The organism is Pseudomonas baltica, from assembly GCF_031880315.1.
Taxonomy (GTDB): Bacteria; Pseudomonadota; Gammaproteobacteria; order Pseudomonadales; family Pseudomonadaceae; genus Aquipseudomonas.
This window is the reverse complement of record NZ_CP134771.1, coordinates 4173052-4230722: the sequence shown is the minus strand read 5'-3', so window position 1 is coordinate 4230722 and position 57671 is coordinate 4173052. Positions and strand designations below refer to the sequence as shown.

The 57671-nt window shown below is 63.2% G+C and carries 51 protein-coding genes (2 of these 51 only partly in view); 33 read left to right on the top strand and 18 right to left on the bottom strand.

Annotated elements, in window-relative coordinates:
* The 23 genes from REH34_RS18885 to REH34_RS18775 form a co-directional block, all read left to right on the top strand.
* Positions 1-1119: the 3' portion of an NAD(P)/FAD-dependent oxidoreductase gene (locus REH34_RS18885; protein ID WP_226504386.1), read on the top strand. It extends 579 nt beyond the left edge of the window; 1119 of the gene's 1698 nt are visible here — the last part of the coding sequence; the start codon falls outside the window, past its left edge; the stop codon is at positions 1117-1119.
* 127 nt (positions 1120-1246) lie between these two features.
* Positions 1247-2047, top strand: a complete 801-nt coding sequence (locus REH34_RS18880; RefSeq protein ID WP_311968777.1) for a carbon-nitrogen hydrolase family protein — start codon at positions 1247-1249, stop codon at positions 2045-2047.
* A gap of 690 nt (positions 2048-2737) precedes the next feature.
* Positions 2738-3508: a hypothetical protein gene (locus REH34_RS18875; RefSeq protein ID WP_311968776.1), complete on the top strand. Its 771-nt coding sequence runs from the start codon at positions 2738-2740 to the stop codon at positions 3506-3508.
* A 63-nt stretch (positions 3509-3571) separates the two neighbouring features.
* Positions 3572-4684, top strand: a complete 1113-nt coding sequence (locus REH34_RS18870; protein ID WP_311968775.1) for a DegT/DnrJ/EryC1/StrS family aminotransferase — start codon at positions 3572-3574, stop codon at positions 4682-4684.
* A 22-nt stretch (positions 4685-4706) separates the two neighbouring features.
* Positions 4707-6230 carry an oligosaccharide flippase family protein gene (locus REH34_RS18865; RefSeq protein ID WP_311968774.1) on the top strand — a complete coding sequence of 508 codons (1524 nt, stop codon included), beginning with the start codon at positions 4707-4709 and terminating at the stop codon, positions 6228-6230.
* Positions 6227-7156 (top strand): glycosyltransferase family A protein, encoded by a 930-nt coding sequence (locus REH34_RS18860; RefSeq protein ID WP_311968773.1) that lies wholly within the window; start codon positions 6227-6229, stop codon positions 7154-7156. The genes REH34_RS18865 and REH34_RS18860 overlap by 4 nt, the downstream gene beginning before the upstream one ends.
* 5 nt (positions 7157-7161) lie before the next feature.
* The gene (locus REH34_RS18855) at positions 7162-7605 is read left to right on the top strand and encodes a low molecular weight protein-tyrosine-phosphatase (RefSeq protein ID WP_226504380.1); all 444 of its coding nucleotides are present in this window, start codon (positions 7162-7164) and stop codon (positions 7603-7605) included.
* Entirely contained in the window at positions 7602-9818 is a 2217-nt protein-coding gene (locus REH34_RS18850; protein WP_311968771.1) for a polysaccharide biosynthesis tyrosine autokinase, read from the top strand. The genes REH34_RS18855 and REH34_RS18850 overlap by 4 nt, the downstream gene beginning before the upstream one ends.
* 34 nt (positions 9819-9852) lie before the next feature.
* Positions 9853-10635: a WbqC family protein gene (locus tag REH34_RS18845; RefSeq protein WP_311968770.1), complete on the top strand. Its 783-nt coding sequence runs from the start codon at positions 9853-9855 to the stop codon at positions 10633-10635.
* Positions 10632-11147: a transcription/translation regulatory transformer protein RfaH gene (gene rfaH, locus REH34_RS18840; protein ID WP_311968769.1), complete on the top strand. Its 516-nt coding sequence runs from the start codon at positions 10632-10634 to the stop codon at positions 11145-11147. Before REH34_RS18845 ends, rfaH begins: the two co-directional genes overlap by 4 nt.
* 40 nt (positions 11148-11187) lie before the next feature.
* Positions 11188-12192 (top strand): glycosyltransferase, encoded by a 1005-nt coding sequence (locus REH34_RS18835; RefSeq protein ID WP_226504376.1) that lies wholly within the window; start codon positions 11188-11190, stop codon positions 12190-12192.
* The gene (locus tag REH34_RS18830; protein WP_311968768.1) at positions 12189-13433 is read left to right on the top strand and encodes a glycosyltransferase family 4 protein; all 1245 of its coding nucleotides are present in this window, start codon (positions 12189-12191) and stop codon (positions 13431-13433) included. The genes REH34_RS18835 and REH34_RS18830 overlap by 4 nt, the downstream gene beginning before the upstream one ends.
* A 91-nt stretch (positions 13434-13524) precedes the next feature.
* Complete coding sequence (locus REH34_RS18825) at positions 13525-14598, top strand: hypothetical protein (protein WP_311968767.1); 1074 nt, start codon at positions 13525-13527, stop codon at positions 14596-14598.
* A 76-nt stretch (positions 14599-14674) separates the two neighbouring features.
* On the top strand, positions 14675-15808 hold the full coding sequence (locus REH34_RS18820) for a glycosyltransferase family 1 protein (RefSeq protein ID WP_226504373.1): 1134 nt from the start codon (positions 14675-14677) through the stop codon (positions 15806-15808).
* Complete coding sequence (locus REH34_RS18815) at positions 15786-16988, top strand: glycosyltransferase family 4 protein (protein WP_311968766.1); 1203 nt, start codon at positions 15786-15788, stop codon at positions 16986-16988. Before REH34_RS18820 ends, REH34_RS18815 begins: the two co-directional genes overlap by 23 nt.
* A 75-nt stretch (positions 16989-17063) precedes the next feature.
* Entirely contained in the window at positions 17064-18143 is a 1080-nt protein-coding gene (locus tag REH34_RS18810; RefSeq protein WP_226504371.1) for a polysaccharide biosynthesis/export family protein, read from the top strand.
* A gap of 118 nt (positions 18144-18261) precedes the next feature.
* The gene (gene pqqF, locus REH34_RS18805) at positions 18262-20766 is read left to right on the top strand and encodes a pyrroloquinoline quinone biosynthesis protein PqqF (protein ID WP_311968765.1); all 2505 of its coding nucleotides are present in this window, start codon (positions 18262-18264) and stop codon (positions 20764-20766) included.
* 237 nt (positions 20767-21003) lie between these two features.
* Positions 21004-21075: a pyrroloquinoline quinone precursor peptide PqqA gene (gene pqqA / locus REH34_RS18800; protein WP_008365141.1), complete on the top strand. Its 72-nt coding sequence runs from the start codon at positions 21004-21006 to the stop codon at positions 21073-21075.
* Positions 21076-21145: 70 nt separating this feature from the next.
* Entirely contained in the window at positions 21146-22057 is a 912-nt protein-coding gene (gene pqqB / locus REH34_RS18795; RefSeq protein WP_311968764.1) for a pyrroloquinoline quinone biosynthesis protein PqqB, read from the top strand.
* A 144-nt stretch (positions 22058-22201) separates the two neighbouring features.
* The gene (pqqC, locus tag REH34_RS18790; protein WP_226504368.1) at positions 22202-22954 is read left to right on the top strand and encodes a pyrroloquinoline-quinone synthase PqqC; all 753 of its coding nucleotides are present in this window, start codon (positions 22202-22204) and stop codon (positions 22952-22954) included.
* Complete coding sequence (gene pqqD / locus REH34_RS18785) at positions 22951-23226, top strand: pyrroloquinoline quinone biosynthesis peptide chaperone PqqD (protein WP_226504367.1); 276 nt, start codon at positions 22951-22953, stop codon at positions 23224-23226. The genes pqqC and pqqD overlap by 4 nt, the downstream gene beginning before the upstream one ends.
* Complete coding sequence (gene pqqE / locus REH34_RS18780) at positions 23198-24382, top strand: pyrroloquinoline quinone biosynthesis protein PqqE (protein WP_409373150.1); 1185 nt, start codon at positions 23198-23200, stop codon at positions 24380-24382. The genes pqqD and pqqE overlap by 29 nt, the downstream gene beginning before the upstream one ends.
* The gene (locus tag REH34_RS18775; protein WP_311968762.1) at positions 24348-26192 is read left to right on the top strand and encodes a prolyl oligopeptidase family serine peptidase; all 1845 of its coding nucleotides are present in this window, start codon (positions 24348-24350) and stop codon (positions 26190-26192) included. Before pqqE ends, REH34_RS18775 begins: the two co-directional genes overlap by 35 nt.
* A gap of 101 nt (positions 26193-26293) precedes the next feature.
* On the opposite strand, the gene REH34_RS18770 is transcribed toward REH34_RS18775, so the two are convergent.
* Positions 26294-27172 carry a LysR substrate-binding domain-containing protein gene (locus REH34_RS18770; RefSeq protein WP_311968761.1) on the bottom strand — a complete coding sequence of 293 codons (879 nt, stop codon included), beginning with the start codon at positions 27170-27172 and terminating at the stop codon, positions 26294-26296.
* 308 nt (positions 27173-27480) lie between these two features.
* On the opposite strand from REH34_RS18770, the gene REH34_RS18765 reads away from it, so the two are divergent.
* The gene (locus REH34_RS18765) at positions 27481-27933 is read left to right on the top strand and encodes a hypothetical protein (protein WP_311968760.1); all 453 of its coding nucleotides are present in this window, start codon (positions 27481-27483) and stop codon (positions 27931-27933) included.
* A gap of 321 nt (positions 27934-28254) precedes the next feature.
* Positions 28255-28413 (top strand): YqaE/Pmp3 family membrane protein, encoded by a 159-nt coding sequence (locus tag REH34_RS18760; RefSeq protein WP_226504363.1) that lies wholly within the window; start codon positions 28255-28257, stop codon positions 28411-28413.
* Between the two features lie 215 nt (positions 28414-28628).
* On the opposite strand, the gene REH34_RS18755 is transcribed toward REH34_RS18760, so the two are convergent.
* The 9 genes from REH34_RS18755 to bioB form a co-directional block, all read right to left on the bottom strand.
* The gene (locus REH34_RS18755; protein ID WP_226504362.1) at positions 28629-30407 is read right to left on the bottom strand and encodes an acyl-CoA dehydrogenase C-terminal domain-containing protein; all 1779 of its coding nucleotides are present in this window, start codon (positions 30405-30407) and stop codon (positions 28629-28631) included.
* A gap of 92 nt (positions 30408-30499) precedes the next feature.
* The gene (locus tag REH34_RS18750; protein WP_311968759.1) at positions 30500-31786 is read right to left on the bottom strand and encodes a GGDEF domain-containing protein; all 1287 of its coding nucleotides are present in this window, start codon (positions 31784-31786) and stop codon (positions 30500-30502) included.
* A gap of 229 nt (positions 31787-32015) precedes the next feature.
* On the bottom strand, positions 32016-33821 hold the full coding sequence (locus tag REH34_RS18745) for a phenylacyl-CoA dehydrogenase (protein WP_226504360.1): 1806 nt from the start codon (positions 33819-33821) through the stop codon (positions 32016-32018).
* A gap of 320 nt (positions 33822-34141) precedes the next feature.
* Positions 34142-34435 (bottom strand): pyrroloquinoline quinone biosynthesis protein PqqE, encoded by a 294-nt coding sequence (locus REH34_RS18740; RefSeq protein WP_311968758.1) that lies wholly within the window; start codon positions 34433-34435, stop codon positions 34142-34144.
* 107 nt (positions 34436-34542) lie between these two features.
* On the bottom strand, positions 34543-35226 hold the full coding sequence (gene bioD / locus REH34_RS18735) for a dethiobiotin synthase (RefSeq protein ID WP_311968757.1): 684 nt from the start codon (positions 35224-35226) through the stop codon (positions 34543-34545).
* The gene (gene bioC, locus REH34_RS18730; protein WP_311968756.1) at positions 35223-36074 is read right to left on the bottom strand and encodes a malonyl-ACP O-methyltransferase BioC; all 852 of its coding nucleotides are present in this window, start codon (positions 36072-36074) and stop codon (positions 35223-35225) included. The genes bioD and bioC overlap by 4 nt, the downstream gene beginning before the upstream one ends.
* Positions 36067-36792: an alpha/beta fold hydrolase gene (locus REH34_RS18725; protein ID WP_311968755.1), complete on the bottom strand. Its 726-nt coding sequence runs from the start codon at positions 36790-36792 to the stop codon at positions 36067-36069. Before REH34_RS18725 ends, bioC begins: the two co-directional genes overlap by 8 nt.
* Positions 36785-37957, bottom strand: coding sequence for an 8-amino-7-oxononanoate synthase (gene bioF, locus REH34_RS18720; RefSeq protein ID WP_311968754.1), 1173 nt, complete (start codon positions 37955-37957; stop codon positions 36785-36787). The genes REH34_RS18725 and bioF overlap by 8 nt, the downstream gene beginning before the upstream one ends.
* A gap of 52 nt (positions 37958-38009) precedes the next feature.
* Complete coding sequence (gene bioB, locus REH34_RS18715) at positions 38010-39065, bottom strand: biotin synthase BioB (RefSeq protein ID WP_311968753.1); 1056 nt, start codon at positions 39063-39065, stop codon at positions 38010-38012.
* A gap of 92 nt (positions 39066-39157) precedes the next feature.
* Between bioB and REH34_RS18710 the strand changes: the two genes are divergently transcribed.
* The 3 genes from REH34_RS18710 to REH34_RS18700 all read left to right on the top strand — a co-directional run bounded on the left by REH34_RS18710 (position 39158) and on the right by REH34_RS18700 (position 42055).
* Positions 39158-39913 carry a ComF family protein gene (locus REH34_RS18710; RefSeq protein ID WP_311968752.1) on the top strand — a complete coding sequence of 252 codons (756 nt, stop codon included), beginning with the start codon at positions 39158-39160 and terminating at the stop codon, positions 39911-39913.
* 210 nt (positions 39914-40123) lie between these two features.
* The gene (locus REH34_RS18705; protein ID WP_311968751.1) at positions 40124-40882 is read left to right on the top strand and encodes a TOBE domain-containing protein; all 759 of its coding nucleotides are present in this window, start codon (positions 40124-40126) and stop codon (positions 40880-40882) included.
* Between the two features lie 198 nt (positions 40883-41080).
* A complete protein-coding gene (locus REH34_RS18700) occupies positions 41081-42055 on the top strand; it encodes a serine/threonine protein kinase (protein ID WP_226504351.1) in 975 nt (324 codons plus the stop codon).
* Positions 42056-42168: 113 nt separating this feature from the next.
* Here the strand turns inward: REH34_RS18700 and REH34_RS18695 are convergent, their stop codons facing one another.
* The gene (locus tag REH34_RS18695; protein ID WP_311968750.1) at positions 42169-42687 is read right to left on the bottom strand and encodes an ACT domain-containing protein; all 519 of its coding nucleotides are present in this window, start codon (positions 42685-42687) and stop codon (positions 42169-42171) included.
* Between the two features lie 246 nt (positions 42688-42933).
* Here REH34_RS18695 and REH34_RS18690 point away from each other — a divergent pair, with 246 nt between their 5' ends.
* Positions 42934-45111, top strand: coding sequence for a malate synthase G (locus REH34_RS18690; protein WP_311968749.1), 2178 nt, complete (start codon positions 42934-42936; stop codon positions 45109-45111).
* Between the two features lie 113 nt (positions 45112-45224).
* On the opposite strand, the gene REH34_RS18685 is transcribed toward REH34_RS18690, so the two are convergent.
* The 4 genes from REH34_RS18685 to REH34_RS18670 are packed head-to-tail and all read right to left on the bottom strand — an operon-like array spanning position 45225 to position 48926.
* Positions 45225-45623: a PPC domain-containing DNA-binding protein gene (locus REH34_RS18685; protein WP_226504348.1), complete on the bottom strand. Its 399-nt coding sequence runs from the start codon at positions 45621-45623 to the stop codon at positions 45225-45227.
* Positions 45620-46171 (bottom strand): hypothetical protein, encoded by a 552-nt coding sequence (locus REH34_RS18680; RefSeq protein WP_311968748.1) that lies wholly within the window; start codon positions 46169-46171, stop codon positions 45620-45622. The genes REH34_RS18685 and REH34_RS18680 overlap by 4 nt, the downstream gene beginning before the upstream one ends.
* Complete coding sequence (locus tag REH34_RS18675) at positions 46171-47760, bottom strand: acyl-CoA synthetase (RefSeq protein ID WP_311968747.1); 1590 nt, start codon at positions 47758-47760, stop codon at positions 46171-46173. Before REH34_RS18675 ends, REH34_RS18680 begins: the two co-directional genes overlap by 1 nt.
* Positions 47757-48926 carry an acetyl-CoA acetyltransferase gene (locus tag REH34_RS18670; RefSeq protein WP_311968746.1) on the bottom strand — a complete coding sequence of 390 codons (1170 nt, stop codon included), beginning with the start codon at positions 48924-48926 and terminating at the stop codon, positions 47757-47759. Before REH34_RS18670 ends, REH34_RS18675 begins: the two co-directional genes overlap by 4 nt.
* Positions 48927-49316: 390 nt before the next feature.
* Between REH34_RS18670 and REH34_RS18665 the strand changes: the two genes are divergently transcribed.
* The 3 genes from REH34_RS18665 to REH34_RS18655 all read left to right on the top strand — a co-directional run bounded on the left by REH34_RS18665 (position 49317) and on the right by REH34_RS18655 (position 53191).
* Positions 49317-50357, top strand: coding sequence for a TRAP transporter substrate-binding protein (locus REH34_RS18665; protein WP_311968745.1), 1041 nt, complete (start codon positions 49317-49319; stop codon positions 50355-50357).
* Complete coding sequence (locus tag REH34_RS18660; RefSeq protein ID WP_226504343.1) at positions 50354-52234, top strand: TRAP transporter large permease subunit; 1881 nt, start codon at positions 50354-50356, stop codon at positions 52232-52234. The genes REH34_RS18665 and REH34_RS18660 overlap by 4 nt, the downstream gene beginning before the upstream one ends.
* A 168-nt stretch (positions 52235-52402) precedes the next feature.
* Positions 52403-53191, top strand: coding sequence for an SDR family NAD(P)-dependent oxidoreductase (locus REH34_RS18655; protein WP_226504342.1), 789 nt, complete (start codon positions 52403-52405; stop codon positions 53189-53191).
* Positions 53192-53356: 165 nt separating this feature from the next.
* Here REH34_RS18655 and REH34_RS18650 read toward each other — a convergent pair whose 3' ends face one another.
* Positions 53357-54268, bottom strand: coding sequence for a LysR family transcriptional regulator (locus tag REH34_RS18650; protein WP_311968744.1), 912 nt, complete (start codon positions 54266-54268; stop codon positions 53357-53359).
* A 158-nt stretch (positions 54269-54426) separates the two neighbouring features.
* Between REH34_RS18650 and REH34_RS18645 the strand changes: the two genes are divergently transcribed.
* Positions 54427-55554 carry a sigma 54-interacting transcriptional regulator gene (locus REH34_RS18645; protein WP_311968743.1) on the top strand — a complete coding sequence of 376 codons (1128 nt, stop codon included), beginning with the start codon at positions 54427-54429 and terminating at the stop codon, positions 55552-55554.
* Positions 55555-55728: 174 nt separating this feature from the next.
* Here the strand turns inward: REH34_RS18645 and REH34_RS18640 are convergent, their stop codons facing one another.
* Both REH34_RS18640 and REH34_RS18635 read right to left on the bottom strand, forming a co-directional pair.
* Positions 55729-56667 carry an AEC family transporter gene (locus REH34_RS18640; protein ID WP_226504340.1) on the bottom strand — a complete coding sequence of 313 codons (939 nt, stop codon included), beginning with the start codon at positions 56665-56667 and terminating at the stop codon, positions 55729-55731.
* 371 nt (positions 56668-57038) lie between these two features.
* Positions 57039-57671, bottom strand: partial view of an SDR family NAD(P)-dependent oxidoreductase gene (locus REH34_RS18635; RefSeq protein ID WP_311968742.1) — the 3' portion only. 165 nt of this gene lie beyond the right edge of the window; only the last 633 of its 798 coding nucleotides appear in the window; its start codon lies beyond the right edge, outside the window; it ends in the stop codon at positions 57039-57041.

Below are 57671 nucleotides of genomic sequence, written 5' to 3'. Positions count from 1 at the left end.
ACCCTGGTACCGCTGTGGGACGACCGCACCTTCTATGACTTCGTCGCCACCTCCAAGGCCTTCGCCAAGCTGTCGTTCCAGCACCGCGAGATCTTCGGCCAGGTGGGTTTCGGCACCGGCGGCTGGGATTCGGACTTCCCCAACTCGATGCTCGAAATCTTCCGCGTGGTGATGACTAACTGCGATGACCACCAGCATTTGGTGGTCGGTGGCGTTTCCCAGGTGCCCCTGGGCATCTGGCGGCACGTGCCCGAGCGCTGTGTGCACTGGCCTGCGGGCACCAGCCTCAGCGGCCTGCACCGCGGCGCGACCCGCAGCGGCGTGAAGAAGATCGCCCGGGCCAGCGACGGCCGCTTCAGCGTCACCGACAACTGGGGCGACGAGCGCCAGTATGCCGCCGTGCTGGTCACCTGCCAGAGCTGGCTGCTCACCACGCAGATAGATGTCGAAGAGTCGCTGTTCTCGCAAAAGATGTGGATGGCCTTGGACCGCACCCGCTATATGCAGGCGTCGAAGACCTTCGTCATGGTCGATCGGCCGTTCTGGAAGGACAAGGACCCGGAGACCGGCCGCGACCTGATGAGCATGACCCTGACCGACCGCCTGACCCGCGGCACGTATCTGTTCGATAACGGCACGTTCGCCAACGGCGACGACAAGCCGGGGGTGATCTGCCTGTCGTACTCGTGGATGAGCGATGCCCTGAAAATGCTCCCCCACCCGGTGGAGAAGCGCGTCAAGCTCGCCCTCGATGCGCTGAAGAAGATCTACCCAAAGGTCGATATCGCCGGCCACGTGATTGGCGACCCGATCACTATTTCCTGGGAGGCCGACCCGCATTTCCTCGGGGCCTTCAAGGGCGCGCTGCCTGGCCACTACCGCTATAACCAGCGGATGTATGGGCACTTCATGCAGCAGAACATGGCCGATGAACACCGCGGCATCTTCATTGCCGGCGACGACGTGTCCTGGACGCCGGCCTGGGTCGAAGGCGCCGTGCAGACCTCGCTGAACGCGGTCTGGGGCATCATGAAACACTTCGGCGGCCACTCGCTGCCGAGCAACCCCGGCCCTGGGGATGTATTCGACGAGATCGGGCCGATTGCGTTGCCGGATTGATTTGGTGCAAGGCCTGCCGGCCCCTTCGCGAGCAAGCGTTGCTCCCACAGTGCAGTGAACTGTGGGAGCAACGCTTGCTCGCGAAGGGGCCCGAAAGCACACCCAAAATATTCAAGGAAACCCCACCATGCGCCTGGCCCTCTACCAATGCCACCCCCTGCCACTGGATACCGAAGCCAACCTGCAACGCCTCGAACAGCAAGCCAGCGCCTGCGCCGCAGCCGGCGCCAACCTGCTGATCACCCCAGAAATGTTCCTTAGCGGCTACAACATCGGCGCCCAGGCCGTTGCCCGCCTGGCCGAAGCCGCCGACGGCCGCAGCGCCCAGCGCGTCGCCGCCATCGCTCGCCGCCACGGCATTGCCATCCTGTACGGCTACCCCGAGCGCGCCACCGATGGCCAGCTGTTCAACGCCGTGCAGCTCATCGATCGCCATGGCACGCGCCTGGGCAACTACCGCAAGACCCACCTGTTCGGCGAGCTGGACCAGGCCATGTTCAGCCCCGGCGTCGCGCCCAGCGCCCTGCTCACCCTGGACGGCTGGACCATCGGCCTGCTGATCTGCTACGACCTCGAATTCCCAGAAAACACCCGCCAACTGGCACAGGCCGGGGCCGAGCTGATCCTGGTGCCGACCGCCAACATGCTGCCCTACGAGTTCGTCGCGCAAATCACGGTGCGCAGCCGTGCCTTCGAAAATCAGTGCGTCGTGGCGTATGCCAACTACGCTGGCAGCGAGGGCGCCATCCAATACTGTGGGCTGAGCAGTGTCGCGGCCGGGGACGGTAGCGTTCTGGGAGCCGCCGGGACCCAGGAATCAGTGCTGATGGCCGACATAGACCGCCCTGCGTTTGACACTGCCCGGCAGTTCAACCGCTATCTGGATGATTTGCGCCCCGAGACCTACCGCCTACCTGTCAACAAATAGTCAATATTTCGGCACAAAGCATTTCAAAATTCGCCGTCGCCGTTTTTTTGGCGACGGAAAGCGCGTACCAAATCTGCTATGAATCCTCGCCTGTGGCGCGCGAAAATCGCCTAAACCCATTGAATACTGGGGCTTAGGCGTATCTGAAGGCAAAAAGCGATTAAAACGCCACCATTCCCCGCAAAAAACCAGCACAATGCCAGCGTCAAGTTTTAATTATCATATAAATCAGATAGTTACCTAAAATTCGACCCAAAAAATCACTCCGCCTCACTTTTTTTGACGAAAGCGATTGACAGCCCACCCCCGCGAGGACGATATATCTCCCATCCACGGCGACTCCTTGATGAGAGCTGGCGTGGCCGCAGCCGAGGCTTCCGAACCTGGCGCACCGTCAACACCTTATTCGATACCAAAAATTTGTAGCGGACTGCTCGCCCCTTGATTTGATTCCCGGTTATTTCGGGCGTGCGGGAGAGTTTTGTCTGTTATTCAAGTTGCCGTCATTAACGCGCAACTTGGCGGTAGCGTGTTTGTAACAGAAAGTGCAACAAGTGCTACCGGCAACGGTAACTTTCAGAACCCAAGAAAGTTGGGAATGGGCGGTAGCTTTGCCAATTGAAAAGTTGAACTTGGCGTCACGGACTACCTGAGCCACACCTTCAATTAACACCACAGAGTTCACCCTTCATGTCGCACTTGTTGAACATTGACGACGCTACCGCCAAACGCCTGGTCGCCGACATGGATGCCCAAGGCCACGGGATGATCGAAGGCGCCCTGAGCAGCGACGCGCTGGCCGAGTTGCGCGGCTACGTCGACGCCCAGGCGGCCCGTCACAACAACCAGTATTTCGCCTACCACGGCTATCAGGCGCTGGAAGGCAGCGCCCTGGCCGCTCTGGGCAAATCCCCGGACTTCATCGCCAGCCTTGGCCGCCTGCACCAGTTGGCCACCGGCCATGCACCTGCCAGCCGCCAGGTATTCCCGGTGCTGCGCTGCGTACAGGGCGGCTCGGGGCAGAAGGAATCCAACGCCTACCACTACGACGCCACGCTGATCACGATGCTGATCCCGATCTTCACCCCGACCGAAGGCGAACAGCGCGGCGACCTGGTGATGTTCCCCAACCTGCGCCGGGTGCGCGGCAGCGTGCTGTTCAACATCGTCGAAAAGGCGGTGCTGCAGAATAAATTCACCCGCCGCTTGCTGACGTGGGGCATCCGGCACCAGTGGTTCAAGCCCACCACCCTGCGCATCGTACCGGGCAACGTGTACCTGTTCTGGGGTTACCGCTCGCTGCATGCCAACGAGCCGTGCAGCCCGCAATTCTGCCGCGCCACCGCACTCATGCATTACGGCGACCCGCACGCCGGCAGCCTGGCCACCCGCTTGATCCTGAAGTTGAACCAGCACCGGGCGCGCAAGGCAGTGGCCCGAACCAAAACCACTGTGTCCTGACCTGAACGGCCCTGGCCCCCAGTGAAGCTCACCACAGCGCAAGGCTTGCGCGAGGAAGGTTGCATGATCAACGTCACCAAGTCCTACATGGGCAACATCAAGAAATTCAAGGCGTACGTTGACTCGATCTACGCCTCGCGGTGGCTGACCAACCATGGCCCGCTCAGCTGCGAGCTCGAAGAGCGCCTCAAGGATTATCTGGGCGTACGGCACATCATCCTCACCAACAACGGCACCCTCGCGCTGCAGATCGCCTATCGCGCCCTGGGCCTGAGCGGCAGTGCGATCACCACCCCGTTCAGCTTCATCGCCACCAGCAGCACGCTGCAGTGGGAAAAGATCCGCCCGGTGTTCGCCGACATCGATCCGCGCACCTGGAACCTCGACCCCGAGCAGATCAGCCGCAACCTGTGCGCCGACACCAGCGCCATCGTCGCCACCCACGTGTTCGGCAACCCGTGCGCGGTGGAGCGCATCGAACAGGTCGCCCGCGCGCACAACCTCAAGGTGGTGTACGACGGCGCCCATGCATTCGCCGCCCGCCATGCCGGGCAATCAGTGCTCAACTGGGGCGACGCCACTACCCTGAGCTTCCACGCCACCAAGCTGTTCCACACCATCGAAGGCGGCGCCATCGTCACCAATGATGCCGATGTGGCCGAGCGGGCACGGCTGCTGGGCAACTTCGGCATCGCCGACTTCGAGACCATCGAAGGCCTGGGCATCAACGCCAAGCTCAACGAATTCTCGGCAGCCATGGGCCTGTGCATCCTCGATGACATGGACCTCATCCTCGAGCAGCGTGCCGACATTGCCCACCGCTACACCCAGGCGCTGGGCGGCCACATGGACCTGCAGCAAGCCAGCGAGCTCAGCGAGGTCAACCACAGCTACTTCCCTGTAGCGCTGCGCGACAACGCTCACATGCTCAGCGCCCGCGCCGCCTTGCAGGCTCACGACATCAACCCGCGACGCTACTTCTATCCGTCGCTCGACACCGTCGACTACCTGCAACCGCAAGCCCCGCAACCTCATTCACAAAGCCTCAGCCAACGCATCCTGTGTCTGCCGATCTATCCGGGCCTGCCCCGCGAAGTCCAGGACCGGATCGTTGAAACCCTGCTCAGCGAAAGCGAGCCCGCCAGTGCCCACGCCACCCTGGCCAAAGTTGTCTAACGGACGTTCTCAGGTAGTTCCAATGAGCAAAAAGCTTTCAGTCGTCCAGAACACACTGCTCAGCTACGCCGGCCAGGCGTACGCGCTGCTGGTCGGCATTTTGATCATGCCCTTCTACCTCGTTCATCTGGGCGCCGAGGTATACGGCCTGATCGGCTTTTATGCCGTGCTGCAAGCCTGGCTGATGCTCTTGGACGTGGGTCTGTCACCCTCCCTGGTACGACAGATCGCTCACCACCAGAGCCAGGCGCAAGACGGCCGGCGCGACGGCGGCTGGCTGATGCGCTCGTTCGAAGTGATCTTTTTGCCGCTGACCCTGATCACCTGCTTGGCGGTCTGGCTGATCAGCCCGTGGCTGGCCGAGCATTGGCTCAATGCCCAGGCGCTGGACACCGGCACCCTGGTCAAATGCATCACCTTGATGGGCGTAATGGTTGCCTTGCGCCTGTATGCAACGCTCTACAAGAGCGGCCTGCAGGGCCTGGAAATGCACGCCTGGCTCAACGGCGCCAATGTGGTGATCGCCACCCTGCGCTACTTCGGCGGTCTGTTCCTGGTGGCCGAAGTCTCGCAGAGCGCACTGGTGTTCTTCGAATTCCAGCTGATGGTGGCGGTGATCGAAACCCTGATCTTCGCCTTCAAGGCCTACGAGCGCTTGCCAACGCCGCAGTGGTCGAGCGGTTTCAACTGGGCGCTGGTCAAGCCGATCGTGCCGTTCGCGTTGAGCATCAGCGGCACCTCGATCCTGTGGATCATCCTCACCCAGCTCGACAAGATGCTGCTGTCCGAGCAACTGCTGCTCACCGAGTACGGCTACTTCTCGCTGGTGGCGCTGATGACCACCGGCATCCTGATGCTGATCAACCCGATGGTGCAGACCCTGCTGCCGCGCATGACCGTGCTGATGGCCGAAGGTCGCGAGCACGACATGCAGCTGCTGTATCTGGGCGCGAGCCGCCTGGCCTGCACCTTTCTGTTCCCGCTGGCAGCGATCATCGCCATGCATTCCGGCGAACTCATCTACGCCTGGAGCGGTGACCGCGCGGCGGCCGCCTGGTGCCAGCCGATCCTGCTCTGGTACGCACTGGGCACGGCGATCATGTCGGTCAGCGCCTTCCAGTACCACCTGCAGTACGCCCACGGCCAGTTCCGCCTGCATGTCTGGTACTCGCTGGCGTCCGCGGTGATCACCGTGCCGGTGATGTTCTTCGCGGTGCAGTACAAAGGCGCACTGGGCGCTGCCGTCGCCTGGTTCGTGCTGCGCCTGGTGTCGTTCGCCATCTGGCCGCAGATCGTTCACCACAACCTGGCTCGCGACATTCACGGCACCTGGCTGCACGACATCCTGCGCATCAGCCTGATGACTGCCATCGGCGTGCTGGTCACCCAACCCCTGTTCAACGCCATCGCCGGCGAAGACCGCATCAGCATTCTCGTGGGCCTGGCCGTCAGCGGCCTGCTGACTCTGGTGCTGGTGGCCGGCAGCCACAAGCCGCTGGCCACCAAGATCCTTCTTATGTTGAGCAAACCGAGCACCGGACAATGAGCAACAGAACCGAACAGCAAATACGTCAGCACTGGACACCGGCCCACGCGCCGCTGTTGAGCATCCTGTGCCCGGCGTACAACCAGAAAGCCTACATCGCCCAGACGCTGGACAGCTTCCTGGCCCAGCAGACGAGCTTCGCGTTCGAAATCCTGGTCAACGACGACGCCTCCACGGACGGCACTGCGGCCATCATCGCCGACTACGCGCAGCGCTACCCGAACATCATCCGGCCGATCCTGCACGCCGAGAACCAATACCAGCAAGGCAAGCTGTTCTTCCCCGACCTGTTCAACCGGGCGCAGGGCAAGTACCTGGCCTACTGCGACGGCGACGACTACTGGACCGACCCGCTCAAGCTGCAAAAGCAGGTGGACTTCCTCGAAGCCAACCCGGACTACGTGATCACCTACCACGACGCGCTGATCACCGATGAAAAAGGCTCCCACGGCGTGCAACTGACCGGTGAATGGCAGCGCGACGCCAACCGCATGGAGCTGCTGCGCGGCCGGCGCATCTCGACCCTGACCACCTGCTTTCGCAACGTGTTGCACGAACTCCCCCGTGAGCTCGAACAAGCACCACTGCTGGACGTGTGCTGGTGGTCGATGCTCGGCGCTCACGGCAAGGGCAAGTACATGCCCGAGATCGCCCCCGGCGCCTACCGCGTGCACAACGGCGGACTGTTCTCGATGCGCGCTGGCAAGCAGAAGTTGCACATGTCGCTGCAGACCTACGCGTGCCTGGCCAACTACTACCAGCGCCAAGGCGATCAGCCGCTGTACGAGTACTACCTGGTGCAGGTCTTCGGCCTGTCGTTGTCGGCGATCTCGCCGCTGCAAAAGCTCAACGCGCTGCTGCTGGTGGCCCGCAATGTCAGCGCCAATCTGTTCAAGCGCCTGACCCTGTCGGCCTCGAGGGGTTAAGCGCCATGTTCAGCAAGGTTTTGGTCCTGTGCATCGGCAACATCTGCCGCAGCCCCATGGCCGCAGAGCTGTTGCGCCAGCGCTCGAACGTGCAGGTGACGTCGGCCGGACTGCGCGCCTGCGTCGGTCAGGACATGGATCCCCTCGCGCAGGCGGTGCTGCACGACGCCAAGCTCGAGGTTCGCAAGCACCACGCCCGCCAGGTCGACACCGACATGCTGCATTGGGCCGAGCTGATCCTGCTGATGGATGAGCGCCAGATGCAAAAGGTCGTCGAGATCGCTCCTGAAGTGCGCGGCAAGAGTTTTCTGATTGGCAAATGGCAAGGCCTGGAAATCGCCGATCCGTATCGGCGGCCCAAAAAGGCCTTTCAACAAACCTACGATCATCTCTCGCGCTGCGTCGATGACTGGTTGCCGCATCTAAGTCACGAGGAAGATAAAAAATGACAGCAATGAGCCGCTCCAACGTCGACTACTACCAGGATACCCAGGTCGACATGGCGACCCTCCTGCGCACGCTGTTTGACCACAAAGGCATGATCGCCTCGATCGTCGGCGTATTCACCGTGCTCGGGCTGGTGTATGCCGTGCTCGCGCAGCCGATCTACCAGGCCAACGCGATGATCCAGATCGAACCGAAAAAGGTCGGCCTGGACGCTACCCCGCAGGTCAGCAGCAAGCCGACATCGGTCTCCGAAGCGGTCACCGAGATCGAGCTGATCAAGTCGCGCACCGTGCTTGGCAAAGTGGTCTCCGACCTCAAGCTCGACGTGGTCGCACGCCCGCGGTACTTCCCGGTGTTCGGCCAGTGGCTGGCGCGCCAGTTCAAGCCTACCAACGACAAGCCGTTGGCGGCGCCGCTGTTCGGCATGGGCGCTTTCGCCTGGGGCGGCGAAAAACTCGACGTCTACTCGCTGGACGTACCCGACGCCCTGCTGGGCAAACGCCTGGTACTGACCGCCGGCACCGACGGCACCTACACCCTGGTCGACAGCACCGGTGCCCAACTGCTGCAAGGCAAGGTCGGTGAAGTCAGCACCGGCAACGGCGTGTCCATTCAGGTCGAAGCGCTGCAAGCCCGCCCCGGCACCGAGTTTCGCCTGGCGCGCAATCGCGAGCTGAGCACCGCGCTGGAATATCAGGATCGCCTCAAGGTGTCCGAAGCCGGCAAGGACTCGGGCATCATCTACCTGGCCATCCAGGACGCCGACCCCGATCAGGCCAAACGCGTACTCAACGAAGTCAGCCGCCGCTACGTGCGCCAGAACGTCGAGCGCAGTTCCGCCGAAGCGGCCCAGCGCCTGGAGTTCCTGCGCTCGCAACTGCCGCTGGTGCGCAAGGAGCTGGAAAAAGCCGAAGACGCCCTGCACACCTTCCAGATGCGCACCAAGTCGGTGGACGTGAGCCTCGAAACCAAAGCCGTGCTCGACCAGTCCGTGGCCTACGACACGCAACTGTCGGAGCTGCGTCTCAAGCGTACCGACCTCGACCGTCTTTACACCCGTCAACACCCGGCGTCCATCGCGCTGTCCAACCAGATCAGCCAGGTCGAAGGTCTCAAGGCCGCGCTGCAGAACAAGATCAAGGCCCTGCCCGAAACCCAGCAAGAACTGCTGCGCCTGACCCGCGACATGCAGGTCAGCAGCCAGACCTACACCCTGGTGCTGAACAAAAGCCAGGAGCAGGACATCATCCGCGCCGGCAACATCGGCAACGTGCGCATCATCGACAACGCCGACGTCAACGTCGAAGAGCCGGTCAAGCCAATGCGCGCGCTGATCGTCGCCATCGCCATGCTGCTCGGTGCTCTGCTCGCCATTGCGATCATCTTTTTGCGCCAGGCGTTCTACCGCGGTGTCGAGAACCCGGACGTGATCGAAAACCTGGGCATGCCGGTGTATGCCTCGCTGCCGATGTCGCGCTTGCAGGAACGGCTGAAAAAGGGCCGCAAGAGCGCCCCCGGCGAATCGAAGCTGCTCAGCGTCGCCGCGCCTACCGAGCTTGCCATCGAAGCGCTGCGCAGCCTGCGCACCAGCCTGCACTTCGCCATGCTCGAGTCGCGCAACAACATCCTGATGATCACCAGCCCGACGCCGGGCGTGGGCAAGTCCTTCGTCTGCGGCAACCTGGCGGTGATCATCGCCCAGACCGGCAAGAAGGTTCTGCTGATCGACGCCGACATGCGCAAGGGCTACCTGCACAAGTCGTTCGGCCTGTCGCCGGCGCCAGCGCATGGTCTGTCCGATGCCCTGGCCAACCGGGTGAGCACCCAGGAAGTGATCAACGCTACCCCCGTCGACAACCTCGACCTGATCGCCTGCGGCTTCGCGGCGCCGAACCCGTCGGAGCTGTTGATGCACGACAATTTCAACAAGCTGCTGCGCGAACTTGCGCCCAACTACGACCTGGTGATCATCGACACCCCGCCGATCATGGCCGTGACCGATGCCTCGCTGGTCGGTCGCCAGGCGGGCACCACCCTGCTGGTGGCGCGCTTCGGCCAGAGCTCGGTCAAGGAAATCGAAACCTCCAAGCGGCGGCTCGCGCAGAACGGCGTGCTGATCAAGGGCGCGATCTTCAACGCCACGATCCGCAAGGCCTCCACCGCCGACTACGACTGCGCGGCCTACGGCTACGACTACAGCCCCGCCAAGAAGTGACTCGACTGACCGGCGCAGGCCAAGGATGCAACCGATGACCAAGACCATTGCCATGATGCAGCCGTACTGGTTCCCCTACCTGGGGTACTTCCAGCTGATCGCCGCCGCAGATGTGTTCGTGCTCGGTGACGACCTGCAGTACATCAAGGATGGCTGGATCAATCGCAACCGGATCCTGGTCGCCTCTGAGGCCCGGATGGTCAGCCTTCCGCTGAAAAAGGCGGCACATGGCCTGCATATCGATCAGCGGCGGATCGCCGACGAATTTGCCCAGACGAACGGCAAATTATTAAAGACCCTGGCCTTGAACTACTCGAGGGCGCCGCACTCCGATGTCATCTTGCCACTATTGGAAAGGATTATGCGGTATCCTGAACGGAACCTGGCCCGAGCCCTTGAGTATTCGATCCGCGAACTGTGCGCTTATCTGCGCATAGACACGCCGATCCTGCGCGCCTCGGAACTGGCCATCGGCGCTGTCGAGGACAAGCAAGACCGTGTCATCAAGACCATGAAAAAGCTGGGTGGGGAGCGCTTCCTCAACCCGATTGGCGGGCTCGATCTGTACGAGGACGAGCGATTCAAGCGCAACGGTATCGAACTGCGGTTCCACCGCATGTCGGCACTGAGCTATCCGCAATTCAAGGGCCCGTTCGTGGCCAACCTGTCGATTATCGACGTGTTGATGTTCAACCCGGTGGATCAGGTACGCCAATGGCTGCCCCTGTTCACCTGCGAACTGCCACACGCCGCCACTGTTCCCGCTGTCAGCACGCCCAACGCCGCCCAGCCTACGTTTATGGAGATGTACTCATGACTGATTTCGCCGACAACGCCACCTGGTATCTGATTCAGACCAAACCGCGGCAAGAGGCCCGTGCCGAAGAGCACCTGCTACGCCAGCAGTTCGAATGCTACCGCCCCGTGCAACCACAAGCGGTGGCCAGCAAGACCCGGCGTATCGTCGACGAAGCGCTGTTCCCAGGCTACCTGTTCATCCGCATGGACCTGAGCCACAGCTGGTATCCGATTCGCTCGACCCGCGGCGTGTCGCGCATCGTCTCGTTCGGCAACACCCCGTGCCCGGTGCCCGACGCCCTGATCGAACAGATCCAGCAGCGCGTGCGCGTGCCGGTGGCCGCCGCCATGACCCCTTTCGTGCAAGGCGAACGCGTGCTGGTGAAGACCGGCAACAGCGACTTGCAAGCGATTTTCCTCAGCAATGACGGCGAAGAGCGTGCCGTGATCCTGCTGAACCTGATGCAACGCGAACAACGCGTCACATTGCCCCGCAGCAGCCTGATGCGCGAGGTCGCACACGCCTGCTGACAGCAACGGGCAGGCTTCAAGGATGACAGGAGGGAGTCCGATGAGCACAAGAACGACACTGGTTACGTTGACCTACGGCAATCGCCTTTGCTACCTCAAGGCACTGGTCAACCGTTCACTGGCAAGCGAGCTGATCGAACGGGTAATCATCGTCAACAATGCCTCGATGGCCGATCTGGCCTCACTGCGCGCCGCCTGGCCGCAACAGATCGAGCTGATCGACCTGCCCAGCAACACCGGGTCAGCCAACGGTTACAAGGTCGGCATCGAAGCCGCCTTGAACTGCGGCGCCGAATACATCTGGCTCATGGACGACGACAACGCCCCGACGCTGGGAGCCATCGATACCTTGCATCAGCGCCTGGCCGAATGCGAGCAGCAGATGGGCCGCGGCAAGGCGGCGGTGATGGGCTTCAGGCCCGGCCATCAGGCCGACCTGGCCGCCGGTGTACCAGAACGCTTCGCCGTGCAATGGCGCTCCAGCTGTTTTGGTTTTCATGTCGCGCAACTGCCCTACAAACTCTGGCGGCGCCTGCCTTGGGGCAAGCCGCGGCCGCGCCCGAACAACAAGCAACCGCTGGTCAAACTGCCCTTCACCACCTATGGCGGCCTGCTCGCCCATCGCAGCCTGTACGAACGTATCGGGCTGCCGCTGGGGGAGTTGTTGCTGTATGCCGACGACACCGAATACACCTGGCGGATCACGGCCACGGGCGGGCAGATTTTCCTGGTCACCGAAGCCCTGCTCGATGATCTCGAAGACTCCTGGAACATCAAGTCACGCACCAACAACATCTACGAGAGTTTCTTGCTCGGCAATTCCGATCTGCGCGCGTATTACACGGCGCGCAACCAGGCCTGGTTCGACAAGTTCGTCTGGGCGAAGTCGGCCTGGCAGTACCACTTGAATCGCTCGGTGTTCTTGCTGCTGTTGCGCTACGTCGCTCGACGAAGTGGCTCCAGCCAGCGCCTGAGCCTGATCGAACAGGCCATTCGCGACGGTGAATCCGGGCGCTTGGGCATCCACGAGTCGTACCCCCTATGAAATTACTGTTCCTCAATAGTCTGTACTCGCCACATATCGGTGGCGGTGCCGAGATCGTCTTGCAGCGCACGGTCGAAGGCCTGCATCAGCGCGGTGAAGACGTCACCGTGCTGACCACCGGGCCTCAGCCTGGGCTGAATTTCAGCCTGGTGCGCGGCATCAAGGTGTACCGCGCAGGACTGCTCAACACCTACTGGCACTTCAGCGAACAACGCCCCGGCGCCCTCGCGCGACTAGGCTGGCACCTGCGCGACCGCTATAACTCGGGCATGCGCCAGTACATCCGCGAAGTGATCGAGCAGCAGAAGATCGATCTGGTGGTGTGCCACAACCTCAGCGGTTGGTCGGCGGCCGTGTGGGACGAGATTGCCCAGGCCGGGATTCCGATCGTGCAGGTGCTGCACGACATGTACCTGCTGTGCCCCGGCAGCAACATGTTCAAGAAAGGCGCGGCCTGCAAGACGCCCTGCACCCTGTGCAAGCATTTTCGCCAGGGCCACGCCGAGCGCTCGGCCAAGGTCGACGCGGTGGTGGGCGTGAGCCGCTTCCTGTTGGACAAGCTGACCTCGGCCAAATACTTTCGCAACGCCAGCAGCCATGTCATCTACAACAGCAGCCCGGATATCGAAGAAAACAACGAGCGCTATTTCAAGGCCGCCTGGGCACGCCCCGAGCCGCTGCGCTTCGGCTATATCGGTACGCTGTCGGATCAAAAAGGCCTGCGCTGGCTGATCGAGCAGTTCAAGGCGCTGCCGTTCGACGCCACGCTGCAGATCGCCGGGCGCGGGCAGACCGACTACGAGGCTGAGCTCAAGCAGTTCGCCAACTCGCCGCGCATCGAGTTCGTCGGCTATCAGTCGCCCGAAAGCTTCTACCAGCAGATCGATGTCTCGGTGGTGCCGTCGATCTGGAACGAGCCCTTCGGCATGGTGGCCGTCGAAGCCTGTGCACACTCGGTGCCGGTGATCGCCAGCAACCGTGGCGGCCTGCCGGAAATCATCGAAGACGGGGTCAACGGCCTGCTGTGCGATCCGGCCGACCCCGACTCACTGGGCCGCGCCATGCAGCGCATGCATGTCGAAGTCGGGCTGCGTGAACGGCTGGCCGCGCAAACCCGGGTCAGCGTCGAACACCTGCTGGACCAGGAGCGCATGCTTGACAGCTACCAGCAACTGTTCCACCAGGTGCTTACCCAAAAGACCACCCAGCGTGGCAACGATTACGTTCTGCAACATCCGTAAAGCCCTCACATTCCTGTGAGAGCGGGCCCTGCCCGCAAATAGCCCCTTCGCCGCCACGCAATGCTTGCCCCGCCCACCCTGAGACTCAAACTTGACGATTCCCCAGCTCACCGCTGTGCCGACGCGCAGGCGCTATCCGCGTTTTGCCGTGCTGTTGCTCAGCTTGTTGTGCGCCACGCAGACGCGCGGGGATCAGGATTTCATCGTCGGCGTCACCACCAACGTGCTGGACCACGGTGGGCCGTTGGCCGAGCCCCCGCGGCTTTACGAACTGGACAACGACTGGGCCAGCCAGCCGAATGGCATCGAGGCCTACGTGCAGCGCGTCAAGGACAGCGCCGCGCAACTGCGGCGCGACGATCCGCTGGCGAAAATCCTCGCCGGGGCGCTCGGCAGCGATGCGCTGGATCAAGGCGTGGCCAAGCAGTTGATCGAGGCCGGACTGTTAAACAGCGTCGACGGTCTGTCGATACGGCCATTCGTGGCGTGCCGCACGGCGTTGGGGGTCTACACCCCGGAAAGCTGGATTCGCTGGCTGGACGAGGTCGAAAAACGCCTCACCGCCCAGGCTGGCCACCCGGTGCCGCTGTACCTGACGGCCATGGGCTGGCCCAGCAGCCAGGACAACTGCGGCGTCAGTGAAAACACCCAGGCAGCGTTCCTCGCGCGCAGTTTTCTGCTGGCGCGCAGCCGCCCGGACATCAAGGGCATGTGGTGGTACGAACAGGCCGACGGCAACGTCCCGCAGCACCCGCAGCATCTGGGCCTGTCGCACAGCGACCGCAGTGAAAAACCAGCGTCTGACGTACTCAAGGTCATCGCTCCGCTGGTGACCCGCTACCGCTATAGCGCGGATTCAAGCCTGAGTGTGAATACCCATTCGCCCTTGGGCCGCAACAACCTCTACCTCATGGATTTCACCACGGACGACGACCACGTGCTGGTCGCCTGGGCGATCGGCCAGGCGCGACAGATCAGGGTCGAAACCCGCAATGACGTCCAGGGCCCGGTGCAGTTGATCGATACCCGCCAACCGCGCCGGGGAAGGTTCGACAGCGATAGCCGGTGGGTCTGCCAGGAACACCGCTGCACCGCCGTCATTACCCTGAGCGAATTTCCGCAGATCATTTCGCTCGGCAAACCCAGCTGGCTGTTCACCCGATGACTGTTCGTCCGCTGACTGTTCATCCGCGGAACAACCGCACCCTTCAATCGACTGAGGCCATGCCAAGGATGTTTCGATGATTGTCCTCAATGCGCGATTCCTGACCCAGGAGCTAAGAGGCGTACAACGCTTTGCCGAGCAGATCTGCCTGGCCCTGAAGACGTTGCGCAATGACCTGCTGTTCGTGTGTCCACCCGACATCAAAATGCATGAATCCGCCCGCGCGCTCGGCGCCATCACGGTCGGCAAACGCCGTGGTCATCTCTGGGAGCAACTGGACCTGCCCCGCTACCTGAACAGCCAGGACAAACCGCTGCTGGTGTCGCTGGGTGCTACCGCGCCATTGTTCTACAACAACCAGATCGCCACCCACCACGACATCACCTATGTGCGCCATCCCGAAAGCTACAGCTGGAAGTTTCGCACCGCCTACCGGGTCATGACCCCACTGCTGCTCAGGCACATCAAGACCCTGATCACCGTCAGCCAGTTTTCCAAGCGCGAGATCTCGACGTTTTACGGTTTCCCCGCCGATCAGGTGCTGGTGGTGCCCAATGCCGTGAGCGACGAATTCCAGCCCGGCGCGCCGCTGCGCAACGAGCGCCAGTACCTGCTGGCGGTGTCGTCGCCTAGCGCGCACAAGAATTTCAGCCGCATGATCCAGGCGTTTCTGGCGCTCAAGGGCCATGACCAGGTCGAGCTGCGGATCGTCGGCGGTGGCGGTGCGATTTTTTCCGACCCCAGCCTTGAACAGCTCGCCAGCACTGACCGGCGCATCAAGTTTCTCGGCCGCCTCAGCGATGAGGCACTGATCGATCAGTACCAGAACGCCGCCGCGTTCGTGTTTCCTTCGTTGTATGAAGGCTTTGGTATCCCGCCCCTGGAAGCCCAGGCTTGCGGGTGCCCGGTATTGGCGGCCAACGCGGCGTCGATCCCGGAAGTGCTGCAATCCAGCGCGCTGTATTTCGACCCGCTGGACACCGAACACATCTCCAGAGCCATGTCTCTGGCCCTCAACAACCTGACTATCCGCCAACACCTGCGCACCCTCGGTCTGCAAAACGTGTCGCGCTTCAGCTGGGAAGAGTCAGCCCAGCTGATCAGCGACCGCATTGATTCGTTGACCCTCCAAAAACAATCAACGTCAGCGACTACCCAAGCGCGTTCGCTCGCGCCAAGGAGCATCCATGAAAATCGCAATCGTCCATGACTGGCTCGTGACTTACGCCGGTGCCGAACGCGTGCTGTCCGCCTTGCTGAAGATCTGGCCTCAGGCGGACCTGTTTTCCGTGATCGACTTCCTCAGTGATGCAGACCGCGCCAAGCTGGGCGGCAAACGTGCGCAAACCACCTTTATCCAGCGGTTGCCCAAGGCTCGGACCCGTTACCAGAAATACCTGCCGCTGATGCCGTTGGCCATCGAGCAGATGGACCTGTCGGCCTACGACCTGGTGATTTCCAGCAGCCACGCGGTGGCCAAGGGCGTGCTCACCGGCCCCAACACCCTGCACATCAGCTACGTGCATTCACCGATTCGCTACGCCTGGGACCTGCAGCACCAGTACCTCAACGAGAGCGGCATGCGCTTCGGCCTCAAGGGCAAACTGGCGCGGATGATCCTGCACTACATCCGCATGTGGGATCAGCGCACGGCGGCGGCGGTCGACCAGTTCGTCGCCAACTCGCACTTCATCGCCCGGCGCATCGAAAAAGCCTACCGCCGCCCCTCCACAGTCATCTATCCGCCCGTGGACACCAAGGGCTTCAACCTGCAGATCGAGAAGCAGGACTACTACCTGACCGCCTCGCGCATGGTGCCCTACAAGAAAATGCCGATGATCGTCGAGGCGTTCACGGCCATGCCGGACAAAAAACTGATCGTCATCGGCGAAGGGCCGGAATTCGACAAGGCCAAGGCCCTGGCCGGCCCCAACGTCACGCTGCTCGGCTACCAGAGTTTCGAAGTACTGCGCAGCCACATGCAGAACGCCCGGGCCTTTGTGTTCGCCGCCGAAGAAGACTTCGGCATCAGCCCCGTCGAGGCCCAGGCCTGCGGTACGCCGGTGATCGCCTTTGGCCGTGGCGGCACTCTGGAGACCGTACGCGGGCTGGATGACAGCGCGCCCACCGGGGTGTTCTATCACGAGCAAAGCATCGGCGCGCTGATGGCCGCCGTGCAGCTGTTTGAAGCCGAACACCACCGCATCAGCCCGCAGGCCTGCCGCGAGAATGCCGAGCAGTTCTCGGAAAAGAATTTCGAGCGGCAAATGCGCCTGTTCGTCGAGGCGCGCTGTGCCGAAGCCAATATCGGCCAGCCCGCCCCGCCCGCTCCGCGCCTGGCGCTGGCACCGACCAAACCCGCCATCGTCGCCTCGGTGACGTCGGTGTAGCCGGCCGGCGCGAAAAAAACCCGATTCTTGAACCTGTGCCGTGTGAGAAGCCCGATTCTCCAAGGAAACCATGCAATGAAGCGAAATGTATTTGTTGTCCTGCTCGCCAGTGCCGTACTGCAGGGTTGTGTTTTCGCCCCCGGTCAACACATGACCCCCTCCGACGCCAGCGACGATGGCCTCGTTGGCCCGGTCAATGTGGTGCAAATCACCAACCAGACCGTCAGCCAGCAACGGGTGATCTACCAGGCGCCCCCGGTGCCGGCCGAGTTGACCCGCTATGTGCCTGAGGAATACCGCATCGGGCCAGGGGATGGCCTGCTGATCACCGTGTGGGATCACATGGAGCTCAACTCGCCAGCCAATCAGGACACCGGCAGTGCCAGTTCGCGCATCGTGCGCGATGACGGCACGCTGTATTACCCCTACATCGATTCGGTCAAGGCGGGCGGCAAGACCACCTCCGAGTTGCGCGAGGAGTTGCGCGAAAAACTGTCCAAGTACCTGACCGGCGTGCAGGTGGACGTCAAGGTGCAGGACTTCAACAGCCACCGGGTGATTCTGTCCGGGGCATTCAAGACCCCAGGGCCGCAGGTGCTCAACAACGTGCCGGTGACCCTGGTCGATGCCATCAGCCGCGCCGGTGGCGATGCCGGTGACGCCAACCTGGCCGGTCTGCTGCTCAAGCGCGACGGCAAGGAATACCAGCTGGACATCGACAGCCTCAACCGCAAGGACTCGGTGCTCAACCAGATCTACCTCAAGGAAGGCGACCAGTTGCACCTGGGTAACAACCGCGCCAATCGCATCTACGTGCTGGGTGAAGTGGCGGCGCCGCAGGTGATGAACTACGGCACCAGCACCTTCAACCTGATGGAAGCGCTGGGCAATGCCGGTGGCCTGAATCAGGACACCGCCAACGCCGAAGCCGTGTACGTGATTCGCGGCGCACAGAATACCGTCAAGCAACCCGCGACCGTGTTCTACCTCGATGCCAAGAAGCCTACCGCGTTCATCCTCGCCCGGCAGTTCGACCTGCAAGCCTCGGACGTGGTGTTCGTCGGGCCGGCCAATATCACCCGCTGGAACCGCTTCATCAGCCAGTTGTTGCCGTCGGCAGGGATCGTCACCACCTCGGCGGCGTTCAAGAACTGATCAATCGCTGTACAGAAACCGTGCAGGGCTCGCGCCCTGCGCGGTTTTTTGCTTTTTGCCTGGTGATCTTTATCCGCTAGGATTAGGCCTTGTCCTGACCACCACTGCGGAACCCTCCATGCAAGATGCAATCTCTTCACCCCGCGATCAGCGGGTGCTCGAGAACGGGCTCACGGTGCGCGCCTGGCACGACCCGCGGCTCAAACGCAGCGCGGCCTATCTGCGCGTTCACGCCGGCAGCCACGATGTGCCCAATGCCTGGCCTGGGCTGGCGCATTTTCTCGAGCACTTGCTTTTTCTGGGGACCGAGCGCTTCGCCGACGACCAGACGCTGATGGCCTATGTGCAGCGTCAGGGCGGGCAGCTCAATGCCCGTACGTCGGAACGCCACACCGATTATTTTTTCGAAGTGCCGCCTCAGGCGCTGTCCAGTGCACTGGAGCGGCTGTGCGACATGCTCGCGCGCCCGCGCATGAGTGCCGCCGACCAGCGCCGCGAACGTGAAGTCCTGCACGCCGAGTTCGTCGCCTGGTCGCGCGACCCGCAGGCGCAGCATGAGTTCTGGATGGTCAGCCCGTTGTCGGCGCAGCACCCGCTGCGGGCCTTTCATGCCGGCAATCGCTACAGCCTGCCGGTGGCGCGCCCGGAGTTTCAGCAGGGCCTGCTGGACTTTCACCGCAAGCATTACAACGCCGGGCAGATGACCCTGTGCCTGGTCGGCCCGCAAAGCGCTGAACAGATGCTCAACCTGGCGCAACGTGCCGGGCAATGCCTGCACCGCGGTAGCCGGCTGCCGCAGGCGGTGCCACCCGCGATGCTCGCGGATGCCGCCATGGCCAGCGCTGCCGAAGACCAGGCCATCGTCGCCCAGGCGCCGGGCGAGCGGCTGAACCTGGTGTTCGCCTGCGAGCAATTGCCGCCGGCGGTGGACCAGGCCGTGGCGTTCCTGGGCACCTGGTTCGCCAGCAGTCAACCCGGCGGCCTGCTGGTGGAGCTGCGCCGTCGCGGGCTGGTCGAAAGCCTCAGCCTGGGGGCCTTTTATCGGCATGCCGAGCAGGCGCTGATCAATATCGAATTCAAGCTGACCGACGCCGGCCAGCACGCCACGGCGCTGATCCGCGAGCTGTGTTTCGACTGGCTGGAGTTTTTCGAGGCCCATGACGATTGGTGCGGCCTGCGCGAGGAATATGCACTGCTGGACAAACGCCAGCGCCAGTCCCACGGTGCGCTGGACCTCGCCCGCCACTACAGCAATGGTACCGACGACCAGGCCCACGGCCTTGGCGACGACGGCCTGCAGGCATTGCGCGTGCTGCTCGCGCAGCTCAAACCGGACAGGCAACTGCATCCCCTGCCCAGCGTGCTGGTAAAGACCACCGCTGCGCCGGTGGTGCATTGGCGCCTGGCGCAGCGCAATCGTTTCCTGCGCCCCAGCCGCCGCCCGGATCAACCCATCGCCGATCCCCGCTCGATGATCTACCTCGGCACCGTCGACCAGAGCGGCCTCGACGCCGTGCTCACCCTGCGCTGGCGCCTCAACGCCTCACGCCAGACCGGCCTGTGGACCCTGATCGAACACAGTTTGCGCCGCCTCACCGACGAGGCCCTGCAGGCCGGGGTGAAGCTGACGTTCAGCAGCCTGGGCGATGACTGGCAGTTGCGCCTGAGCGGTGTCGAAGAGCCGATGCCGGCGATTCTCGAGCACGCACTGGAATGCCTCACGGCGCCAGCGCCTGAAGTGTGGCGCTTGCCCCGCGATGCGGCTCCGGCAGAGGCGATGCCCATCCGGCATTTGCTCAAGCAGTTGCCTGAACACTGCCTGGGGCACTATCAGACGCCGGTGCGCTTCGCCCACGAAGACATCAAACCGCTCAAATTGCAGAAGCTCTGGTCGCAGGCGCGTTGGGACGGCATGGCCCTGGGCATCGGTGAAGCCACCCGCAGCGCCCTCAATGCCGCATTGCATCGCTTGCCCGGCGCGCCGGACCGCAGCCTTTCCACCCGCCTCGAGCCCCTGCGCGAACGCTTGTGGAGCCAGGTCCCGACCGATTCCAGCGAGCACGCCCTGGTGCTGTTTTGCCCGACACCCACACAAACCATCGCCGACGAGGCGCTCTGGCGGATGATCGCCCATTTGTGCCAGATGCCCTTTTATCAGCGTCTGCGGGTCGAGCTGCAGTTGGGCTATGCGGTGTTCAGCAGCTTCCGGCAGATCGCCGGGCGCGCAGGCCTGGTGTTTGGCGTGCAGTCGCCCGCCACCGGCTGCGCAGAGTTGCTGGGGCACATCGAGGCCTTTCTGGAGGGCCTGCCCAAACTCATCGCCAGCCAAGGGACCCAGGGCTTGCACCATCAGAGCCAGGCACTGAGCGCCCGGTCGAGCGTGGAAGAGATGGAGACCGGCGCCCTGGCCGACACCCTCTGGCAGGCGCATCTGGGCGCCTACCCCGGCAGTTATCTGCGCCAGTTGCAGCAGGCGTTGCAGATCATTCAGCCGGCGCAGTTGCTCGATGCCGTGCGCCAGTTGCAGGAAGCACGCGGCGGCTGGCTATGCCTGGCCAACGAGGCCGCGCCGGGGGCGCAGTGGCGTAATGTGAGTGAAGTGCGGGATGCGCAAATGTCTTGAATTGATGGTGGGGCTGATGGGCTCTTCGCCGCCCAGCTGAATTAATCATCTGTCACTTGCCCCACAAAATGTACCGACCGGATAATTACACCTGATGCAAAAGCCTTTCGCACGATCGGGGGCATCTGCGCGAAGGTAAATTAAGTAACATGACCCTCATGCCGCTGAACGTCCGTCCACCACGACAGACTAAAGTGTAACGAGCGACCGCTCTGACAACCCGGAAGGAGTACTCCTATGTGGACCAAACCTGCTTACACTGACCTGCGTATCGGCTTCGAAGTCACCATGTATTTCGCTAGCCGTTGATCAGCAAGCGCTGCACCACGCCTCGGTTCGCCGGGGCGTTTTCATTTTCGGCCTTCGCGATGGAGTTGCCATGTACGTCCAGATTCTAGGGTCCGCCGCCGGCGGTGGTTTTCCACAATGGAACTGCAATTGCGTGAACTGCAAGGGCTTGCGCGACGGCACCCTGCGCGCCCTGCCCCGCACGCAGTCGTCCATTGCCCTGTCCGACGACGGCGTGCACTGGATCCTGTGCAACGCATCCCCAGACATCCGCGCGCAGCTGCAAAGCTTCCCGGCGCTGCAACCGGCCCGGGCCCTGCGCGACACGGGCATTAATGCAATCATCCTGCTCGACAGCCAGATCGACCACACCACAGGTCTGTTGAGCCTGCGCGAAGGCTGCCCGCATCAAGTCTGGTGCACCGACATGGTCCACCAGGACCTGACCACCGGCTTCCCGGTGTTCAACATGCTGACCCACTGGAACGGTGGCCTGGACCGGCGGCGCATCGAGCTCGAAGGCAGCTTCGTCATCGACGCCTGCCCCAATCTGCGCTTCACCCCGTTACCGCTGCGCAGCGCAGCGCCGCCCTACTCGCCGCACCGCTTCGACCCGCACCCCGGTGACAACATCGGCCTGATCGTCGAAGACCTGAACACCGGCGGCACGCTGTTCTATGCGCCGGGCCTGGGCAAGGTCGACGGGCCATTGCTGGAACGCATGGGCGCCGCCGATTGCCTGCTGGTAGATGGCACTCTGTGGGAAGACGACGAAATGCAGCGCCGCGGCGTTGGCACGCGCACCGGCCGGGAGATGGGCCACCTGGCACAGAATGGCCCCGGCGGCATGCTCGAGGTGCTCGACGGCCTGAGCAAACCGCGCAAGGTGCTGATCCACATCAACAACACCAACCCGATCCTCGACGAAGACTCCGCCGAACGCGCTCAACTGACCCGTCACGGCGTGGAAGTCGCGTTCGATGGGATGAGTATCGAGCTCTGAACAAGGTGTGACGGCGGCTGGCGCTTCGCGGGCAAGCCCTGCTCCCACAGGCGTACACCTGTGGGAGCAGGGCTTGCCCGCGAAGGGGCCGGCCCCGCCTGCACAAAAAAGCATCAGACTCCACCTTGAACGAGGGAGAACAGCATGACCGACACACCGATGTCCCCGGCCGAGTTCGAGCAGGCCCTGCGCGCCAAGGGCGCGTTCTATCACATCTATCACCCCTATCACGTGGCGATGTACGAAGGCCGCGCGACCCGCGAGCAGATCCAGGGCTGGGTCGCCAACCGCTTCTACTATCAGGTCAACATCCCCCTGAAGGACGCGGCCATCCTCGCCAACTGCCCCGATCGCGAGATCCGCCGCGAGTGGATCCAGCGCCTGCTCGACCACGACGGCGCTCCTGGCGAAGACGGCGGCATCGAAGCCTGGCTGCGTCTGGGCCAGGCCGTGGGCCTCGACCCGGAGCAACTGCGCTCCCAGGAACTGGTGCTGCCCGGTGTGCGCTTCGCCGTCGACGCCTATGTGAACTTCGCCCGCCGCGCCAGCTGGCAGGAAGCCGCCAGCAGTTCGCTTACCGAGCTGTTCGCGCCGCAGATCCACCAATCGCGTCTCGACAGCTGGCCCCAGCACTACCCGTGGATCGACCCGGCCGGCTACGAGTACTTTCGCACCCGCCTGGGCCAGGCGCGCCGCGATGTCGAGCACGGCCTGGCGATCACGCTCGAGCACTACACCACCGCAGCCGGCCAGCAGCGCATGCTGGAAATCCTGCAGTTCAAACTGGACATACTCTGGAGCATGCTGGACGCCATGAGCATGGCCTATGAACTGCACCGCCCGCCCTATCACAGCGTCACCGACCAACGCGTCTGGCACAAAGGCATCCCTCTATGAGCTTCGATCGCAGCAAGACGCCCACATGGCGCCAAGGCTATCGTTACCAGTACGAACCGGCGCAAAAGGGCCACGTACTGCTGTACCCCGAAGGCATGATCAAACTCAACGAAAGCGCAGCCCTGATCGGTGGTCTGATCGACGGTGAGCGCGACGTTGCCGCCATTATCGCGACGTTGGCAGCGCAGTTCCCGGACGTTCCGGAACTGGGCACCGACATCGAGCAATTCATGGAGGTCGCTCGTGCAGAGCACTGGATCGAGCTTGGCTGAGTCTCATATGCCTCATCAGCCACATATTCCGCCGACACCGCCCGTCGGCCTGCCGCTGTGGTTGCTCGCCGAGCTGACCTACCGCTGCCCGCTGCAGTGCCCGTATTGCTCCAACCCACTGGATTTTGCCCAGCAGGGCAAGGAGCTGAGCACCGAGCAGTGGATCAAGGTCATGCGCGAAGCGCGAGAGATGGGCGCGGCGCAGCTGGGTTTTTCCGGTGGCGAACCGCTGGTGCGCCAGGACCTCGCCGAACTGATCGGCGAAGCGCGGCAGCTGGGCTACTACACCAACCTGATTACCTCCGGCATCGGTCTCACCGAACAGAAGATCAGCGACTTCAAAAAAGCCGGCCTGGACCACATCCAGATCAGCTTTCAGGCCAGCGACGAGCAGGTCAACAATATGCTCGCCGGCTCGAAAAAGGCCTTCGCGCAAAAGCTCGAAATGGCCCGGGCTGTCAAGGCCCATGGTTATCCGATGGTGCTCAACTTCGTCACCCACCGGCACAACATCGACAAGATCGACCAGATCATCGAGCTGTGCATCGCCCTGGAAGCCGACTTCGTCGAGCTCGCCACCTGCCAGTTCTACGGCTGGGCCGAGCTCAACCGCGTCGGCTTGCTGCCGACCAAGGAACAACTGGTGCGTGCCGAACGCATCACCAACGAATACCGCGAGCGCCTGGCGGCGGCCGGTAATCCGTGCAAGCTGATTTTCGTCACCCCGGACTACTATGAAGAGCGCCCCAAGGCCTGCATGAACGGCTGGGGCAGCGTATTCCTCACCGTCACGCCCGACGGCACCGCCCTGCCTTGCCATGGCGCGCGGCAGATGCCGGTCGAATTCCCCAATGTGCGTGACCACAGCATGCAGCACATTTGGTACGATTCGTTCGGTTTCAACCGTTTTCGCGGCTACGACTGGATGCCCGAGCCGTGCCGCTCCTGTGATGAAAAAGAAAAGGACTTCGGCGGCTGTCGCTGCCAAGCGTTCATGCTCACGGGTGACGCCAGCAACGCCGACCCGGTGTGCAGCAAATCAGTCGATCACGGCATCATTCTGCGGGCGCGGGAGGAGGCCGAACACGCGACTGCGACTATCGACCAACTGGCCTTCCGCAATGAACGAAACTCCCGTCTCATCGCTAAAAGCTGAGCCGTTCAGCGCCGCACAAGCGGTCGCGGCCGCCACCGATTTCGCCGAATTGCGCATCGGTGCCGCCGGGGTCTTCTGGAGCGAATACCGCCCCAGCGACGCCGCCAGCCGCATCTGGCAATGGCAAGACGGTCAGGTGCGCTGCCTGACCCCCGACGGTTTCAGCGTGCGCAGCCGCGTGTACGAATACGGCGGCGGTTCGTTCTGTTTGGTGGACGACGGCCTGGTGTTCGTCAACGAGCGCGACCAGCAGCTGTATCTTCAGGCACTGGACGGCAGCGCCCCTCATCCCCTCACCCACGACGTGCGCCGCTATGGCGACCTGAGCTTCGCCGACGGCCAGGTGCTGGCGGTGGAAGAAGAGCCCGGCGCGCCTTATCCGATCCACCGGCTGGTGGCTATCGATGCCGAGGATGGCGCGCGTCGGGTGCTGGCCGAAGGCGCCGACTTCTATGCCGCCCCGGTGCTGTGCCCGGATGGCTCGCGGCTGGCCTGGATCGAGTGGTCGCACCCCGAACAACCCTGGACCGCGACCCGGCTGATGTGTGCCGAGCGCACCCTGGATGGCCGCGGCTGGCACAAGCCGTATTACCTGGCCGGCGATGGCGCGCAGCCTGAGTCACTGCAACAGCCGCGTATCGACGAACAGGGCCGCGTGCAGTGCCTGTCCGATCGCAACGGCTTTTGGCAGCCCTGGCGAGAAAGCCCCGCCGGCTGGCACGCGCTGCCCGCCAAGGCCGCCGATCATGCAGGAGCGCCCTGGCAACTGGGGGCCAGCAGTTGGCTGCCGCTCGTGGACCATACCTACCTGGCCACCTGGTTCGAAGACGGCTTCGCCAAACTCGGACTGTGCAACGACGCCGATGGCTCCACGCTCGACTACACCGGCGAGTTCAGCCGTTTCCGCAACCTGGCGGCCGACAACGCTTGCTTCTATGCCATCGCCGCCTCGCCGACCTGCCCCTCGGCCGTGATCGCCATCGATCGGCGCAGCCACGAGGTGCAAGTCCTGGCCGGCGGCGAAGCGCCCTTGGCCGCCGAGCACATCAGCCTGCCGCATCCGCACAGCTATGCCAGTGGCGACGGCCAGGCGCATTGTTTTTTCTATCCACCGGCCAACCCGCAGGTACCGCCACCATTGCTGGTGTTCATCCATGGCGGGCCGACGTCCAGCTGCTACCCGGTGTTCGAGCCGCGCATCCAGTACTGGACGCAGCGCGGCTTTGCCGTAGCGGACATCAACTATCGCGGCAGTACCTGCTACGGCCGCGAATATCGCCAGGCATTGCAGGGCAATTGGGGTGTCAGCGATGTCGACGATGCCTGCGCGGCGGTCGAGCACCTGGCGGCGCAAGGGTTGATCGATGCGCAGCGGGCGTTCATTCGCGGCAGCAGCGCCGGCGGTTACACGACGTTATGCGCCCTGGCGTTTCGCGATGTATTTCGCGGCGGCGCCAGCTTGTATGGGGTGAGCGACCCGGCGGCGCTGGCCCGCGATACGCACAAGTTCGAGAGCGACTATCTGGACTGGCTGATCGGCGACCCTGACGCGGACCATGCGCGTTATGAAGCACGCACGCCGCTGCTGCATGCCGAGCGTATCAAGGTGCCGGTGATCTTCTTTCAGGGCGAACTGGACGCGGTGGTGGTGCCGCAGCAGACCCGCAGCATGCTCGAGGCGTTGCAGCGTAATGGCTTGCCAGCCGAAGGGCATTTTTATCCTGAGGAACGACACGGCTTTCGCCAAGCGGCGAACCTGGCGCATGCGCTGGAGGAGGAGTGGAAGTTTTACGGCCGGGTAATGGGCTGATTTTTGCGGTGAACTCAAGGGCCTCTTCGTGCGCAGAGCTCGCTCCACAGTGTTAGTCGTCCCCCTGTGGGAGCGGGCTCTGCCGGCGGAGAGGCCCGTGATTACGCCCTCGATTCCAGCACCCGTTGCAACAACTCCACCGACGCCTGCTGGCGCTGCGCATCCCGGAACACCAGCCCCACCTTGAGCGGGACCCGCGGTTCACTCAGGGGCTTCCATAGCAACCCGGCATCATCCCCAACCACCCGCGCTCGCCCAGGCAGCACCGTGGCCAACGCCGTACCGGGCAAGCTGTCGAGGATCGCCGCCATGGTGTTGAGCTCGGCCTGCACCTGCGGGCGTCGGCCCAGATTGGCCAGTTGCCCCTGCCAGATCTGCCGCAGCTGAAACTCCTCGCCCAGCAACAGCATTTGCAAGTCCGCTGCCTGTGCCAGCGAGACCCTCTTGAACGCGCGCAGCGGGTGCTCCGTGGGGATCACCACCTGCAACTCGTCCTCATAAAGCAGCACCCCATGCAACCCCGGCTGGCGCGGCGGCAGATAGCCGATGCCGATATCCAGCACACCGCTGAGCAACCGCCGCTCGATCTCCAGCCCCGACAACTCGTAGATCTGCACTACCAGATGGGGCTGTGCCTTGCGCACACCCTCGAGCAACTGCGGCACCAGGCTCGGGTGCACGGTTTGCAGCACGCCGATGGCCAGCGTGCGCACCGCCTGGCCCTTGAAATTGCCCAATGCCTCGCGCGCCCGCTGCAGCCCGTCGAGCAGCGGCACGGCATGGTTGTACAGCGTGTGGGCGGCCAGGGTCGGCAGCAGGCGTTTGTTGCTGCGCTCGAACAGGCTCACATCGAGGTTGTGCTCCAGCTGCCTGATCTGTTGCGACAGCGCCGGTTGCGACAGCGCCAGGCGCTCGGCGGCGCGGCCGACGTGGCCCTCTTCATAGACCGCGACGAAATACCGCAGCTGCTTGAAATCCATAAGCATCACTTATCAAAAATACTGCTAAATCGAAATGGAGTCGTCCCCGGCAGCGGCCTAGTCTATCCGCAATCAAAGGGCTGCAGACACACAAAGGCCCCGCGCGGGGAATTTCCTGCGCCTTTGCCGTTTAGCATTTAGATAGGCCTGAGCGAATGAGTCTATTCAGTTTGCGTCGTTTCACAGCGGAATTTGACGCGCCTGCGGCGTCTGGTCAGCTTGACAACCGCTCACCTGCCGCATTCAAACCGACCGTACACCTTGTCCCCCGTGCGGGAGTGGGCTCCGGCCGCGAAGAAATCACCACGATGCCAGGCAATACCCTCATCTGGCCGCGACCCAGCCTCGCCGCCGCGCGCCAGGCCGCCCTTGATCTGGCGCGCCGCTGGGGGCAAAGCAAGCGCCGCGACAGCGGCATCCTGCTTATCGGTGATCATCCGGCACACCTGCGGGCCAACGATCAGGCCGCGCTGCATGCTGCCGTGGATGCGAACACCGCAGCCATCGTGCTGCAGGCCGACTGTAAGCACTTGACCGTCGAGTACTGTCAGGCTGCGTCGAGATTGTGCCGCGACCTGCATATCCTGCTGATCATCGATGGCAACGCTGAGCATCCGCCGCTGGCGAAAGAACGCGACTGGGGCATCGATGCCGACATCGTCATTGTCGACCACGATCGCGATCATGGCTTCCTGCAGCCGGCGTTTTTGGTGCGCACCTACACCGATGGCCTGGAAGCGCTGGCGCGTTTTCGCGGGTAGCGAGACCCTGTGGTTCACCGTAAAAAAGGGGATCGACGCGACCGGCGCTTTCGCGGGCAAGCCTTGCTCCAACAGTCATGCGACATACACACGCCAGCCGCCGCACCATCATGTCCGCAGCAAAATCCTGGTTCTACATTCGGCCAGGGTAAAAATACCGTCTTGCGTTATCGCGCAACGTCCCGAGCCAGCTAGGTTAGGCTCGGGCGCTTTTTCCGCGCTCAGCGATGTAAGTGGTTGAGTAACAGCGAGTTGCCAGTGATCGACGGAATCTTCTCGCGCGCCAAAGGTCACTAGATTAACGACCTCTGGAGTAACACCATGGACATCATTCGCCTCATTTTCGCCATTATCCTGCCCCCTGTCGGCGTGTTCCTGCAGGTCGGTTTCGGCGGCGCCTTCTGGCTCAATATCCTGCTGACTCTGTGCGGCTACATCCCAGGGATCATCCATGCGGTGTATATCATTGCCAAACGTTGAGGTGAGCTAAAACCCGCCCAAACGAAAAACCCCGCCTGAGCGGGGTTTTGCAGTATGTGTCCCTGACATCCATTTCTACCCACCATCCTGGCGGGTGATTCCGTTTATTTCCTTGGCGCTTCCTGCGCTACATCCGTGAGTTAAAGATACTGAATCCGACTTGTCAGCGGTATAGGCGATCGGCACCACAGACTGTAAGCAAACGCTTACAGCACTCAGAATTGCTCGGCATCCAGCAGATACAGGGATTCGCTGCCCGCCTTGACCGAGGCCGTCAGTGAATGGATGCGCGGCAGCAAGCGGGCAAAAAAGAACCGCGCTGTACCGAGCTTGCTGGCGTAGAACGCCTCCTGATCTTCCTTGCCCAGCGCCGCCTGGGCCATCAATGCCCACATATAGGCATAGGCGGTGTAGCCGAACACTTGCAGGTATTCCACCGAGGCAGCGCCGATTTCCTGGGGATTGTGCAGTGCCTTGTCGATGACCCAGGTGGTCAGCTGATCGAGGTTGTCCAGTGCAGCGCCCAACGGCTTGGTGAACTCGGCCATGGCGCCGCCGGTGTCGGCGATGAACCAGCGGATTTCTTCAGCGAAGATCTTGTACGACGCGCCGCCGTTGCCCACCACCTTGCGGCCTATCAGGTCGAGGGCCTGGATGCCGTTGGTGCCTTCGTAGATCTGGGTGATGCGCACGTCGCGCACCAGTTGTTCCTGGCCCCATTCGCGGATGTAGCCGTGGCCGCCGAAAATCTGCTGGCCATGCACGGTGGTTTCCAGGCCCAGGTCCGTCAGGAACGCCTTGGCGACCGGCGTCAGCAAGGCCACCAAGTCTTCGGCACGTTTGCGCTCGGTGGCCTCTTCGCTGAACTTGGCGCGGTCGAGTTGCAGCGCCACGTACGAGGAGAAGGCCCGGCCGCCTTCGTTGCTGGCCTTCATGGTCAGCAGCATGCGCCGCACATCGGGGTGGACGATGATCGGGTCGGCGACTTTGTCCTTGGCTTGCGCGCCAGTGGGCGACCGGCTCTGCAGGCGATCGCGAGCGTAGTCCACGGCGTTCTGGTACGAGCGCTCGCCCGACGCCAGGCCCTGAATACCAACGCCGAGGCGCTCGTAGTTCATCATGGTGAACATCGCCGCCAGGCCCTTGTTCGGCTCGCCGACGATATAACCTTCGGCGGCGTCGAAGTTCATCACACACGTGGCCGAGGCCTGGATGCCCATCTTGTGCTCGATGGAGCCGCAGGTCACCGGATTGCGCTCACCCAGGCTGCCATCGGCGTTGACCAGAAACTTGGGCACCAGGAACAACGAGATGCCCTTGGGCCCCGCCGGCGCATCAGGCAACTTGGCCAGCACCAGGTGGATGATGTTTTCGGTGAGGTCGTGCTCACCGCCGGTGATGAAGATCTTGGTGCCGCTGACCTTGTAGCTGCCATTGGCCTGGGGCTCGGCCTTGGTGCGGATGATGCCCAGATCGGTCCCCGCATGAGCTTCGGTGAGGCACATGGAGCCGGCCCACACGCCCGCGTACATATTGGGCAGATACGCCTGTTTGAGCGCTTCGCTGGCGTGAGCGAGGATCGACAGGCAGGCGCCGGCGGTGAGCATCGGGTACAGGCCGAACGACAGGCTGGCGGAGTTGACCATTTCCTCGACTTGGGCCGACACCACCTTGGGCATGCCCATGCCGCCGAATTGCGGGTCGCCGCCAACACCTACCCAGCCGCCCTCGGCGTAGGTGCGATAGGCCTGGAGGAAGCCGGCCGGGGTGGTGACTGCGCCGTCGTGCCAGTGGCAGCCTTCTTCATCGGCCGCTCGGCTCAGCGGCGCGATGCCTTTGCTGGTGACTTTGCCCGCCTCTTCTAGAATGGCCTCGACGGTGTCGGCATCCACGACTTCGGCAAGGGCCGGCAACTGCGCCCACTGGCTGGACACATCGAAGACTTCGTTGAGGATGAAGCGCATATCGCGCAGGGGCGCTTTGTAGTCAGCCATGGCAACCTCTAGAACAGAGCTGGAAAAGTCGAATCAGGGCAGTGTAGCCCAACAACTTTTCGGAGACATAGCGTCAACTTGTGACTGTCCGGTCACGCAGTCGCAGCAGTACGCACCGCGCCACGGCGGTTCTGGCCATAGCTGACCACGCAATTGCGGCCGGCACTTTTGGCGGCATACAACGCCTGGTCGGCGGCCTTGAGGACTTCCTCGGGGGTGCGCTGCTCGGGCATCCGCTCGCACACGCCGATGCTCACCGTGACCGACACGCTGGTCGCCGCCGAACCCGCCCGGCGCTGACGACCCTGCAGGTCATCCTGCGGGCGATCGGGGTTGCGCAGCTGAATGTTGTAGGCAGCAATCACGCCGCGGATCACTTCGAGATGCGGCATGCACTCTTCCAGGGTCTTGCCGGCGAAGACCAGGGCGAACTCTTCCCCGCCATAGCGATACGCGCGCCCGCCGCCGCTGACTTTCGACAACTTGCTGGCCACCAGGCGCAGCACCTGATCGCCGACGTCGTGGCCGTGGGTGTCGTTGAATTTCTTGAAGTGGTCGACGTCGGTCATTGCCAGCACGTAATTGCGCCCCAGGCGTTGCATGCGCTCGTTGAGCGCACGGCGGCCCGGCAGCCCGGTGAGCTCGTCACGAAAGGCCATCTGATAGGCCTCGTGGGCTACCGCGGCGGCGATCATCAGCATCACCTGGCTGCACAGGATGTTCAGAGTAAAGGGCAGGATGAAGGTCTTCGGCAGGGCCCAGAACATCCCGATCAGGCCCACCAGTTGCGCGGCATGCAACGGCCGGGGAAAGCGCACGTATTGCACCGTGAGCACCACGAAGGCGATGAAGAACATCGGGTAGGCGAGCTGGATCAGGCTCATCCATTGGCCGTGCAGCGACGGCCAGCGGATGTCCGCCAGCCATTCGAGCAAGGCCGCTGGAAAGCTCTGCTCCAGGCCCAGCGCCACCGCGCTGACGGCCAGCAGCACCGCGCAGCGGGCGACGATATCCTGAAACAGATGAGTGCGTTCCGCCCAAGCGCCGAACAGTCCGTAGAGCATCGGCAATATCAGGCAGACCAGATGGAAGACCACCGCCGCGTCTTCGCGCAGCTTGCCATTGTCGCGGTAGAAATCGGTCTGCGTATCGAGCAGATAGTAGGCGATATACACCGTGACCATCAGGAACAGCTCGCGCTGGCGCCGATAGACTGCGCAATAGGCGCCCCCCAGCAGTAGCACCAGCGTCGGCAGGACGTTGAACAGCGATGTGAAGAACACGTTCAAATCGCGCACATAGGCTGCCGCCAGCCCGGCCAGCAGCAACACCAGTGAGGGCAGGAAATGGCTGATTCGAGCAGCAGATAAACGCGGCAAAGGCAAAACTCCGGCCGTCAAACAGTGCATGGCATTGTGCCTGCATCTGTATCGGCCGGAAATTGGAAAGGTTTAGGGTTTAATCGGATCGGGATGTAGCGTGGGTGAGTGACTGTGGTCTTGAGGGCCCCTTCGCCGCCGAATTCGCACCCTTGCTCCCGCAGTGCGCGACTGTGGGAGCAAGAGTGCGCGTTTGGCGGCGAACGGGCCGGCAAGTCATGCGCAGTACTCAGTAAGAGAGGCCGAACGCCTCTTCATCCATCTGCATCAGGTTGCCCGCACCCGACAGCATCGCCGCCACATGCGTGCGGGTGCGCGGCAGGATCCGCTGGAAGTAGAAGCGCGCCGTCTGCAGCTTGGCCGTGTAGAACGCCTCCTCGGTAGTGCCGGCAGCGAGTTTCTCGGCCGCCAGACGCGCCATGTCGGCCCAGAAGTATGCCAGGCAGGCATAACCGGAATACATCAGGTAGTCCACCGACGCCGCGCCGACCTCTTCACGGTCCTTCATCGCCGCCATGCCGACCTTCATCGTGATCTCGCCCCACTCCTTGTTCAGTTGCGCCAAAGGTGTAACGAACTCGCTGACGGCCTCGACACCTTCATTGGCCTGGCAGAACTTGTGGACGATCTTGGTGAAGCCCTTGAGCGCTTCGCCCTGGGTCATCAGCACTTTGCGGCCCAGCAGGTCGAGCGCCTGGATGCCGGTGGTGCCCTCGTAGAGCATCGAGATACGGCTGTCGCGCACGTTCTGCTCCATGCCCCACTCGGCGATGAAGCCGTGGCCGCCATAGATCTGCACGCCGTGGTTGGCCGATTCGAAACCGACTTCGGTCATGAACGCCTTGGCAATCGGGGTCATGAAGGCCAGCAGCGCGTCCGCACGCTTGCGCTCTTCTTCGTCCTGGCTGTACTTGACCACGTCGACCAGCTTGGCAGTGAAGTAGACCATCGCCCGAGTACCCTCGGCGAAGGCCTTCATGGTCAGCAGCATGCGTCGCACATCAGGGTGCACGATGATCGGGTCGGCGGCTTTGTCCGGCGCCTTGGGGCCGGTCAGCGAGCGCATCTGCACGCGATCGCGGGCGTACTTGAGGCCGCCCTGGAAGGCCACTTCGGCGTGTGCCAGGCCTTGCAGTGCAGTGCCCAACCGCGCGGTGTTCATGAAGGTGAACATGCAGTTCAGGCCCTTGTTGGCCGGGCCGATCAAGTAACCGGTGGCGGCGTCGAAGTTCATCACGCAGGTGGCGTTGCCGTGGATGCCCATCTTGTGTTCGATGGAGCCACAGGTGACCGCGTTGCGTTCGCCCAGGCTGCCTTCGATGCTCGGCAGGATCTTCGGCACGATGAACAGCGAGATCCCCTTGGTGCCTGCCGGCGCATCGGGCAGGCGCGCCAGCACGATGTGGATGATGTTCTCGGCCATGTCGTGTTCACCGGCAGAGATGAAGATCTTGGTGCCGGTGATCTTGTAGGACCCATCGGCCTGCGGCTCGGCCTTGGTGCGCAGCATGCCCAGGTCGGTACCGCAGTGGGATTCGGTCAGGCACATGGTGCCGGTCCACTCACCCGAAACCAGCTTGGTCAGGTAGGCCTCTTGCTGTTCAGGGGTGCCGTGGGCGGAGATGGTGTTCATCGCGCCATGGGACAGGCCGGGGTACATGCCCCACGACCAGTTGGCGCCGCCGACCATTTCGCTGACTGCCAGCCCCAAGGATTCCGGCAGGCCTTGGCCGCCGTGGGCGACGTCGTGCGCCAGGCTCGGCCAGCCGCCTTCGACGAACTGCTCGTAGGCTTGCTTGAAGCCGGTCGGCGTTTTGACCCCGGATTCGCTCCAGGTGCAGCCTTCGGTATCACCCACGCGGTTCAGCGGGCCCAGCACCTGTTCACAGAACTTGGCGCCTTCCTCGAGAATGGCCGAGACCATGTCCGGAGTGGCGTCTTCGCAGCCTGGCAGGCTCTGGTAGTGCGCTTCGTACCCGAGCAGTTCGTCACGGACGAAACGAATGTCACGCAAGGGGGCCTTGTAGTCAGGCATAGCGATAAACCTCTGCTGATGAACTTGGGTGATGGCTTTTCAAGGAAAGCCGCGCTGCGCGACAGGGAATGTCTTCCGCGCAGGTCAAACGGGTGTTTGAAACATACGTTTCGGCTACCCCGATTGTCAAGCGTCGCTCGGCGGGGGATGGCAAGAGGCACGTTGTCGCGGGCACGGCAAAGCCATCGCGCCGCCCGAATGGACGCAACATTCAGACAAACGGCGAGGGTTGGATGAGCAGTGAAAGATGATTGGCGATTTTGCAGAAATGGCCCGCGAAGAGGCCTAGAGACCTAGCGAACGTGCAAAACCGCTATGGATCAGGCGTATATATCGATCAACGACCCGAGCGCTTGATCGGCGGCCTTTTCGACCTTGGTGCCGGCCTGCACCTGAATCTGCGCCTGGATCATTTCGACAGCAGCGCTGGCGGGATCCAGCTGGCTACGATCCACGCCACGCAGGCGCTCGGCTTGATAATTCGACGACTGGCTGGTGGCGGACGCGCTGTTGGCGATATCGCTGGAGGCTAGGTCCAGACGCGTCAGACCTGTCTGAATGGCGGACAGGCCGGAGTTGTAAGAACTGTACGAAGTACTGGAGCTGATGTCCATGGCGCGACTCCACTGGGTGGATGGCTAATAGACACCAGTAAACCACCTGCCACCGATAAAATCCCGCCAATAAGACTGACGGTCTGTGACGCAACCCGCAAACCTGACTAAAGATCCAGCAAGTCCAGCTCGATATACCCCGCTACCAACTCCGCCGATATGCCCTTGATGCGCGGCACCCGCCCCAGGCACGGTGCGGGCAGACGCTCGGCCAGGGTCGCGAGGTTCTCCTCTAGCCTGGAGGTCTTGGAATCAATGACATTGGCCACCCACCCCGCCAGATGCAAGCCGTCCCGCGCGATGGCCTCGGCGCTCAGCAGCGCGTGGCTGATACAGCCCAACCGCACGCCCACCACCAGAATCACCGGCAATTTGAGGGCCATGGCCAGATCGGACAGATTGGCCTGATCCGACAACGGCACCCGCCAGCCACCCGCGCCCTCGATCAAAGTGAAGTCCGCTTGCTGGGCCAGAATATGCCGCATCGGCGTCAGCAACCCTTGCACGCCCAGGGCCACGCCCGCTTCCCGTGCAGCCAGATGAGGAGCGATGGCCGGCTCGAAGGCGAAGGGATTGACCTGCTCGTAGGGCAGCTTGACCGAGCTTTCAGCAATCAGGGCCAGGGCGTCGCTGTTGCGCAGGCCCTTGGGTGTGACGTCGCAGCCCGAGGCCACAGGTTTGGCGCCCAAGGTGCTGAGGCCGTTGAGCCTGGCGGCGTGCAACAGGCCGGCGGCCACCGTGGTCTTGCCGACGTCGGTATCGGTACCGGCGATAAAAAACGCAGCCGTCATGAACGAACTCCCGAAGCGGGCTTGTGCATCACCCCATAGATCACTTGATAGGTCGCCGGCAGCCCGGCCGGCTGGCGCAAACCTTCGTAGGCATCGATCAGCCCTTTGATACGCTGGCGACCCGTCAACCCGCTAGGGCGACCCGGGTTGATATTGTGCGCGCCGAGGGCCTTGAGCTCGTGGGTCAGGTCGCGCACGTCGCCATAGTGCAGCACGTGAGGCACAGCCTCCAACGCCAACACCTGCAGGCCGCTCTCGGCGCACAACTGCTGGTATCGCGTCAGCGGCCGGAAGCGATTGACGTGCACGCTGGAATCCACGGTGCGCCAACTGTCGCGCAGCTCGAACAGCGTACCGTCACACAGGCTGGCGAACGCCATCACGCCTCCTGGGCGCAACACGCGCGAGGCCTCGGCCAGCACCGCAGCAAAGTCGCCGCACCATTGCACCGCCAGGCTCGAAAACAACAGGTCGCCGCTGGCATCCGCCAGCGGCAGCTGCTCGGCATCGCCAACGATGTACTGCTGGGCCCCACCGAGGGCCCGCGCATGGCGCAACATGCCTTCGGCAATATCCACCGCCACACCCTCGGCCTGGGGGAAGCGCTCGGCCAGCAACCGGCTGAAGTGCCCGGTGCCGCTGCCCAGATCGATCCACCGATTTACGCTCAGGTTGGCTGGCAGACGCGCCAGCAAGGCCTGGCCGACATCACGTTGCAACTGCGCGACGCTGTCATAGCTGGCCGCCGCGCGAGAAAACGACGCCGCCACCTGGCGTTTGTCCGGCAGGCTGTCCACCGGCACGGGCAACTGCACCCTGTTGACGTCGCTCACACTCAAATCAGTCATCACCGGACTCATGTAAAAAAGCTTGAATAGCGCCCGCGACACCGTGGGGATCTTCCACCACGAACGCGTGGCTGGCCTGTTCGATCAGGCCGATTTCGACGTCGGGCAACAGCGCCAGCAACTCCCCCGCGACTTCGGCGGGCACCAGCGCATCGGCGCCGGCAAACAGGTGAAATTGCGGCCCACGATAGGCCTGCAAGGCGGCGCGGGTGTCCAACCGAGCGAGGACTTGCAGCCCTGGCTCCAGTGCCGCCGACGGTGCAGCGGCACTCAACAGCCGGGACAGCCCGCGCGGATCGTCCACGGCGCCTTGGGCACACAGCAGGCTGAAGCGCTTGAGCGTTTGCATAGGCGACTCCTGACAGCCCGCCAAGAACGCCTCGAACAGCTCGCCGCTCATGGCGTGGGGCCAATCTTCACGGGCGACAAAGCAGGCGTTGCTGGCCAACGTCAGCAGCCCGCAGCAACGCTCGCCACGGCGCGCCGCCAGCTCGGCGGCGAGCATGCCGCCCAGCGACCAGCCGCCCAACCAGGTGTCCAGCGGCAAGGTGGCGTCGAGCTCGTCGAGCCACTCGTCCACGTCATGAGAATCAAGTGCCGGCAGCGGCTCGATATCCACCCGCAGGTGCTCGTCCAGCCCCTGCAGCGCCGCCGCCAGCGGTTGCATCGGCGATATGCCCAGGCCCCAGCCCGGCAGCAGAATCAAACGGTCACGCATCTTCGGGCTCCAGCAGCGGATAGCACTCGGCCAATGCGTTCAACAATAGCTGCACCTGGGCCTCGCTGTGGGCCGCCGAGAGCGTCACGCGCAATCGGGCACTGCCGTTGGGCACGGTTGGCGGGCGGATGGCGGTCACCAGCAGGCCGCGCTCGCGGAGCATTTTCGACACCCTCAGAGCTCGGGCGCTGCTGCCGATCATGATGGGCTGGATGGGCGTGAAGCTGTCCATCAGGCTCAGGCCGAGCTGCTCGGCGCCGTGGCGAAACTGGGCGATCAAACGCGCCAGGTGCTCGCGGCGCCAGTGCTCGGTGCGCAGCAGTTCAAGACTTTTGAGCGTGGCGCAGGCCAGCGCCGGCGGCTGGCTGGTCGTGTAGATGTAGGGCCGGGCGAACTGCACCAGCGCTTCGATCAGATCGTCGCTGCCGGCCACGAAGGCGCCCGCAGTGCCGAAGCCCTTGCCGAGGGTGCCGATCAACACCGGCACGTCGTCCTGGCTCAAGCCGAAATGCTCGACCACCCCGCCGCCGTTGGCGCCCAGGGTGCCGAAGCCATGGGCGTCATCGACCATCAACCAGGCGCCGCGGGCCTTGGCGACCTTGGCCAGGGCGGGCAAATCGGCGACATCGCCATCCATGCTGAACACGCCGTCGGTGACCACCAGCGTGTCGCCCACGGCCTTGTCGAGCCGCGCGCTCAGGCTGTGCGCGTCGTTGTGCAGATAGCGATTGAAACGCGCGCCGCTGAGCAAGCCGGCGTCGAGCAACGAGGCATGGTTGAGGCGATCCTGCAGCACCGTGTCGCCCTGCCCCACCAGCGCCGTGACCGTACCGAGGTTGGCCATGTAGCCCGTGGTGAACAGCAGCGCGCGGGGCCGGCCGGTGAGCTCGGCCAACGCCTCCTCGAGAGCGTGATGAGGGCCGCTGTGGCCGATCACCAGATGCGAAGCGCCACCGCCCACACCCCAGCGCTCGGCACCGGCCTGCCAGGCCTTGATCACTTCGGGGTGATTGGCCAGGCCCAGATAGTCGTTGTTGCAGAAGGCGATCAGCGCCTGACCATCGACCACCACCTGCGGCCCTTGCGGGCTTTGCAGCAGTGGCCGTTGGCGATACAGATCAGCAGCGCGGCGCTCGTCGAGGCGAGCGCGCAGGTCGAAGGGCATATTCAAAATCTCAGGGTGCCTCGGTTCTCCTGTGGGAGATTCTATGGTTTGCTCAGACCGCCGCGTCGTAGAACAGCTCGCTGCTCTTCTGCTCCACCAATGCCTGCTCGATGGCCGCCTGGTGCACTTCATCGGCGTGTCCATAACCGGCTTCTGGCTGAATGCCCAGGCGCGCGAACAGCTGCATGTCCTTGTCGGCCTGCGGGTTGGCGGTGGTCAGCAGCTTGTCGCCGTAGAAAATCGAATTGGCGCCCGCAAAGAACGCCAGGGCCTGCATCTGCTCGTTCATCGCCTCGCGACCGGCCGACAGGCGCACGTGGGACTGCGGCATCATGATCCGCGCGACAGCAAGCATGCGGATGAAGTCGAACGGATCGACGTCATCGGCGTTTTCCAGCGGCGTGCCCTTGACCTTCACCAGCATGTTGATCGGCACCGATTCCGGGTGCTCCGGCAGGTTGGCCAGCTGGATCAGCAGGCCCGCGCGGTCATCCAGCGACTCGCCCATGCCGAGGATGCCGCCGGAACAGATCTTCATCCCGGCATCACGCACGTAGGCCAGGGTCTCCAGGCGCTCGCCGTAGGTGCGGGTGGTGATGATGCTGCCGTAGAACTCCGGCGAGGTGTCGAGGTTGTGGTTGTAATAGTCCAGCCCGGCCTCGGCAAGCGCCTGGGTCTGCTCCTGGTCGAGCTTGCCCAGGGTCATGCAGGTTTCGAGCCCCATGGCCTTGACCCCGGCGACCATCTTCAACACGTAAGGCATATCCTTGGCCGACGGGTGCTTCCAGGCGGCGCCCATGCAGAAGCGCGTCGAGCCGATAGCCTTGGCACGTGCCGCCTCTTCGAGGACCTTCTGCACTTCCATGAGCTTTTCTTTTTCGAGCCCGGTGTTGTAGTGGCCGGACTGCGGACAATATTTGCAATCCTCTGGGCAGGCGCCCGTCTTGATCGACAACAATGTGGAAACTTGCACGCGATTGGCGTCGAAATGCGCACGGTGAACGGTTTGCGCCTGAAACAACAAGTCGTTGAAGGGCTGGACGAACAGAGCTTTGACCTCGGCCAGAGACCAGTCGTGACGAGTAGTTGCATTGATGCTGGCGCTCATCGGCGATTCCTTGTTTATGCTGGGCTGAACGGCTGCGGGAAGGGAATACCCATAGCCATGACACGGATAAGCGGCATAGTTAAGGAAGACGCATGGACTGTCAACCATCAGCGATTAGCAAGGTTTACATCTGGTCAAATATCAACCAATCCTGTTCGCTCTGCGACGAATCGACAGACAACCCCTATCCCCTGTGTGAACCCTGCGAGCAGGAACTTCCCTGGCTTGATGAGCGCTGCGAAATCTGCGCGCTGCCTTTGGCCATGACCGGCCTGGAATGCGGGACCTGCCGACGCAAGGCGCCAGCCTTCGCTCGGGTCGAAGCGCCATGGCATTACGGCTTCCCCATCGACACGCTGATCACCCGCTTCAAGCACAACGCGCAGTGGCCACTGGGGCGCATGCTTGCCGAGGGGTTGGCGCGCTGGCTATTGCAGGCCTTCGCCGATGGGCTGCCACGGCCGCAGCGTCTGTTACCCGTGCCCATGGCTCGCCAGCGTTTGCGCAAGAGGGGCTTCAATCAGGCGCAGATGCTCGGCCACTGGCTGGCGCCGTTGCTGCAGATCCGTTGTGAGGACCGCCTGTTGTTGCGCCCCTATGCCACCCGCGCCCAGCAGGAACTGGACGCGGCGGCGCGGCGACAGAATCTGCTCAGTGCATTCAGCCTCGCCGATAAAGCCTTGGTGCGCGGCCTGCACGTGGCGATTGTCGATGACGTGATGACCACCGGTGCCACGGCGCAGGCGCTGGCCTTGCTGTTGAGACGCGCCGGAGCGGTGCGGGTCGACGTGTATTGCCTGGCGCGTACGGCCAAGCCTGATGAACGGCCTTCTTCGGGATCTGGTTGATCGGCGATCTTGACGGCCTCATCGCGGGCAAGCCTTGCTCCCACAGAGGTGTGCCGATCTCGAGTCGCACACCTGTGGGAGCAAGGCTTGCCCGCGAAGGGGCCACCGTTTGCACATAAATATTGCCTGCTGATCTCAAGGGCTCAGCCCTTGACTTGCCAACGCCGGACGAGCAACGTCGGCTCTTTCCCGCGTTGAAGAACCGCCGCCATGCCCCTGCCTACCCTTCTCTCCCAGTACCTCGCCCGCCGCCCGCAGCGCATCGAGTTGCTGCGGCATATCGCCGAGCAAGGCTCGATCACCCGCGCGGCAAAAAGCGCCGGCATGAGCTACAAGGGTGCCTGGGATGCGATCGATGAGTTGAACAACATCGCCCCGCTGGTAGACCGCAGCATCGGCGGCAAAGGCGGGGGCGGTGCTCGGCTATCCCCGGAAGGCGAACGCGTCCTGCGCCTCTATCAAAAGCTGCAGGCGCTGCAGGCGCAGGTGCTGGAAGCTGCCGAAGACGCCAGCGACCTCGACCTGCTCGGTCGCTTGATGTTGCGCACCAGTGCGCGCAACCAGCTGCAAGGGAGCGTGGTCGGCATCGATTCACGCGGGCGCAGCGACATCGTGCGTCTGGCACTGGGCGGCGACCTGCATCTGGAGGCGCAGATCACCCACGACAGCACCCTCAGCCTGGCACTGGAAATCGGCAGCCCGGTGGTGGCCCTGATCAAGGCCGGCTGGCTACAGCTCCTGGCGACCGATCAACCCGCCCCGCAGGGACACAACAGCCTGAGCGGAATCGTCCAGCAGATCATCGACGACCCCGACGGGCCCAGTGAAGTGCGCATCGCCCTGACCAACGGCCAGACGCTGTGCGCCCTTAGCGAAGCGCAGCATCTGGTCAGCATCGATGCCCGGGTCGACGGCCCCCTCAAGGTCACTTTTTCGCCCTCCTATGTGCTTTTGGGCACGCAGCTCTAACCTGCAGCGGGGGAGCGGCGCGTCCGGCGCCCATTACGGTGAGTCCGTCACTTTGAGGGGGGTGATCCAACGTGACCGGGGCAAGCCCCTTGCTGCACGGTATGTGGCGGCCTTCGCCAATCCCGATCCCACTTGCAGCTCGGCCTGCGCTACCATAGCTGGCCGGACGCGGCCACCTGCCGCGGCGCAGGAGTCAGCATGTCCCACCCCTTCGATACCCTTACGCCCGACCTTGTCCTGGATGCCGTCGAAAGCATCGGCTTCCTCAGCGACGCCCGCATTCTGGCCCTCAACAGCTACGAGAACCGTGTCTATCAGGTCGGCATCGAAGATGGCGAGCCGCTGATCGCCAAGTTCTACCGTCCGGGCCGCTGGACCACCGAGGCGATCCTCGAAGAGCACAGCTTCACCGCCGAACTCGCCGACTGCGAAGTGCCGGTGGTGGCGCCCATGACCCACGAAGGCAAGACGCTGTTCGAACACGCGGGCTTTCGCTTCACCCTGTTCCCTCGTCGTGGCGGCCGCGCGCCAGAGCCAGGCAACCTCGATCAGCTCTACCGGCTCGGGCAGTTGATGGGGCGCCTGCACGCCGTGGGTGCCGCGCGCCCGTTCGAGCACCGCGAAGCCCTGGGGGTACAGAACTTCGGGCACGACTCGCTGACCACCCTGCTCGAAGGCAATTTCATCCCGCGCAGCCTGCTGCCGGCCTACGAGTCGGTGGCCCGCGACCTGCTCAAGCGGGTTGAGCAGGCCTACCGCGATACGCCCTACCAGGCCATCCGCATGCACGGCGATTGCCACCCCGGCAACATGATGTGCCGCGACGAGGTGTTCCATATCGTCGACCTTGACGACTGCCGCATGGGCCCGGCGGTTCAGGACATGTGGATGATGCTGGCCGGCGATCGCCAGGAGTGCCTGGGTCAGCTGTCGGAACTGATGGACGGTTACCGCGAATTCCACGACTTCAACCCGCGCGAACTGGCGCTGATAGAGCCCCTGCGGGCCCTGCGCCTGATGCACCACAGCGCCTGGCTGGCGCGCCGCTGGGACGACCCCGCGTTCCCGCGCAGCTTCCCGTGGTTCGGTCAAGAGCGCTATTGGGGCGATCAGATTCTGGCCTTGCGCGAGCAGCTATCGGCGCTGCAGGAAGAGCCGTTGCGGTTGTTCTAGGTAGAGGGGGTTGGCTGGGCGGGCCCCTTCGCCGGCAAGCCATGCTCCCACAGGTGTACGCTTCGGTTCTGTGGGAGCATGGCTTGCCAGCGAAGAGGCCGGTGCGGGCCACATCAATCCTCAGCCCGCAGCACCAGCTCCACCATCAAATCATCCGCCAGCGTTTCCAACTGTGCCTGCAATGCATCCAGCGACAAGGTCAACGGCACCGCCAGCATCGCCTCGGCATGGAACAGCGGTTCGCTGCTCATCGGGGCCGGGCGCACGTCGGTTACCAACCGTTCCAGATTCACCCCCTGCTGGCTGAGCAAGCGGGTTATGTCGCGCACGATGCCTGGGCGATCATTGCCCACCAGCTCCATGGCGATCGGCTTCCAGGTGCACGACTGTTCGATGCCCGCCCCAGCGATCTGCACGTGAATCTCTTCACCCTTGAGCGCCTGCAGAGCGCCCACCAGCTCGTCGCAGGATTGCGCCGGTACGGCCACGCGCAAGATCCCGGCGAACTGCCCGGCCATGCGCGCCATGCGGCTTTCCAGCCAGTTGCCGTTGTGTTCGCTGATGCACTGTGCGACTTTTTCCACCAGCCCGGCCTTGTCAGCGGCCAGCACGGTCAGTACTAGATGGTCCATGGGCGCGTTCCTCTTGTTGGAAGGGGTGAGTATAGGCAGCGTTGGCGGGCAAAAAATTGTATACAGTTTATTTTGATCTATGGAACAATTCGGCACTTCCGCAGCACTGCACAGTCATATTCGGACTGCAAAAGACCCTTTTTCCCAACTTCAAAAAGTTCATGTAGTATCGCCACGCGAGCACTACATACATTGATCGACGTCAAATACGAGCAGCGGCGCACGCCGCGCAGAGTGAGGCAAGCAATGACTGAACACGTTCAAGTCGGTGGCCTTAAGGTCGCCAAGGTCCTGCTGGATTTCGTCAACGAAGAAGCAATCCCCGGCACCGGCCTCAGTGCCAACGACTTCTGGTCCGGCGTCGAAAGCATCATCAACGACCTCGCTCCCAAGAACCGCACCCTGCTGGGCAAGCGCGACACCCTGCAAGGCCAGATCGATGGCTGGCACAAGGCGCGCCAGGGCCAGCCTCACGATGCCTTCGCCTACAAGGTGTTCCTCAAGGAAATCGGCTACCTGCTGCCGCCTGCCGATGACTTCCAGGCGACCACCGAACACGTCGACGACGAAATCGCCCGCATGGCCGGCCCGCAGCTCGTCGTGCCGGTGATGAACGCACGCTTCGCCCTCAACGCTTCCAATGCCCGCTGGGGCTCGCTGTACGATGCGCTGTATGGCACCGACGCCATCAGCGAAGCCGATGGCGCCACCAAGGGCCCGGGCTACAACAAGGTCCGCGGCGACAAGGTCATCGCCTTCGCCCGCGCCTTCCTCGACGAAGCCGCGCCCCTGGGTGCGGGCTCGCACGTCGACGCCACGGCCTACAAGATCCTCGATGGCAAGCTGGTGATCAGCCTCAAGGGCGGCTCCAACACGGGCCTGGCCGACGACAAGCAGTTCATCGGTTTCCATGGCGAGGCCAGCGCACCCACCGCGGTGCTGCTCAAGCACAACGGCCTGCACTTCGAAATCCAGATCGACGCCAGCAGCCCGGTCGGCCAGACCGACGCCGCCGGGGTCAAGGACGTGCTCATGGAAGCCGCCCTGACCACCATCATGGACTGCGAAGACTCGGTCGCCGCCGTCGATGCCGACGACAAGGTGGTCATCTACCGCAACTGGCTGGGCCTGATGAAGGGCGACCTCAGCGAAGACGTCACCAAGGGCGGCAGCACCTTCACCCGCACCATGAACCCCGACCGGCGCTACAAAACCGTCTACGGCGGTGAAGTCATTCTGCCGGGCCGCTCGCTGCTGTTCATCCGCAATGTCGGCCACCTGATGACCATCGACGCGATCCTCGACAGCAAAGGCCATGAAGTCCCCGAGGGCATCCTCGACGGCATCATCACCAGCCTCGCGGCCATCCACGACCTCAACGGCAAATCGCTGCGCAGCAACAGCCGCACCGGCTCGGTGTACATCGTCAAGCCGAAGATGCACGGCCCTGAAGAAGCCGCCTTCACCAACACCCTGTTCGAGCGCATCGAAGAGGTGCTGCACCTCAAGCGCAACACCCTCAAGGTCGGCATCATGGACGAGGAGCGCCGTACCACGGTCAACCTCAAGGCCTGTATCCGTGCAGCGCGTGAGCGGGTGGTCTTCATCAATACCGGCTTCCTCGACCGCACCGGTGACGAGATCCACACCTCCATGGAGGCTGGCGCGGTAGTGCGCAAGGCCGCCATGAAAGCCGAGAAATGGATCGCCGCCTACGAGAACAACAACGTCGATGTCGGCCTGAGCACTGGCCTGCAAGGCCGCGCGCAGATCGGCAAAGGCATGTGGGCCATGCCGGATCTGATGGCGGGCATGCTCGAACAGAAAATCGCCCACCCGCTGTCCGGCGCCAACACCGCCTGGGTGCCCTCGCCAACCGCTGCGGCGCTGCATGCCTTGCACTATCACAAGGTCGATGTGTTCGCCCGCCAGGCCGAGTTGAAAAGCCGTACCCCGGCCTCGGTGGACGACATTCTGACCCTGCCGCTCGCGCCGAACACCGACTGGAGCGCCGAGGAAATCCAGAACGAACTGGACAACAATTCCCAGGGCATTCTCGGTTACGTGGTGCGCTGGATCGACCAAGGCGTGGGCTGCTCCAAGGTGCCGGACATCAACGACATCGGCCTCATGGAAGACCGCGCCACGCTGCGGATTTCAAGCCAGCTACTGGCCAACTGGTTGCGCCACGGCGTGGCCAGCGAAGCGCAGATCGTCGAGAGCCTCAAGCGCATGGCGCCGGTGGTCGATCGGCAGAATGCCAACGACCCGCTGTATCGGCCGCTGGCACCGGACTTCGATACCAATATCGCCTTCCAGGCGGCGCTGGAGTTGGTGATCGAAGGCGCCAAGCAGCCTAATGGCTACACCGAGCCGGTGTTGCATCGTCGCCGTCGCGAGTTCAAGGCGCGGCAGTTGCAGTAGGTATTGCCGCGAGACAGCTCCCACAGGTGTACGACGCTGCGCATGTACACACTGTGGGAGCAAAGCTTGCTCGCGAAAGCGCCAGTCGCATCACCGACGAGTTGAAGCCGGACTCAATCCGGCAACCACTCCTGCAACGTCAGCTCGATGGTGATGAACGACAAGTTGTGCCCGCGCTCCATCCGCCCGGCATAGAGCTTGCCATCGGCATCCGCCACCACCGCCTGTAACTGCGTCTCCCCGGCGCGCACCTCGCCGCTGATGCTCAGAATCTCCACGCCCGGCCCGGCGACCTCAATGGTCTTCATGCCGCTGCGCCCCAGATACTGCAAGCGCGCATCGATCAAACTGCCCAGCCCGCCACGCACCACCGCCGTGTGGATGCCATGGGCCGCGCACAGCGCCTCGGCGCTTTCGACCAGGTCCTCGTTAGGCTTCAACCGCGCCACCACCAAACGCCCGAGCTTGCCGCTCTGTACCGACGATTCCTGCTCCAAGATCACTGCACTCATGACGCCTCCTGAACCACCGGGTGGAGCAAGTTGAAATGGGTTTCGTCGTCGGGCTGCTGCTGGTACGCCACCTGATCGAACAGGCACAGACGAATGATCAGCGGCTCGCTGCCCACCACCAGCTTGTCGAGCACCAGGTGCCCGCCATGCTGATTGCCTTCGCGGTCGATAAACCCCGCATGGCAATGCAGCAGCGGCTTGCCCGCCGGATCACGGCCGACCGTCAGCGCCCCGCTGATAAAAGTGATGTAGCCGTCCAGCATCACGGGCGCGCCGTAATCGAATGGCCGCGCCACCGAGCCGGTCTCGACCATGCGGTGATAGCTGAGGTGGGACGCGCCACCGCACAGAATCCTGCCGACCGCGCTGCTGAAGCGCCGCCCCGACAGAATCCGAATCAGCTCCGGCCCAACCGCCGTCGCCAACGGCAGCACGATGCGCAGTTCCTCGCTGTGCGGCACTTCGCAATCGAGCACCCGCGGCAGTTGTTGTGCGCCTTCATGATGAAAGGTCCGGACATCGCCACGCTGAGTGAAATGCGGGGTCATTACGCTAGCTCCTTGCGCTCTTCGAGGAGCACGCGAATGTTCTTCTTGACGATCTTGCCGTAGCCCGACTTGGGCATCTCGGTCCAACGCACAAACTGCTTGGGCCACTTGTAGCGGGCGATGCGCGGCTCCAGATGGGCCAACAACTCGGCGTCGCTGACCTCACCAGTGGTAACGATCACCGCGCAACCACACTCGCCCCACTTCTCGTCGGGCAAACCGAGCACGGCCACTTCATTGACCGCCGGGTGGGTGAGCAACGCCTCTTCGATCTCGCGCGGATAAACGTTGGAGCCCCCCGAGATGTACATGTCGGACGCGCGCCCGGTGATGTACAAAAAGCCCTCCTCGTCGAGGTGACCGAGGTCGCCGGTGTGGAACCAGCCGTGCTTGAAGGTCTTCTCGTTGGCTTCGGGATTGTTGTAATAACCACTGAACACCGCCGGCCCGCGCACGCAGATCTCGCCGTCAAGGCCCTGCTCGAGCGGCTGGCCATCGTCATCGAGAATCGCCACCTGCATACCGGTGCGCGGGAAGCCACAGGTGCCGATACGGGCGCCAGGCACGTCTTCGGCCTCGTGGAATTCCGGCGGCAGCACGGTGATGTTGCCGGTCACCTCGCCCAGGCCGTAGTACTGCACCAGCACCTTGCCCAGTTTGTGCAGGGCGCGGCGCTGATCGGCGCGGTACATCGGCGCGCCGGCATAGATCACGTACTTGAGGCTGCTGTGATCGTAGTGGTCGACCTCCGGGCACTCGGTGAGCATCTTGACGATGGTCGGCACGGTGAACAGGTTGTCGATGCGGTGCTCCTGCACCAGGCGCCACGCCTCGTCGCAGTCGAGCTTCTCGCCTGCCGGCAGGACACTGGCGGCGCCGCGGGCGACGTTCACCAGCGCGTGAATCCCGGCACCATGGGACAACGGCGCGACCACCAGCGAGCGCGAGTGATGGTCAAGACCCGGCATCAAGTCGGCGATATGGTTGGTGATGACGAACGCCATCTGCCCGTGGGTAAGGATGCCGGCCTTGGGGTAGCCCGTGGTGCCCGAGGTGTAGAAGAACCACAGCGGGTCGTGATAGGTGACCTCGGCCGGGCGGAATGCCGCACGCAGGCTGGCACCCTCCTCCAGCAGGCCGTCGTAGCTGAGCTCGCCAGCCCGTGGCTGACCGATGGCGATCACCTGCTGCAAGACCGGCGAAGCGGCTTGCACGGCCGCCACGTAGTGCTCGAAGCCCTCGTCATAGAGCATCGCCACCGCACCGCTGGAACTGCCCAGATAGGCGGCCTCTGGCGGCGTGATGCGCACGTTGGTGGGCACCCACACCACACCGAGGCGGAACGCCACCCAGGCGCTTTCGAACAGCGCCAGATTGTTGCGCGAATGCACCAGCAACTTGTCGCCCTTCACTAGCCCGCGAGCGCGCAAGGCCGCCGCGACGCAGTCGACCCGCTCGGCGATCCGCGACCACGACACTTGCTGGTCACCGCGAATGAACCCCGGCGCATCGGGAAAACGCCGGGCCACTTGCGCCAGCAATTCGCCCAGGTTCATGACGTTATCGATACCCGTATTGAGCGCGCTCACTTGATCGACTCCAGGATGCTGACGTAGTTGGTCACGGCCGCACCGCCCATGTTGAACACCCCGGCGCGGTCGGCCGTCGGCAACTGCATGTCGCCGGCCTGACCAGTGAGCTGCATGGCCGCCATCACGTGCATCGACACCCCGGTAGCGCCAATCGGATGACCTTTGGATTTGAGCCCGCCCGACGGATTGATCGGCAGGCGCCCGTCCTTGCGGCTGATGCCTTCCTGAATCACCCGTGCGCCTTGGCCTCGCTCGGCCAGGCCCATGGCCTCGTATTCCAGCAGCTCGGCGATGGTGAAGCAGTCGTGGGTCTCGACCAGTGACAGGTCGCCAAGGCTCAACTGCGCTTCCTGCAGGGCCTTCTGCCAGGCCCGCGAGGCACCCTCGAACCAGGTCGGATCGCGGCGCGACAGCGGCATGTAGTCGTTGACCTGCACCGCCGCCCTGAAGCGAATCGCCTGGGGCCGATCACCCGCCAGGTCTTCGCGGCTGATCACCAGCGCTGCGGCGCCATCGGTGATCAACGAACAATCGGTGCGCTTGAGCGGCCCGGCCACGAAGGGGTTTTTCTCCGAGGGCGTGCGGCAGAAGTCATAGCCGAAATCACGGCGCATATGGGCGAACGGGTTCAAGGCGCCATTGGCGTGGTTCTTCGCCGCAATCATCGCCAAGGCATCGGACTGGTCGCCATAGCGGTCGAAATAATCCTGCGCGATCACTCCGAACACCCCGGCGAAACCGCCTTCGATATCGGCCTCCTCGCGGGTGTAGCAGCACTTGAGCAAAATCTTGCCGACCTCGGCGGTGGGCAGCGTGTTCATCTTCTCGAAGCCCACCACCAAAGCGTGTCTGGCCTGGCCGCTGAGCACCGATTGCAGCGCCGAGTGGATCGCCGCCGAGCCGGTGGAGCAGGCGTTCTCGACCCGCACCGCCGGGGTGAAGCGCAACGCCGGAATATGATTGGCAAGCAGCGTCGAGGGGAAATCCTGATAGAGGAATCCGGCGTTGAAATGACCGACGTGCACCGAGTCGATCTGCTCGGCATCGAGGCCGGCATGTTGCAGCGCGGCGATGGCGGCATCGGCCATCATCTGCTCGGGGTCGAGTTGATCGAACTTGCCGAACGGCGAGTGATACCAGCCGGTGATAACAGGCGAATGCATGAGGTGGGCCCCTTGTTAGAGTTGTTGCAAGGGCGATAGCAAGACCGGTGCCAAGCCGCTCGGGCGGGCCTCGGGGCCGATGGCACGGGGGTTACAGCAGTGTCACCGGCGATGGCGGTGACACCTGAAAGTGTCTCCCTGGACGCCTGGGCGGTGACACTCCGGGAGACACCTGTCGCCTTGTGCTCGTCGCCTGGTTCACAGACACAAGCAGCAACAAATTTGAAAACCCATTGATTAACAGCCAGTTAGTCACCGAAAGAGCAGATCGTCGATAACAGGCCACTGGCCATGCCGACGCTGGCACCTGATTTGCTATAACCCATTACCTGGATCGTGCAGCCGCGATCAGTCGACAACTACAACAACAAAAACAATGGAGAGTCCCACATGGCAGATTTCTCGCGCCGCAGCTTCCTCAAGACCGCCTCTCTCGCCTCGGCGGCCGCAGCGGCAGGAAGCCTCGGGCTGTACAGCTCGAGCAGCCTTGGCGCCGATGTCATCACCCTCAAGTACGCCAACAACCTGCCCCTGACCCACCCCATGAACGTGCAGGCGCGCAAGATGGCCAAGGCCATCAAGGAAGAAACCGACGGCCAGGTGATTCTCCAGGTGTTCCCCAGCAGCCAACTGGGCAGCGATACCGACACCCTCGCGCAAGTACGTTCCGGCGCAGTCGATCTGTTCTCGCTGTCGCCCGTCATCCTCGGCACCTTGGTGCCCGCCGTGCAGATCAGCGCCATTGGCTTTGCCTTCAAGGACTACGACACCGTTTGGCAAGCCATGGACGGTGATCTGGGCGCCCACGTGCGCGCACAGATCGCCAAGGCCGACGATGGCAAGCTGTTCGCCTTCGAAAAAATGTGGGACAACGGCTACCGCGTGACCACCACCAGTACCCGGCCGGTGGCCACCCCCGACGCGCTGAAGGACATGAAGCTGCGCGTGCCGCCGAGTCCGATCCTTACCTCGATCTTCAAGGCGTTCGACGCCGCGCCGACCGCCATCAACTTCGCCGAGGTGTATTCGGCCCTGCAGACGCGGGTCGTCGAAGGCCAGGAAAACCCCTTGACCCTGGTGGACTCGGCCAAGCTCTACGAAGTGCAAAAATACTGCTCGCTGACCAACCACGTGTGGGACGGCTTCTGGATGCTCGGCAACAAGACCAACTTCTCCAAGCTTTCGGCCGAGCAACAGGTGATCGTCACCAAGCACATCAATGCCGGCATCCTCGCCCAGCGCGAAGACCTGGCCAAGTTGCAAGGCAGCATCCGCGACACCCTCAAGGGCAAGGGCCTGGAAATCGTCGAAGCGCCACCTGAGCCGTTCCGCGCCAAGCTGGCCTCGACCAGCTACTACGCCGACTGGAAAAAGACCTTCGGTGACGACGCCTGGGCGATTCTCGAGAAGTACGCCGGGAAGCTGGCATGAACACCCACGTCGCTTCGGCCTCCGTTGCTTCATCGCGCCTGCCGGCCCGGGTGCTGATCTGCCTTAACCGCTGGGCAATGCGCATCGTCGGCCTGTTGGCCGTGGTGCTGATGGTGGTCGAAACCGGTGTGCTGCTGGCGGGGGTGATCTCGCGCTACCTGCTGCACAGCCCGTTGATGTGGTCGGATGAACTCGCCTCATCGCTGTTCATCTGGCTGGCGATGTTCGGCGCGGTGCTGGCGCTGGACCGCGGTGAGCACATGCGCATGTCGGCCATCGTCAACAAGCTGCCGGCCAACTGGCGGGCCTTCAGCGAGACGCTGTCGGCGATGATCGTGTGCATTTTCGTGGCGATGATCATCACCCCGGCCATGCATCACGCCACTGAACAGATGGTCATCACCACACCGGCCCTGGGTATTCCCGACGGCCTGCGGGCGGCGGCGTTGCCAGTGGGTGCGGTACTGATGCTACTGGCGGCAGTGGCGCGTATGGCGCGCTGTACCACAGTGCGCCAGTTCGGCGCTGGCCTGCTGCTGATTGCCGCCGTCGCGGGCGGTTTGTGGTTGGCCCAGCCGTTGCTCGGGCAGATCGGCAACTTCAACCTGGTAGTGTTCTTCATGGTGCTGCTGGGCGCCTGTGTGTTCGGCGGCATCCCGATCGCCTTCGCCTTCGGCACCGCGACCATGGCGTACCTGGCGCTGGTCACCCACGCGCCGATGTCGATCGTGGTCAGCCGCATGGACGAAGGCATGTCGCACATGGTGCTGCTGGCCGTGCCGCTGTTCGTGATGCTGGGGGTGGTGTTGCAGCTGTCGGGCATGGCCAAGACCCTGATCGACTTCATGGCCTCGTTGCTCGGCCACGTGCGCGGCGGCTTGCAGTACGTACTGCTGGGGGCGATGTTTCTGGTGTCGGGGATTTCCGGTTCCAAGGTCGCCGACATGGCAGCCGTCGCCCCGGCGCTGTTTCCGGAAATGAAAAAACGCGGCTCCAAGCCTGAAGAATTGGCGGCGCTGTTGGCGGCCACTGGCGCAATGACCGAGACCATCCCCCCGAGCCTGGTGCTGATCACCATTGGTGCGGTGTGCAGCGTGTCGATCACCGCCCTGTTCATCGGCGGGCTGATGCCGGCCGTGGTCGGCACCGTGGTCATCGCCCTGGTGTGCTGGTGGCGCTCGCGCAACGAGGCCAAACCGGACGTCCAACGCGCGCCCATGGGCACGGTGCTCAAGACCTTCTGCATCGCCTTGCCGGCCCTGGCCTTGCCGTTGCTGATCCGTATCGCCGTGCTCGAAGGCGCGGCCACGGCCACCGAAGTATCGACCATCGGCGTCGCCTATGTGGTGATGGTCGGCCTGGTGATGCACCTGTTCATGCGCCACATCGAATTCAAGCGCGTGTACCCGATGATGCTTGAAGCGGCGGCGTTGTCGGGGTCGATCCTCTTGATCATCGGCATGGCCTCGGCCATGGCCTGGGCGCTGACCCAGTCGGGCTTTTCGGCCAACCTGGTGGACATTATCGCGGACCTGCCAGGCGGCAAGTTCACCTTCATGCTGGTGACCATCGTCACCTTCCTGATCCTCGGCAGCGTGCTGGAGGGCATCCCCGCCATCGTGTTGTTCGGGCCCTTGATGTTCCCGCTCGCGGAGATGCTCGGCATCCACCCGGTGCACTACGCCATGGTGGTAATCCTGGCCATGGGCATCGGCCTGTTCGCGCCGCCCCTGGGGGTGGGTTTCTATGCGGCCTGCGCGATCAGCAAGGTGAGCTCGGACAACGTCATCCGCAAGGTCTGGAGTTACCTGGCGGCGTTGATCGTCGCGCTGGTCATCGTGGCATGCTTCCCGTGGATTTCCATCGGCTTTTTGTAGCCCGCGCTGGCTGGCCTTTTTCGCAGGCGAGCCACCTCGCTACATGATTCACCGCTGACCCTGTAGCGAGGGGGCTTGCCCCCGACGACTTCGACACAGATTCCCGCAGCGCGGCGCGAGCCCCACGGCATCGCTACGCCCTGAATAAATACAAAAGAGAGCAACCTCATGACTCAAGCAGCCCAGCAGTATCGTCAATCCGCCGTAGGCCGTGTCGCACTGGTGACCGGCGCCGCCATGGGCATCGGTGCTGCCATCGCCCAGCGTCTCGGCGAGGACGGTCACACCGTGGTGGTGGCCGATATCAATCTGGCCGCCGCCGAGGAAATGGTCGCCGGCCTGCGCGCCAACGGCATCGAAGCGCTGGCCATGGCCATCGACGTCGGCAACCCCGAGTCCATCGCCAGCGTCTTCGCCGACCTGGAGCGCAGCCACGGCCGCTGCGACGTGCTGGTCAACAACGCCGGCATCGCCAAGACCCTGCCCTTTATCGACTACCCGCTGGACAACTGGCAGCGCGTGCTCGACATCAACCTGACCGGCACCCTGCTGTGCGGGCAACACGCGGCGCGCCTGATGCGCAGCAACGGCTGGGGTCGGATCGTCAACGTCGCCTCCATCAGCGGCATGCGCGCCAGCGCCGGGCGCACCGCGTATGGCACGTCGAAGGCAGCGGTGATCGGCCTGACCAAACAGATGGCGATCGAACTCGCGGAATACGGCATCACCGTCAACGGCATCGCTCCAGGCCCGGTGGATACGCCGCTGACCCAGGCCTTGCACTCGCCCGAGACGCGCGCCTCCTACGCCCGAGCGGTGCCCTTGAAGCGCTACGGCACGCCGGCGGAGATGGCCGGGGCGGTGGCGTTTTTGGCGTCGGATGATGCGTCCTATATCAGCGGGCATGTGATCCCGGTGGATGGGGGGTTCATGGCGTCCGGCATTCTGGAGATTTGATGGGGCGGTGAGGGCCTCTTCGCGGGCAAGCCTTGCTCCCACAAGCGTAGGACTCTAAAGCTGCTGTGGAGCAAGACTTGCCCGCGAAGGGGCCATCCGCCCCCCCGCAAAACCACTTACCAATGCACAAAACCCCTCGCCACTGGGCCAGTCCCGCGGCCGCGATCAGCCTTCTGCCGCGCGATTGACCTCCGCCTCCTGCCCCGCCAGCCGCGCGCTGTCGATAAACGAGCTGATGCACGGGTTATGGTTGTCGTGCTTCCACACCGCAACCACCTCGATCATCGGCGCGTTCTTCAGCGGCCGGAACGTCGTGGTCGCCAGGCGCATGTTGCGCATCGAGCGCGGCACGATGGCGATGCCCATGCCCTCGCCCACCAGATTGACGATGGTCTGCTGCATGTTGATCTCCATGGCGACCGTCGGCGTGACGCCATGTTGCAGGCAGTAATTGACGATCATGTCGTGCAGCGCCGGCGCGATGTGCCGGGGCACGATGATGAACGGCTCGCCGGCCAATTGCATCGGCTCCACCACCTCGTAATCAAGCAGGGCGTGCCCCGGCGGCAGTACCAGCATCATCTCCTCGCTGTACACACTGGCAGTCTCCAGCCCGGTGCAATCCTGGGGGCGATACATGATGGCGACGTCCTTCTGGCCGCTGCTGATGTCCGTCGCCAGGTCCATGGGCAGCGTTTCAGTCAGCTTGAGGGTGACCTGCGGATATAACGCCGCATAGCGCCGAGTGATGGCCGGGGTGACGCTATAGGCCGTGGACATCATGAAGCCCACCGACAATTCACCGGCCTCGCCCCGTGCCGCCGCCAGGGCGTTGCGCTTGGCCTGCTCGAACGCCGCGAATACCGTGCCGGTGTCCAGATAGAAGCGCTGGCCGGCGTCAGTCAGCTCGACGCGGCGGCTGGAGCGATCGAACAACTTGACCCCCAGCTCTTCCTCCAGCAGCGCGATCTGCCGTGACAACGGCGGCTGGGAGATATGCAGACGCTGCGCCGCACGGCCGAAATGCAGGGTCTCGGCCAGGGTGCGGAAGTATTCGAGGTGGCGTAGCTCGATCATCATTGCTCCGGAAGGTATCAATGGCTGCCCGATTATGTATTGGAAAAGATCGGTGTGCCTACCTATTGTAGGAAGCGTAAGCCACCGAGCCCGTTGCGCCACAAGCGCGTCGACTCGCGATAGTCACGAGCTATATAAAAACAACAAGGTGACCGCTGATGTCCGCAAACCACGCTCTACCTACGCGTGCCGTACCCCCGTCCATCGTTTTAGCCGATTGTGATATTGCCAACGACCGCGATCCGCAAGTGCGCCAGGCCTTTCGCCGCGCGCTGCGCCTGATGGAGCGTGGTATCGCTGTATTGATCCAGGGCGAAACCGGCACCGGCAAGGAAGTCCTCGCCCGCGCCCTGCACCTGCACAATCAACAGACCCGCCGCGCCAATCTGGTGTCGCTCAATTGTGCCTCCATCCCTGAAACCCTGATCGAGAGCGAGCTGTTCGGCTATGCCCGCGGCGCGTTTTCCGGCGCCTTGCCGGGCGGCAAGAAGGGCAAGGTCCTGCAGGCCGACGGTGGCACGCTGTTCCTCGACGAGATCGGCGACATGCCGTACGAGCAGCAGACCCGTCTGCTGCGGGTGATCGCTGAACGCGAGATCACCCCGCTGGGCGCCGAACAGTCGATTCCAGTGGACTTCGCGCTGATCTGCGCTACGCACCAGGACCTTTCCGCGCGGATCAAGGCCGGGGAATTTCGGGAAGATCTGTTCTATCGCATCGCCACCGGCGTCGTGCATCTGCCGGCTCTGCGCGAGCGCACTGACCGCGCCGACCTGATTTGCAGCATGGTGGCGGCCGAGATGCCTGAGCGCGATCCGCGCCAGGCGATCGCCGATGACGTGTGGGGCGTGCTGATGAACCATCCGTGGCCCGGTAATCTGCGCCAGATGCGTGCGGTGATTCGGTATGCCTGCGCGGTGATGGAAGGGTCGCGGATTCAGCGGCATGATCTGCCGGAGGAGTTCGCTGGGGCGGCAGCGCTGCAGCATGCTCACGAGATCCGCACAGGCACTGCGCCTTATTCGGCGCCGAACACGCGGCCCCTCGCTACAGGGTTCGCCAACGTCACGCCGTTACGTCGGCGGGTGCCGGTGGACATGCGGGTGGACAAAAGCGCCGAGGAACGCCACAACGTGCTGCAGGTGCTCAAGCTGTGCCGCTGGAACATGACCGCCGCCGCGCGGGAGTTGGGGATCTGCCGACCGTCGCTGTACCGGATCTTGCGCCGGCTGGAGATTGCGCCGTTGAGGTCGCAGTTGGCGGAAGGCGAGGGATTGCTGTGTTGAACAAGCCGGCCCTTCGCGGGCAAGCCTTGCTCCCACAGCGCAAACCGGGCCTGAGCCTTAGACCTGTGGGAGCACAGCTTGCTGGCGAAGGGGCCGGCACGGTTTGCCCGAAAACATGGACTTGCCCCACAGGCGTTCGACTCTCGATCCGGCACTCCTGCACACCGCAGGCATCTACACCGCAGGAATCATCGCCAGAATAATCGACACCGTCACCAGCGACAGCAGCGTCGAAATCAATATCGAGCGCGACATGGTGTTGGCCTCGCGCTCGAACAGTTCGGCCAGCATGAACGGCCCATTGCCGATCGGCAGGGCACTGAGCAGCAGCGCCGCCCACGCCCACATCGGCGGCATGTCGAACACCTTGAAGGCCAGCCAGGCGGTCAGCAACGGTTGCAGAATCAATTTGCACAGCACCAGCAAAAATACTGTTCTGGCGTCCCCCGGCTGCGGCTTGGACGCGGCCAGGAACAGACCGATCGACACCAGCGCGCAGGGCCCCGCCGCCGCCCCCAGAAACTGGAACAACTGCCGCAAGCCACTGGGCATCTGCCAGCCGCTGGCGGCCACCAGCGCACCGAAGAGCGGCGCCAGCATCACCGGGTTGCGCAGCAATGAGCCTCCCACCTTGAGCAGCGTGCGGCCCAGGTGTTTTTCGGCCTGGCGATAGCTCTCGATCATGATGATCGCTACGGCGAACAGCAGGCAGGCGGTCATCAAGGTGCCGATCACCGCCGGCGGCATGCTCTGATCGCCGAACGTCAGCAGGCATAACGGAATGCCCAGGAACCCGGAGTTGGGATAGGCCGCACCCAAGGCGTCGATGGTCGCATCGATGAAGTGCGCCCGGCTGCGCAGCCTTATCCACAAGGTGAGCCCAAATACCCCGGCCATGCCGAGGCCGAATGCAGCGATATAGCCCAGATTGAGTGACTGCACCGACGCCAGGCGCGACATCGACTCGAACAGCAGCGACGGCAGGCCCAGAAAGATCACGAAACGGTTCAGTTCACTGGAGGCGTTGGGCCCCAGGATATTGCGCTTGCGACAGAAGAAGCCGACGAAAATCAGGCCGAATACGGGGAAGGCGACGTTGAAGATGGCCAGCATCCAAGGGGTTCCTTACTGCTGAGAATTTGATGTTGTTTGAACTGACGTCTTCGCGGGCAAGCCTTGCTCCCACAGAGTCGTACACCTGTGGGAGCAAGGCTTGCCCGCGAAAGCGCCCTCACTATCAATGAAGATCCATCAGGCACACTTGAGCATCAGCCCCCCATCCACCACCAGAAGCCGACGAAAATCAGGCCGAATACGGGGAAAGCGACGTTGAAGATGGCCAGCATCCAATGGGTTCCTTACTGCTGTGAATTTGATGTTGGTTGGACTGACGCCTTCGCGGGCAAGCCTTGCTCCCACAGAGTCGTACACCTGTGGGAGCAAGGCTTGCCCGCGAAAGCGCCCTCACTATCAATGAAGATCCATCAGGCACACTTGAGCATCAGCCCCCCATCCACCACCAGATTGATCCCAGTGATATACCGCGCTTGATCCGACGCTAAAAACAGCGCCGCATTGGCCACATCCCAGGCATCGCCCATAAAGCCCATCGGGCATTGCGAATGGCGGGTATCGAGCATGCTGTCGATATTGCCGCCGTAACTTGCGGTCAGCGACGCGCGCACCATCGGCGTGTCCATCAACCCGGGCGACACGCAATTGGCGCGAATTCCCGCCGCCGCATATTGCGCGGCGACATTCTGGGTCAGGGCAATCACCGCCGCCTTGGTCGCGGTATAGGCCACATAAGGAAAGCCCAGCCAACGCTGCGCCGCCACCGAGGCGATAGTGACGATCGCGCCGCTGCGCTGCTGCTCCATGACCGGCAAGGTGAACTTGCAGGTCAGGAACAAACTGGTCTGATTGACCGCGACCAGGCGATTCCAGCTCTCCTCGCTGGCCTCTACCGGGCCACCGGTTTCGGCGATGCCGACGTTGTTGTGCAGCACATCGATGCGGCCGAAATAGTCCATGGCCGCAGCTACCATGCGCTGCACCTCGGCGCTTTGCGCGACATCGGTGGCATGGGCTTCGCACTGCCCGCCTTCCTCGCGGAT

Bases quoted from the DNA above. Each gene is read 5' to 3' on its own strand.
- REH34_RS18710 (WP_311968752.1), top strand. From the start codon at position 39,158: ATGGACTGTCAACCATCAGCGATTAGCAAGGTTTACATCTGGTCAAAT.
- REH34_RS18860 (WP_311968773.1), top strand. From the start codon at position 6,227: ATGAGCAACAGAACCGAACAGCAAATACGTCAGCACTGGACACCGGCC.
- REH34_RS18660 (WP_226504343.1), top strand. From the start codon at position 50,354: ATGAACACCCACGTCGCTTCGGCCTCCGTTGCTTCATCGCGCCTGCCG.
- pqqC (WP_226504368.1), top strand. From the start codon at position 22,202: ATGACCGACACACCGATGTCCCCGGCCGAGTTCGAGCAGGCCCTGCGC.
- REH34_RS18820 (WP_226504373.1), top strand. From the start codon at position 14,675: ATGATTGTCCTCAATGCGCGATTCCTGACCCAGGAGCTAAGAGGCGTA.
- REH34_RS18835 (WP_226504376.1), top strand. From the start codon at position 11,188: ATGAGCACAAGAACGACACTGGTTACGTTGACCTACGGCAATCGCCTT.
- pqqB (WP_311968764.1), top strand. From the start codon at position 21,146: ATGTACGTCCAGATTCTAGGGTCCGCCGCCGGCGGTGGTTTTCCACAA.
- rfaH (WP_311968769.1), top strand. From the start codon at position 10,632: ATGACTGATTTCGCCGACAACGCCACCTGGTATCTGATTCAGACCAAA.
- REH34_RS18830 (WP_311968768.1), top strand. From the start codon at position 12,189: ATGAAATTACTGTTCCTCAATAGTCTGTACTCGCCACATATCGGTGGC.
- REH34_RS18765 (WP_311968760.1), top strand. From the start codon at position 27,481: ATGCCAGGCAATACCCTCATCTGGCCGCGACCCAGCCTCGCCGCCGCG.
- REH34_RS18725 (WP_311968755.1), bottom strand. From the start codon at position 36,792: ATGCGTGACCGTTTGATTCTGCTGCCGGGCTGGGGCCTGGGCATATCG.
- bioD (WP_311968757.1), bottom strand. From the start codon at position 35,226: ATGACGGCTGCGTTTTTTATCGCCGGTACCGATACCGACGTCGGCAAG.
- REH34_RS18645 (WP_311968743.1), top strand. From the start codon at position 54,427: ATGTCCGCAAACCACGCTCTACCTACGCGTGCCGTACCCCCGTCCATC.
- REH34_RS18650 (WP_311968744.1), bottom strand. From the start codon at position 54,268: ATGATCGAGCTACGCCACCTCGAATACTTCCGCACCCTGGCCGAGACC.
- REH34_RS18865 (WP_311968774.1), top strand. From the start codon at position 4,707: ATGAGCAAAAAGCTTTCAGTCGTCCAGAACACACTGCTCAGCTACGCC.
- REH34_RS18745 (WP_226504360.1), bottom strand. From the start codon at position 33,821: ATGCCTGACTACAAGGCCCCCTTGCGTGACATTCGTTTCGTCCGTGAC.
- REH34_RS18665 (WP_311968745.1), top strand. From the start codon at position 49,317: ATGGCAGATTTCTCGCGCCGCAGCTTCCTCAAGACCGCCTCTCTCGCC.
- REH34_RS18685 (WP_226504348.1), bottom strand. From the start codon at position 45,623: ATGAGTGCAGTGATCTTGGAGCAGGAATCGTCGGTACAGAGCGGCAAG.
- REH34_RS18755 (WP_226504362.1), bottom strand. From the start codon at position 30,407: ATGGCTGACTACAAAGCGCCCCTGCGCGATATGCGCTTCATCCTCAAC.
- REH34_RS18845 (WP_311968770.1), top strand. From the start codon at position 9,853: ATGACCAAGACCATTGCCATGATGCAGCCGTACTGGTTCCCCTACCTG.
- REH34_RS18740 (WP_311968758.1), bottom strand. From the start codon at position 34,435: ATGGACATCAGCTCCAGTACTTCGTACAGTTCTTACAACTCCGGCCTG.
- REH34_RS18850 (WP_311968771.1), top strand. From the start codon at position 7,602: ATGACAGCAATGAGCCGCTCCAACGTCGACTACTACCAGGATACCCAG.
- pqqD (WP_226504367.1), top strand. From the start codon at position 22,951: ATGAGCTTCGATCGCAGCAAGACGCCCACATGGCGCCAAGGCTATCGT.
- REH34_RS18875 (WP_311968776.1), top strand. From the start codon at position 2,738: ATGTCGCACTTGTTGAACATTGACGACGCTACCGCCAAACGCCTGGTC.
- REH34_RS18705 (WP_311968751.1), top strand. From the start codon at position 40,124: ATGCCCCTGCCTACCCTTCTCTCCCAGTACCTCGCCCGCCGCCCGCAG.
- REH34_RS18870 (WP_311968775.1), top strand. From the start codon at position 3,572: ATGATCAACGTCACCAAGTCCTACATGGGCAACATCAAGAAATTCAAG.
- REH34_RS18700 (WP_226504351.1), top strand. From the start codon at position 41,081: ATGTCCCACCCCTTCGATACCCTTACGCCCGACCTTGTCCTGGATGCC.
- bioC (WP_311968756.1), bottom strand. From the start codon at position 36,074: ATGACTGATTTGAGTGTGAGCGACGTCAACAGGGTGCAGTTGCCCGTG.
- REH34_RS18655 (WP_226504342.1), top strand. From the start codon at position 52,403: ATGACTCAAGCAGCCCAGCAGTATCGTCAATCCGCCGTAGGCCGTGTC.
- REH34_RS18815 (WP_311968766.1), top strand. From the start codon at position 15,786: ATGAAAATCGCAATCGTCCATGACTGGCTCGTGACTTACGCCGGTGCC.
- REH34_RS18760 (WP_226504363.1), top strand. From the start codon at position 28,255: ATGGACATCATTCGCCTCATTTTCGCCATTATCCTGCCCCCTGTCGGC.
- REH34_RS18680 (WP_311968748.1), bottom strand. From the start codon at position 46,171: ATGACCCCGCATTTCACTCAGCGTGGCGATGTCCGGACCTTTCATCAT.
- REH34_RS18775 (WP_311968762.1), top strand. From the start codon at position 24,348: ATGAACGAAACTCCCGTCTCATCGCTAAAAGCTGAGCCGTTCAGCGCC.
- REH34_RS18695 (WP_311968750.1), bottom strand. From the start codon at position 42,687: ATGGACCATCTAGTACTGACCGTGCTGGCCGCTGACAAGGCCGGGCTG.
- REH34_RS18670 (WP_311968746.1), bottom strand. From the start codon at position 48,926: ATGCATTCGCCTGTTATCACCGGCTGGTATCACTCGCCGTTCGGCAAG.
- REH34_RS18855 (WP_226504380.1), top strand. From the start codon at position 7,162: ATGTTCAGCAAGGTTTTGGTCCTGTGCATCGGCAACATCTGCCGCAGC.
- bioF (WP_311968754.1), bottom strand. From the start codon at position 37,957: ATGCCCTTCGACCTGCGCGCTCGCCTCGACGAGCGCCGCGCTGCTGAT.
- REH34_RS18770 (WP_311968761.1), bottom strand. From the start codon at position 27,172: ATGGATTTCAAGCAGCTGCGGTATTTCGTCGCGGTCTATGAAGAGGGC.
- REH34_RS18880 (WP_311968777.1), top strand. From the start codon at position 1,247: ATGCGCCTGGCCCTCTACCAATGCCACCCCCTGCCACTGGATACCGAA.
- pqqF (WP_311968765.1), top strand. From the start codon at position 18,262: ATGCAAGATGCAATCTCTTCACCCCGCGATCAGCGGGTGCTCGAGAAC.
- bioB (WP_311968753.1), bottom strand. From the start codon at position 39,065: ATGAGCGCCAGCATCAATGCAACTACTCGTCACGACTGGTCTCTGGCC.
- REH34_RS18690 (WP_311968749.1), top strand. From the start codon at position 42,934: ATGACTGAACACGTTCAAGTCGGTGGCCTTAAGGTCGCCAAGGTCCTG.
- REH34_RS18640 (WP_226504340.1), bottom strand. From the start codon at position 56,667: ATGCTGGCCATCTTCAACGTCGCCTTCCCCGTATTCGGCCTGATTTTC.
- REH34_RS18810 (WP_226504371.1), top strand. From the start codon at position 17,064: ATGAAGCGAAATGTATTTGTTGTCCTGCTCGCCAGTGCCGTACTGCAG.